The organism is Amycolatopsis sp. M39, assembly GCF_001651785.1.
In the GTDB taxonomy this organism is placed as follows: domain Bacteria; phylum Actinomycetota; class Actinomycetes; order Mycobacteriales; family Pseudonocardiaceae; genus Amycolatopsis; species Amycolatopsis rubida.
This window is the reverse complement of sequence record NZ_LWSF01000002.1, coordinates 1-54,653: the sequence shown is the minus strand read 5'-3', so window position 1 is coordinate 54,653 and position 54,653 is coordinate 1. Positions and strand designations below refer to the sequence as shown.

The 54,653-nt window shown below is 68.5% G+C and carries 55 protein-coding genes and 4 pseudogenes (1 of these 59 running past the window's edge); 35 read left to right on the top strand and 24 right to left on the bottom strand.

The features are described 5' to 3' along the window. Positions 1-396: the start of a TetR family transcriptional regulator gene (locus A4R44_RS04980; RefSeq protein ID WP_161269808.1), read on the bottom strand. 717 nt of this gene lie to the left of the window's left edge; only the first 396 of its 1,113 coding nucleotides appear in the window; the start codon lies at positions 394-396; its stop codon lies off the left edge, out of view. Between the two features lie 214 nt (positions 397-610). On the opposite strand from A4R44_RS04980, the gene A4R44_RS04975 reads away from it, so the two are divergent. The 4 genes from A4R44_RS04975 to A4R44_RS04960 are packed head-to-tail and all read left to right on the top strand — an operon-like array spanning position 611 to position 4,958. Further along, complete coding sequence (locus A4R44_RS04975) at positions 611-1,477, top strand: xanthine dehydrogenase family protein subunit M (protein ID WP_067576779.1); 867 nt, start codon at positions 611-613, stop codon at positions 1,475-1,477. Next, the gene (locus A4R44_RS04970) at positions 1,474-2,001 is read left to right on the top strand and encodes a (2Fe-2S)-binding protein (RefSeq protein ID WP_067576778.1); all 528 of its coding nucleotides are present in this window, start codon (positions 1,474-1,476) and stop codon (positions 1,999-2,001) included. The genes A4R44_RS04975 and A4R44_RS04970 overlap by 4 nt, the downstream gene beginning before the upstream one ends. After that, on the top strand, positions 1,998-4,337 hold the full coding sequence (locus tag A4R44_RS04965; RefSeq protein ID WP_067576776.1) for a xanthine dehydrogenase family protein molybdopterin-binding subunit: 2,340 nt from the start codon (positions 1,998-2,000) through the stop codon (positions 4,335-4,337). Before A4R44_RS04970 ends, A4R44_RS04965 begins: the two co-directional genes overlap by 4 nt. A 27-nt stretch (positions 4,338-4,364) precedes the next feature. Beyond that, complete coding sequence (locus tag A4R44_RS04960; RefSeq protein ID WP_067576764.1) at positions 4,365-4,958, top strand: SRPBCC family protein; 594 nt, start codon at positions 4,365-4,367, stop codon at positions 4,956-4,958. A gap of 55 nt (positions 4,959-5,013) precedes the next feature. Here A4R44_RS04960 and A4R44_RS04955 read toward each other — a convergent pair whose 3' ends face one another. The 9 genes from A4R44_RS04955 to A4R44_RS04915 all read right to left on the bottom strand — a co-directional run bounded on the left by A4R44_RS04955 (position 5,014) and on the right by A4R44_RS04915 (position 12,832). Continuing rightward, positions 5,014-5,625: a DUF4190 domain-containing protein gene (locus A4R44_RS04955; RefSeq protein WP_067578014.1), complete on the bottom strand. Its 612-nt coding sequence runs from the start codon at positions 5,623-5,625 to the stop codon at positions 5,014-5,016. 73 nt (positions 5,626-5,698) lie between these two features. Continuing rightward, entirely contained in the window at positions 5,699-6,268 is a 570-nt protein-coding gene (locus A4R44_RS04950; RefSeq protein WP_067576762.1) for a helix-turn-helix domain-containing protein, read from the bottom strand. A gap of 29 nt (positions 6,269-6,297) precedes the next feature. Then, positions 6,298-7,617 (bottom strand): MFS transporter, encoded by a 1,320-nt coding sequence (locus A4R44_RS04945; RefSeq protein WP_067576760.1) that lies wholly within the window; start codon positions 7,615-7,617, stop codon positions 6,298-6,300. Positions 7,618-7,798: 181 nt separating this feature from the next. Then, entirely contained in the window at positions 7,799-8,755 is a 957-nt protein-coding gene (locus A4R44_RS04940; RefSeq protein WP_067576758.1) for a PDR/VanB family oxidoreductase, read from the bottom strand. Positions 8,756-8,776: 21 nt separating this feature from the next. Beyond that, positions 8,777-9,520 (bottom strand): SDR family NAD(P)-dependent oxidoreductase, encoded by a 744-nt coding sequence (locus A4R44_RS04935; RefSeq protein WP_067576756.1) that lies wholly within the window; start codon positions 9,518-9,520, stop codon positions 8,777-8,779. Then, positions 9,517-10,020, bottom strand: coding sequence for an aromatic-ring-hydroxylating dioxygenase subunit beta (locus A4R44_RS04930; RefSeq protein WP_067576754.1), 504 nt, complete (start codon positions 10,018-10,020; stop codon positions 9,517-9,519). Before A4R44_RS04930 ends, A4R44_RS04935 begins: the two co-directional genes overlap by 4 nt. Further along, positions 10,013-11,284 carry a Rieske 2Fe-2S domain-containing protein gene (locus tag A4R44_RS04925; RefSeq protein WP_067576752.1) on the bottom strand — a complete coding sequence of 424 codons (1,272 nt, stop codon included), beginning with the start codon at positions 11,282-11,284 and terminating at the stop codon, positions 10,013-10,015. Before A4R44_RS04925 ends, A4R44_RS04930 begins: the two co-directional genes overlap by 8 nt. Before the next feature lie 13 nt (positions 11,285-11,297). Further along, complete coding sequence (locus A4R44_RS04920; protein WP_067576750.1) at positions 11,298-11,678, bottom strand: hypothetical protein; 381 nt, start codon at positions 11,676-11,678, stop codon at positions 11,298-11,300. A gap of 32 nt (positions 11,679-11,710) precedes the next feature. Beyond that, on the bottom strand, positions 11,711-12,832 hold the full coding sequence (locus A4R44_RS04915; RefSeq protein WP_067576748.1) for an acyl-CoA dehydrogenase family protein: 1,122 nt from the start codon (positions 12,830-12,832) through the stop codon (positions 11,711-11,713). A 136-nt stretch (positions 12,833-12,968) separates the two neighbouring features. On the opposite strand from A4R44_RS04915, the gene A4R44_RS04910 reads away from it, so the two are divergent. The 4 genes and pseudogenes from A4R44_RS04910 to A4R44_RS50010 all read left to right on the top strand — a co-directional run. Beyond that, positions 12,969-14,426 (top strand): PAS domain-containing sensor histidine kinase, encoded by a 1,458-nt coding sequence (locus A4R44_RS04910; RefSeq protein WP_067576746.1) that lies wholly within the window; start codon positions 12,969-12,971, stop codon positions 14,424-14,426. 96 nt (positions 14,427-14,522) lie between these two features. Next, positions 14,523-15,029 carry a flavin reductase gene (locus A4R44_RS04905; RefSeq protein ID WP_067576743.1) on the top strand — a complete coding sequence of 169 codons (507 nt, stop codon included), beginning with the start codon at positions 14,523-14,525 and terminating at the stop codon, positions 15,027-15,029. A 22-nt stretch (positions 15,030-15,051) separates the two neighbouring features. Further along, complete coding sequence (locus A4R44_RS04900; RefSeq protein WP_067578010.1) at positions 15,052-15,300, top strand: hypothetical protein; 249 nt, start codon at positions 15,052-15,054, stop codon at positions 15,298-15,300. Next, positions 15,231-15,998, top strand: a pseudogene (locus A4R44_RS50010) (amidase family protein); the annotation flags it as partial. The gene A4R44_RS04900 and the pseudogene A4R44_RS50010, both read left to right, overlap by 70 nt. A 515-nt stretch (positions 15,999-16,513) precedes the next feature. Here the strand turns inward: A4R44_RS50010 and A4R44_RS04890 are convergent. After that, complete coding sequence (locus A4R44_RS04890; RefSeq protein WP_067576741.1) at positions 16,514-17,128, bottom strand: response regulator transcription factor; 615 nt, start codon at positions 17,126-17,128, stop codon at positions 16,514-16,516. Then, on the bottom strand, positions 17,125-17,733 hold the full coding sequence (locus A4R44_RS04885) for a nuclear transport factor 2 family protein (protein WP_198545174.1): 609 nt from the start codon (positions 17,731-17,733) through the stop codon (positions 17,125-17,127). The genes A4R44_RS04890 and A4R44_RS04885 overlap by 4 nt, the downstream gene beginning before the upstream one ends. Before the next feature lie 795 nt (positions 17,734-18,528). On the opposite strand from A4R44_RS04885, the gene A4R44_RS04880 reads away from it, so the two are divergent. Then, positions 18,529-19,074 (top strand): TetR/AcrR family transcriptional regulator, encoded by a 546-nt coding sequence (locus A4R44_RS04880; RefSeq protein WP_067576739.1) that lies wholly within the window; start codon positions 18,529-18,531, stop codon positions 19,072-19,074. Between the two features lie 664 nt (positions 19,075-19,738). On the opposite strand, the gene A4R44_RS04875 is transcribed toward A4R44_RS04880, so the two are convergent. After that, on the bottom strand, positions 19,739-19,951 hold the full coding sequence (locus A4R44_RS04875) for a hypothetical protein (RefSeq protein ID WP_037354589.1): 213 nt from the start codon (positions 19,949-19,951) through the stop codon (positions 19,739-19,741). 327 nt (positions 19,952-20,278) lie between these two features. Here A4R44_RS04875 and A4R44_RS04870 point away from each other — a divergent pair, with 327 nt between their 5' ends. Next, a complete protein-coding gene (locus A4R44_RS04870) occupies positions 20,279-20,833 on the top strand; it encodes a hypothetical protein (RefSeq protein WP_067576737.1) in 555 nt (184 codons plus the stop codon). Between the two features lie 20 nt (positions 20,834-20,853). Here A4R44_RS04870 and A4R44_RS04865 read toward each other — a convergent pair whose 3' ends face one another. Together A4R44_RS04865 and A4R44_RS04860 are read right to left on the bottom strand one after the other, a co-directional pair. Then, positions 20,854-21,678, bottom strand: coding sequence for an acyl-CoA thioesterase II (locus A4R44_RS04865; protein WP_067576735.1), 825 nt, complete (start codon positions 21,676-21,678; stop codon positions 20,854-20,856). A 21-nt stretch (positions 21,679-21,699) separates the two neighbouring features. Then, positions 21,700-22,428: an alpha/beta fold hydrolase gene (locus A4R44_RS04860; protein WP_067576734.1), complete on the bottom strand. Its 729-nt coding sequence runs from the start codon at positions 22,426-22,428 to the stop codon at positions 21,700-21,702. A gap of 47 nt (positions 22,429-22,475) precedes the next feature. Between A4R44_RS04860 and A4R44_RS04855 the strand changes: the two genes are divergently transcribed. After that, positions 22,476-23,747 (top strand): cytochrome P450, encoded by a 1,272-nt coding sequence (locus A4R44_RS04855; RefSeq protein WP_067576732.1) that lies wholly within the window; start codon positions 22,476-22,478, stop codon positions 23,745-23,747. 5 nt (positions 23,748-23,752) lie between these two features. Here the strand turns inward: A4R44_RS04855 and A4R44_RS04850 are convergent, their stop codons facing one another. Further along, positions 23,753-24,511, bottom strand: a complete 759-nt coding sequence (locus tag A4R44_RS04850; RefSeq protein WP_067576730.1) for a maleylpyruvate isomerase family mycothiol-dependent enzyme — start codon at positions 24,509-24,511, stop codon at positions 23,753-23,755. Positions 24,512-24,597: 86 nt separating this feature from the next. Further along, the gene (locus tag A4R44_RS04845; RefSeq protein WP_067576728.1) at positions 24,598-25,596 is read right to left on the bottom strand and encodes a small ribosomal subunit Rsm22 family protein; all 999 of its coding nucleotides are present in this window, start codon (positions 25,594-25,596) and stop codon (positions 24,598-24,600) included. Between the two features lie 135 nt (positions 25,597-25,731). Here A4R44_RS04845 and A4R44_RS04840 point away from each other — a divergent pair, with 135 nt between their 5' ends. Genes A4R44_RS04840 through A4R44_RS04830 form a run of 3 tightly spaced genes read left to right on the top strand, consistent with a single transcriptional unit; the run spans position 25,732 to position 27,845 of the window. Further along, the gene (locus A4R44_RS04840; RefSeq protein ID WP_067576726.1) at positions 25,732-26,157 is read left to right on the top strand and encodes a YciI family protein; all 426 of its coding nucleotides are present in this window, start codon (positions 25,732-25,734) and stop codon (positions 26,155-26,157) included. Next, positions 26,157-26,513 (top strand): YciI family protein, encoded by a 357-nt coding sequence (locus A4R44_RS04835; RefSeq protein WP_067576724.1) that lies wholly within the window; start codon positions 26,157-26,159, stop codon positions 26,511-26,513. The genes A4R44_RS04840 and A4R44_RS04835 overlap by 1 nt, the downstream gene beginning before the upstream one ends. Before the next feature lie 54 nt (positions 26,514-26,567). Next, a complete protein-coding gene (locus A4R44_RS04830) occupies positions 26,568-27,845 on the top strand; it encodes an RNA polymerase sigma factor (RefSeq protein WP_067576722.1) in 1,278 nt (425 codons plus the stop codon). 184 nt (positions 27,846-28,029) lie between these two features. Here the strand turns inward: A4R44_RS04830 and A4R44_RS04825 are convergent, their stop codons facing one another. Then, complete coding sequence (locus A4R44_RS04825; RefSeq protein WP_161269810.1) at positions 28,030-28,809, bottom strand: IclR family transcriptional regulator; 780 nt, start codon at positions 28,807-28,809, stop codon at positions 28,030-28,032. Positions 28,810-29,052: 243 nt separating this feature from the next. Here A4R44_RS04825 and A4R44_RS04820 point away from each other — a divergent pair, with 243 nt between their 5' ends. Genes A4R44_RS04820 through A4R44_RS04800 form a run of 5 tightly spaced genes read left to right on the top strand, consistent with a single transcriptional unit; the run spans position 29,053 to position 33,607 of the window. Continuing rightward, entirely contained in the window at positions 29,053-30,279 is a 1,227-nt protein-coding gene (locus A4R44_RS04820) for a MurT ligase domain-containing protein (RefSeq protein ID WP_067576720.1), read from the top strand. Continuing rightward, positions 30,272-30,979 (top strand): type 1 glutamine amidotransferase, encoded by a 708-nt coding sequence (locus A4R44_RS04815; RefSeq protein WP_067576718.1) that lies wholly within the window; start codon positions 30,272-30,274, stop codon positions 30,977-30,979. Before A4R44_RS04820 ends, A4R44_RS04815 begins: the two co-directional genes overlap by 8 nt. Positions 30,980-31,038: 59 nt before the next feature. After that, positions 31,039-32,397, top strand: coding sequence for a HAMP domain-containing sensor histidine kinase (locus A4R44_RS04810; protein WP_198545173.1), 1,359 nt, complete (start codon positions 31,039-31,041; stop codon positions 32,395-32,397). 2 nt (positions 32,398-32,399) lie between these two features. Then, positions 32,400-33,068 carry a response regulator transcription factor gene (locus tag A4R44_RS04805; protein WP_093572602.1) on the top strand — a complete coding sequence of 223 codons (669 nt, stop codon included), beginning with the start codon at positions 32,400-32,402 and terminating at the stop codon, positions 33,066-33,068. Further along, positions 33,065-33,607: a chloramphenicol phosphotransferase CPT family protein gene (locus A4R44_RS04800; protein WP_067576712.1), complete on the top strand. Its 543-nt coding sequence runs from the start codon at positions 33,065-33,067 to the stop codon at positions 33,605-33,607. The genes A4R44_RS04805 and A4R44_RS04800 overlap by 4 nt, the downstream gene beginning before the upstream one ends. Here A4R44_RS04800 and A4R44_RS04795 read toward each other — a convergent pair. From A4R44_RS04795 to A4R44_RS04785, 3 genes are read right to left on the bottom strand one after another with little or no spacing between them, the layout of a single operon-like run. Next, a complete protein-coding gene (locus A4R44_RS04795; RefSeq protein ID WP_067576710.1) occupies positions 33,596-33,997 on the bottom strand; it encodes a CoA-binding protein in 402 nt (133 codons plus the stop codon). The two genes, A4R44_RS04800 and A4R44_RS04795, sit on opposite strands and share 12 nt — an antisense overlap. 41 nt (positions 33,998-34,038) lie before the next feature. Further along, a complete protein-coding gene (locus tag A4R44_RS04790) occupies positions 34,039-34,605 on the bottom strand; it encodes a hypothetical protein (protein ID WP_067576708.1) in 567 nt (188 codons plus the stop codon). Between the two features lie 42 nt (positions 34,606-34,647). Beyond that, entirely contained in the window at positions 34,648-35,151 is a 504-nt protein-coding gene (locus A4R44_RS04785; RefSeq protein WP_067576706.1) for a VOC family protein, read from the bottom strand. Positions 35,152-35,303: 152 nt separating this feature from the next. Between A4R44_RS04785 and A4R44_RS04780 the strand changes: the two genes are divergently transcribed. Together A4R44_RS04780 and A4R44_RS04775 are read left to right on the top strand one after the other, a co-directional pair. Next, on the top strand, positions 35,304-36,101 hold the full coding sequence (locus A4R44_RS04780; protein ID WP_067576704.1) for a 2-keto-4-pentenoate hydratase: 798 nt from the start codon (positions 35,304-35,306) through the stop codon (positions 36,099-36,101). Then, positions 36,098-36,859 carry a 2-keto-4-pentenoate hydratase gene (locus tag A4R44_RS04775; RefSeq protein ID WP_198545172.1) on the top strand — a complete coding sequence of 254 codons (762 nt, stop codon included), beginning with the start codon at positions 36,098-36,100 and terminating at the stop codon, positions 36,857-36,859. The genes A4R44_RS04780 and A4R44_RS04775 overlap by 4 nt, the downstream gene beginning before the upstream one ends. Here the strand turns inward: A4R44_RS04775 and A4R44_RS04770 are convergent. Then, a complete protein-coding gene (locus A4R44_RS04770; RefSeq protein WP_067576702.1) occupies positions 36,849-37,706 on the bottom strand; it encodes an alpha/beta fold hydrolase in 858 nt (285 codons plus the stop codon). The genes A4R44_RS04775 and A4R44_RS04770 overlap by 11 nt on opposite strands. 91 nt (positions 37,707-37,797) lie before the next feature. On the opposite strand from A4R44_RS04770, the gene A4R44_RS04765 reads away from it, so the two are divergent. The 7 genes from A4R44_RS04765 (at position 37,798) to A4R44_RS04735 (ending at position 45,093) form a co-directional block, all read left to right on the top strand. Beyond that, positions 37,798-38,235 carry a hypothetical protein gene (locus A4R44_RS04765; RefSeq protein ID WP_093572607.1) on the top strand — a complete coding sequence of 146 codons (438 nt, stop codon included), beginning with the start codon at positions 37,798-37,800 and terminating at the stop codon, positions 38,233-38,235. Between the two features lie 32 nt (positions 38,236-38,267). Continuing rightward, positions 38,268-39,905: a 2,3-epoxybenzoyl-CoA dihydrolase gene (boxC, locus tag A4R44_RS04760; protein ID WP_067576700.1), complete on the top strand. Its 1,638-nt coding sequence runs from the start codon at positions 38,268-38,270 to the stop codon at positions 39,903-39,905. A gap of 4 nt (positions 39,906-39,909) precedes the next feature. Next, entirely contained in the window at positions 39,910-41,331 is a 1,422-nt protein-coding gene (boxB, locus tag A4R44_RS04755; RefSeq protein WP_067576698.1) for a benzoyl-CoA 2,3-epoxidase subunit BoxB, read from the top strand. Between the two features lie 10 nt (positions 41,332-41,341). Continuing rightward, a complete protein-coding gene (locus A4R44_RS04750) occupies positions 41,342-42,904 on the top strand; it encodes a benzoate-CoA ligase family protein (RefSeq protein ID WP_067576696.1) in 1,563 nt (520 codons plus the stop codon). 13 nt (positions 42,905-42,917) lie between these two features. Further along, positions 42,918-43,772 carry an amidohydrolase family protein gene (locus A4R44_RS04745; protein ID WP_067576694.1) on the top strand — a complete coding sequence of 285 codons (855 nt, stop codon included), beginning with the start codon at positions 42,918-42,920 and terminating at the stop codon, positions 43,770-43,772. A gap of 137 nt (positions 43,773-43,909) precedes the next feature. Then, on the top strand, positions 43,910-44,404 hold the full coding sequence (locus A4R44_RS04740) for a helix-turn-helix domain-containing protein (RefSeq protein ID WP_067576691.1): 495 nt from the start codon (positions 43,910-43,912) through the stop codon (positions 44,402-44,404). Positions 44,405-44,589: 185 nt separating this feature from the next. After that, positions 44,590-45,093: an RNA polymerase sigma factor gene (locus tag A4R44_RS04735; protein ID WP_067576689.1), complete on the top strand. Its 504-nt coding sequence runs from the start codon at positions 44,590-44,592 to the stop codon at positions 45,091-45,093. A gap of 22 nt (positions 45,094-45,115) precedes the next feature. Here A4R44_RS04735 and A4R44_RS04730 read toward each other — a convergent pair. Beyond that, positions 45,116-45,576: pseudogene (locus A4R44_RS04730) on the bottom strand (MarR family winged helix-turn-helix transcriptional regulator). A gap of 261 nt (positions 45,577-45,837) precedes the next feature. Between A4R44_RS04730 and A4R44_RS52195 the strand changes: the two are divergent. The 3 genes and pseudogenes from A4R44_RS52195 (at position 45,838) to A4R44_RS04715 (ending at position 47,832) form a co-directional block, all read left to right on the top strand. Beyond that, positions 45,838-46,188, top strand: a complete 351-nt coding sequence (locus A4R44_RS52195) for a hypothetical protein (RefSeq protein ID WP_338080522.1) — start codon at positions 45,838-45,840, stop codon at positions 46,186-46,188. Positions 46,189-46,237: 49 nt separating this feature from the next. Continuing rightward, the gene (locus tag A4R44_RS04720) at positions 46,238-47,368 is read left to right on the top strand and encodes a dipeptidase (RefSeq protein WP_067576687.1); all 1,131 of its coding nucleotides are present in this window, start codon (positions 46,238-46,240) and stop codon (positions 47,366-47,368) included. Between the two features lie 37 nt (positions 47,369-47,405). After that, positions 47,406-47,832, top strand: a pseudogene (locus tag A4R44_RS04715) (lipopolysaccharide assembly LapA domain-containing protein). Between the two features lie 14 nt (positions 47,833-47,846). On the opposite strand, the gene A4R44_RS04710 reads toward A4R44_RS04715, so the two are convergent. Next, positions 47,847-48,623, bottom strand: coding sequence for a hypothetical protein (locus A4R44_RS04710; RefSeq protein ID WP_067576685.1), 777 nt, complete (start codon positions 48,621-48,623; stop codon positions 47,847-47,849). 91 nt (positions 48,624-48,714) lie between these two features. Here A4R44_RS04710 and A4R44_RS04705 point away from each other — a divergent pair. The 4 genes and pseudogenes from A4R44_RS04705 (at position 48,715) to ectA (ending at position 54,556) form a co-directional block, all read left to right on the top strand. Then, positions 48,715-49,505, top strand: a pseudogene (locus A4R44_RS04705) (Abi-alpha family protein). 4 nt (positions 49,506-49,509) lie between these two features. Beyond that, the gene (locus A4R44_RS04700) at positions 49,510-50,754 is read left to right on the top strand and encodes a DUF445 domain-containing protein (RefSeq protein ID WP_067576683.1); all 1,245 of its coding nucleotides are present in this window, start codon (positions 49,510-49,512) and stop codon (positions 50,752-50,754) included. Positions 50,755-50,801: 47 nt separating this feature from the next. Continuing rightward, the gene (locus A4R44_RS04695; protein WP_067576681.1) at positions 50,802-53,819 is read left to right on the top strand and encodes a patatin-like protein; all 3,018 of its coding nucleotides are present in this window, start codon (positions 50,802-50,804) and stop codon (positions 53,817-53,819) included. Positions 53,820-54,061: 242 nt separating this feature from the next. After that, positions 54,062-54,556: a diaminobutyrate acetyltransferase gene (gene ectA / locus A4R44_RS04690; protein WP_067576656.1), complete on the top strand. Its 495-nt coding sequence runs from the start codon at positions 54,062-54,064 to the stop codon at positions 54,554-54,556. The last annotated feature ends 97 nt before the right edge of the window (positions 54,557-54,653 follow it).

The following is a 54,653-nucleotide window of genomic DNA, read 5'->3' as shown; positions in this document are numbered from 1 at the left end:
TTGCTCAGCGCTCGCTTCGTGGGCGACGGCGGAGCGGATCAGCGCTGCCCACGGGTGTTCGGCCGGGGTGCGGTCCCAGCGCTCTAGATATGCACTGGCCAGCGTGTGCGACAGGTGCACCGGGCCGTCCGCGGCTGCCGCGGCGATGTCGACGCCGACGGTGATGCCCGTGCTGGCCCCGATGATTTCTCGGAACAACCCGTCCTTGGAGCCGAAGTACGCCATCACCGAGCCTGCGGTCACATCTGCTTCGGCGGCGATTTCCCGGATTGAGGTCGCCTCGTAGCCGTGCGCGGCGAACAGCCGGCTCGCGGCGGCCAGCACGGCGCGCCGGTTGCGTTCCGGAGCCTGGGTGCGGCTGCGGCGGCCCGCGGGCGGTGTGTCCTCGGCGCTCATGCCCGCCATCCTAACGAGCTAAGTTTGAACGGTCGTTCATCTTTGGCGAGGGTGCCGGGACTCGATATAAGCCCAGCTTGGTGGCCTGAATGGGAAGCTGTACGGGATTGGTTGCGGCTAGTTGATCACGATCTGCCTCCGGTAGTCCTTGCGATCATAAAGCTTTGATGTAACTATCTCAGGGCTAAACTAATTCGACGAAGAGAGCACAGGGATGAAACCGAGCCCCTTCGACTACGCCGCCCCCGCCACCGTCGCCGAGGCCGTCGCGCTGCTGGGCGACGCGGAGCACGAGGCCAAGGTGCTCGCCGGCGGCCAATCGCTCGTGCCCATGTTGTCGATGCGGCTGGCCCGGCCCGACGTGCTGGTGGACATCACCCGGATCCCTGGCCTCGGTCGCTGCGTATCCGGCGACGCGGGGGAATTGCGGATCGGTGCCGCGGTCCGGCAGGCGGCGGTCGCGGCCGACCCGGCGGTGCGCGCCGGGTGGCCGTTGCTCGCCGCCGCGATCGACCGCATCGGGCATCCGCAGATCCGCCATCGCGGCACCGTGTGCGGCAGCCTGGCCCACCACGATCCCGCCGCGGAGCTTCCGGCCGCGGCCGTTGCGCTGGACGCGCGGTTCGTGCTCGCCGGCCCGTCCGGAACCCGCACGGTGCCCGCTGCCGAGTTCTTCGTGGCCACCTTTCAGACCGCGCTGGCCGAGGACGAACTGCTCACCGAAGTCGTTTTCCCCGCTCAGCCAGCTGGCCGGGGCTGGGCGTTCGACGAGCTGGCGCGCCGGCACGGCGACTTCGCGACCGTTGGCGTCTGCGTCCTGCTCGACCGTATTGGCGACGCCGCCACTGCGGCGCGCGTGGTGTTTTGCGGTGCCGGTCCGGTCCCTGTTCGGTTGCCAGCGGCCGAAGCTGCTTTGACTGGCGCGACGCTCGACGCCGACACCTTGGCCGAGGCCGCCCGCGTCGTCCGTGCGGAGCTTGAACCGCCGGGCGACGTGCACGCGAGCGCCGAGTATCGCCGCGAGGCCGCCGCGCACTTGCTGACCCGCACCGTGACCGCCGCCTGGGAGCGAAGCCGATGAACACCCCAGTGACCCCGCCGCTGCCCGAACCGTCCGCCTGGCACGCCGTCGGCCTGACCGTGAACGGCGAAAGCGTTGCTGCCCAGGTGGAATCCCGGCTCCTGCTCTCCGATTTCCTCCGCGGCCGACTGGGCCTGACCGGCACGCACGCCGGGTGCGAGCACGGTGTCTGCGGATCGTGCACCGTGCTCGTCGACGGAGCGCCGGTGCGTTCGTGCTTGACGTTCGCCGTGCAGTGCGAAGGCGCGGAAATCCGGACAGTGGAAAGCCTCGCGCCGGGAGACGCGCCGCTCTCGGCCGTCCAGCGGGCTTACCACGAATGCCACGGAATGCAGTGCGGCTACTGCACTCCTGGGCTTCTCATGACTACGACCGCGCTCGCGTCGGGCGAATGCAGGCCCACGGAGGCCGAGGTCGCCGACGCGCTCAGCGGACATCTGTGCCGATGCACCGGATACCGCAACATCCGGCGCGCCGTCGAGCGGTCGCTCGACGCACAGTTCGGAGAGGAGCCCGCGCGATGACGGGAAAACCCGGCTGGATCGGCCGTCCGGTTCCGCGGGTCGAGGACGACCGGCTGCTGCGCGGGCACGGCAGGTACGTCGACGATCTCGACCTGCCGCACGCGTTGGAAGCGGCCTTCCTCCGCAGCCCCGAGGCCCACGCACGCCTGGTTTCCGTCGATGCCTCGGCGGCGTTGGCGGCACCTGGCGTCGCCGCGGTCTGGACCGGCGAGGATCTGGCGGAACTCGCTCCCTTGCTCAACCGTGAAGAACTGCGCATCCCGCCGGGGCTGGCCGAGACAGTCGATCCGACGGTGCGGATAACGCCGGCTCCGTTGCTCGCCCGCGAAAAAGTCGCCTACGTGGGCCAGCCGATCGCCGTTGTCTTCGCCGAGAACCGGTACCTGGCCGAGGACGCGCTCGAGTTGATCGACGTGCGGTACGCCTCGCTGCCGGTCGTGGTCGATCCCGACGAGGCGCGAGAGCCGGGTGCGCCGCTGGTCCACGAGGACCTTCCGGACAACACGGCGATCGCCGTGGCGACCCGCGTCGGCGAACCGGACGCCGCCTTTCGCGACGCCTGCCAGGTGATCAGCGAGGAATTCCGCGCGCACCGGTACGTCGCTTCTCCGATCGAGACTCGTGCCGTCGCCGCGCGCGTGGATCCGTTTCACGGTGAGCTGACGGTTTGGTCGGGAACCCAGACGCCGCACCGGCTCCGGGACTCGATCGCGCGCACCCTCGGACTCGGCACCGAAGCCGTGCGGGTGCTCGCCGTCGATGTCGGCGGCGGGTTCGGGCAGAAGGGGATCCTGTACATCGAGGAGCTGATCGTGCCGCACGCGGCGCGGTGCCTTGGCCGGCCGGTGCGCTGGCGCGAGGACCGCGCCGAGAATCTCACCGCGTCGTCGCACGCTCGCGAGCAGATCCATCGCATCGAGCTGGCGGCCGGCCCGGACGGGCGGCTCCTCGGACTACGTGACCGGATCACCGTCAACCTCGGCGCGTACAACATGGCGGGCCTGGTGGTTCCGTACAACTCGCTGTGTCACCTGATCGGACCGTATCGCGTGCCGAACGTCGAGATCGAGGTGACCGGGGTGCTCACGAACACCACGTTCACGACTCCGTACCGCGGAGCGGGCCGTCCGGAAGCGGTGTTCGCGATGGAACGGGCGATGGATCGGCTCGCCGCCGCGCTCGGCATCGAACCCGAAGAGCTGCGCGCGCGGAATCTGGTGCAGCCCGGCGAAATGCCCTACCGGACCGGACTGGTCGACCGCTCCGGGCAGCCGCAGGTCTACGACTCCGGGGACTTTCCGGAACTGCTCCGGCGCGCGGTGGCCCGGATCGATCCGCCCGCGGTCCGGGCCCGGCAGAAGGCGGGCCCGGCGGAGGGCAAACGCGTCGGCGTCGGGTTCGCGCTCTATATCGAGGCCACCGGTCTCGGCCCGTTCGAGACCGCGCGGATCGACGTCGCGCCGAGCGGCCGGGTCAAGCTGGCGATCGGCACTCCCTCGCAAGGACAGGGCCATCGCACGAGCATGGCGCAGATCGCTGCGGACGCGATCGGGGTGTCGCCGCAGGTGATCGACGTTGTCGGCGGCGACACGTCAGCGACGCCCTTCGGGGTCGGCACCATCGCCAGCCGTGCGCTGGTGAACGCGGGCAACGCCACCCATCGCGCCGGGCTGCTCGTGCGGGAGAAGGTGCTCGCCGCCGCGGCCCGCAGGCTCGAAGCAGCCCCGGCCGATCTTGAGCTGACCGACGGGGTAATCACCATTCGAGGGAACGCGGCCGGACCGTCGCTGACGCTCGCGGAACTGGCCGCGGGCGCCCCGATGTCCGACGACGGCCCTGGTGCCGAACTGTCCGAGACGGTGCACTTCCGCCCGCCGGGATTCGCAGTGTCCAGCGGGGCGCAGGCGGCGGTCGTCGAGGTGGACGAGCACACCGGCGAGGTGGCGATCCAGAAGTACGTCGTCGTGCACGACGCGGGGGTCATCGTCAATCCGCTGATCGCCGAGGGCCAGGTGACCGGCGGGATCGCGCAGGGCATCGCGGGTGCGCTCTACGAGGAGATGATCTACGGGCCGGACGGCCAGCCGCGTACCGCCACATACATGGACTACCTCCTGCCGACCTCGTCGGAGATCCCCGACCTCGACCTCGACGAGCTGCACACCCCGAGCCCGATGAACGATCTCGGCGTCAAGGGCCTCGGCGAGGGCGGCGCGATAGCGCCCCAAGCGGTACTCGCGAACGCGCTCGAAGACGCCCTGCGCCCGTATGGCGTGGTGGTCCGCCGCGGCCCCCTCTCGCCGAGCCGGGTGCGGGACCTCCTGCGAGCCGGCTGAATCCGCACTCCCAACGGAAGGAAAGCGATGCGTCTCGACCACTCGTTCACCGTCCCCGCCGAACCGGACGAAGCGTGGCGGCTGTTCCTCGATCTCGACCGGATGGTGCCGTGCCTGCCCGGGGCGGTACTCGACCGATCGGAGGGAGACTCGTTCGCCGGACGGGTCAAGGTCAAGGTCGGCGCGGTGCAGATGAGCTACCAGGGCGCGGGCACGGTGAATCGCGACGAGACCACCCGGACGGTGACCCTCGACCTGGAGGGCCGCGAAAGCCGGGGCAGCGGCACCGCCTCCGCGACAGTCATCGCGGTGCTGGCCGCCGATCCGGCCGGGACCTTGGTGCGCGTGCGGACCGAACTCGACCTCACCGGCCGTCCCGCGCAGTTCGGCCGGGGCATCCTCACCGAGGTGAGCGATCGGATAGTCCGGCAGTTCACCGCCCGGCTCGCGGATGCGCTGGAAGCGCCGGAAGCGCCGGTTCGGTACCCGCTGGCCCCGGCCGAGCCGGAAGCCGTGGACCTCGGAGCGGCGGCGTTGCCGGTCCTGCTGAAGAAGGCTGCCGTGCCTGCGGCGGCGATCGTGGCAGTGGCGGTTCTGGTCCGGCTGTTGCGTCGCCGGTAGTTGCCCGCGCGCGTGACTCGCCGATCCCAGGCAGCTTGCCTGAGCGGTCCGGCTGTCAGAAGCCGTCGCAGGAGGCGGTCGCGAAGTTGCCCGACGCCTTCGCCGTCTTGGTTTCCTTGCCGTCCACGACGACCTTGCAGGTCACCTCTCCGCCTTCGGTGCCGGTGGTCACCGCCAGGCTGCCGCCCTTGAACAGGCCCTTCGTGGGCAGGTCTTTCGACCACGGGAGGGACTTCGGCTTCTCCTGGTTGGTGGACGTGCTGCCGTCGCCGAAGGTGGTGTAGGTGATCGAGGCGTCCTTCGCGGTGCCGGTGACCTCGTAGTGGACCGTCACGGAGCGGTTTGCTTCGGTGTTGACGTCGTTGGCGGCTTTGGTGAACGCCGTGGCCCACACGATGGCGATCACCAGGCCGATCACCGACAGCACGAGACCGGCGATCGAGAGGCCCTTGTTCGTGGCCTTTCCAGACCTTGCCCGGGCGAAGCCGAGCGCGGAGAAGATGATCCCGAGGATCACCAGCGGCCACGCGACGACCCCGATGATCGGGATGAACGAGAAAATCAGGCCGACCAGTCCGAGCACGAACCCGGCAGTGCCCAGGCCGTTCTTCGGCGGGGCGGGCGGGGCCGGGTGCGGCGCGGGCGGAGGATAGTCAGGGGCGGACATCGCGAGCCTTTCGTGATCGAACTTGCACAAACAGGTCGCATTGATCGTCACGAGTGTTACGCCGTGTTTGTAATCAGTTCGGGTGCGGTTTCACGTGCACTCGTTCGCCCTGGAGCCCGAAGAGGATCAGCAGTTCGACCGCGCCGCCGTCGGCTGAGCCGAGCCAGTGCGGTTCCGTCGTGTCGAACTCCGCTGCTTCGCCGGCTGGGACGGTCAGGTCCTTCGTGCCGACGATCAGGCGGAGGCGGCCATTGAGGACGTACAGCCATTCGTACCCACTGTGTGTTTTCAAAGCGGGTTCGGCGGAGCGGCCGGGGATGAGCATTTTGTACGCGTGCACGCCGCCCGGTCGCCGGGTCAGCGGGACGTAGGTCATCCCGTGCTGGTGGATCGGGCGCAGGTGGACGCGCGGGTCGCCGGCGCGGGGTGCGCCCACCAGGTCGTCGATCGGCACGTCGTAGGCGCGCGAAAGCGGCAGCAGCAGTTCCAGGTTCGCCCGGCGCTGGCCGTTTTCCAGGCGGGACAGGGTGCTTTCCGAGATGCCGGTCTCGGCTGACAGGTCGGCCAGGGTGATGCCGCGCCGGTTGCGCAGGGTTCGCAACCGGGGGCCGACCGCGTCCAGGACTTCGTCGATCTCGCGCATGGTGCCTAGTCTGCCGAAGCGGACGGGGCTCACGAGACCAATTCGGGGGCTGCGGCGCGCCGTGCGGGGGCCGTTTCCGGGAGGATCAGCAGGCAGACCAGGCTCAGCACGAGCAGCGCGGCCAGGTAGTAGCCGACCGCGAGGGCGTCGCCGGTCGCCGCGACGATCCGGTTGGCGATCATCGGCGACAGGCCGCCGCCCAGCACCGCGCCGACGTGGTAGCCGACGCCGAGGCCGGACTGGCGCTGCTCACGCGGGAACAGTTCGGCGAACCAGGTGTACATCGGTCCAAAAAGGATTCCGGTGGCGGAGAAACCCAAGAGCAGCGCGACGAATACCGAACTGACGGTGCCCGCCGACGCGATCGGGAACATCACGAGCGCGGCGATGATCGACAGGACCGAACCGGTCAGCATCACCGGTTTGCGGCCGATTCGGTCAGACAGCCAAGCGGCTCCGACGTTCGCGGCGGCGTGGCACAGCAGGGTGATTGTCGAAATGGTGACGATCGGGGCGCGCGGGAGGCCGAGGCCTTCCGGAGCGGCGGCGGTCGCGTACGACAGCATGAACGTGACCAATGCGAAAGTGCAGGCGGTGAGGCCGAGGTTCGCGCCGGCGATCAGCAGCAGTCGTCGCCAATTCGAGCGGAGGACGTCGGCGAGCGGCTTTTTCGCGCGGGTTTCCGCGGCGGCCATTTTCTCGAATTCCGGGCTTTCCGAAACGCCGCGGCGGACCCAGATCCCAATCGCCAGCACGATGCCGCCGGCCAGGAAGGGGAGACGCCAGCCCCAGCTCATGATGTCGTCGTTGGGCAGCAGGAGAACCAGCGCGAAAGCCAGGTTCGCCAGTACGACACCGATCGGTGAGCCTAGTGCGACGAAGGAACCGTAGAGACCACGCCGTTTTTCGGGCGCGTGTTCAACGGCGAACACGGCCGCGCCGGCACTTTCCCCGCCGCGGGCGGCGCCGTGCAGCAGGCGCAGTCCGACGAGCAGCAGCGGTGCGGCAATGCCGATCACCGCGTACGGCGGGAGGACGCCCATGCCCAGCGTCGCGAAACCCATCAGCAAAAACGCGGCGTACAGCGCGGTGCGGCGGCCTCGACGGTCGCCGAGCCAGCCGAAAAGCGCCGCGCCGAGCGGGGCCATCACGAAACCGATGGCGAAGGTCGCGAGGCTCATGAAGGTGCCGAACCAGGCGTTGCCGGTTTTGAAGAACACCGACCCGAACACCAGCGCCGCTGCGGTGCCGTAGATCGAGAAGTCGTACATTTCCAGGGAAGTGCCGACGCCGGCGGCGAATCCGAGCCGCAGCACGCCGGGAGAGTGCGCTTCGTCGCGCTTGGCCATAGCCGGCCTTTCGTCGTCTCGCGCGGAATGCGCGGAGTGTCCGGTGGTGGGGAAACGGTGGACACAGCTTAGGGAAAGCGTGACGAAGGAGGCAAAGTCCGATTTGCGGCGGATTGATAAATAAAATCGATCAATTAATAGACGCGACGGCCGGAATCGCGAGGATTCTGGCCGAGGCGGCTCAGTACAGTTCGATCACCAGTTTTTCGGAGCGAGCCCGCGACACGCACAGCGCCATCTGGTCGCCGGAAGCCTTGTCGCTGGCCGAAAGACACTGGTCGCGGTGCTCCGGCGTGCCTTCCAGCACCCCGGAAACACAGGAACCGCAGATGCCTTCCTCGCACGATTTGAACACCTCGATCCCGTTGTCGGTCAGCACCGACAGGATCGACCGGTCGGCCGGAATCTCGAACACCTCGCCGGTGTCGAGTTCGACGGTGAACGGCTGGTCGCCGCTCGTGTCGACCTCGGCCGCGGTGAAATGTTCTACGTGCACCTGCGTATCGCCGACCACGGGCGCGAACACGCCGGTGACCTGGTCCATGAACCCTTCCGGACCGCAGGTGTAGACGTGCCCGGAAGAACTGAGCCCAGCCGCCACTTCCGCGAGTACAGCAGGCTGCTCGTCGCGAGGCACGCCGAAATGCAGCAGGACGCGATCCCGGAATCCGGCCTGTTCCTCAAGCAGCGAAACGAAAGCCGCTGACTCCCGGCTGCGCGCGAAGTAGTGCAGTTCGAAGTCCGCACCGTCTGCGTGCAGCTGATAAGCCAGGCTCAGCAACGGAGTGATGCCGATGCCGCCCGCGATCAGCACGTGCCGGTCGGCGTCCGGAGCCAGCGAAAGCAGGTTCCGTGCCGAGCCGATCTCCAGCTTGTCGTTCTCCGCTACAGCGTGCAGCGCCTCGGAACCACCACGCGAATCCGGCTCCCGTTTCACCGCGATCAGCAGCGACGACGTGTCGTCCGGCCGCCCGCACAGCGAATACTGGCGCAGGATCCCGGTCGGACCGGTGACGTCGACGTGCGCACCGGCGGAGTGCGGGTCGAACGGCAGGCCGTCGGCGCGCACGAGGCGAAGCGCCCGGATCCCAGGCGCTTCCTCGACGACCTCGGCCACGCGGACCACGGTGTTCGGCATCGGCTCTCCGTTTCAAGCGGTTCAGCGCAGGTAAAGGCCGCCGTTGGCGTCCCAGCAGGCCCCGGTGACCGAGGCCGCGCCGGGCGAGGCGAGCAGCGACACCATCCGCGCGATGAACGCCGGGTCGCCGAGCCGTCCGACGGGAATGTTCTTCGTGAAGGATTCGAGGTTGTCCTCGCCGACGATCGAATGCACCATCGGGCTGTCCAGCGGTCCCGGGGACACGGAGTTCACGGTGACCCCGCACGAGGCGAGTTCGCGCGCGAACACCTTCGTCGCGGACATGATCGCACCTTTGGACGACGCGTAGTGTCCGCCGGTCGCGGTCCCGCCGTTCTGCCCGGCCAGCGACGCCATGTTCACGATTCGCCCGTAGCCCTGCTCGGCGAAGTACGCGCCGAAGATCTGGCAGGCGGTGAACGTGCCGGTGAAGTTGACCGCGAGGACCGCGTCGAGGTCTTCTGGCGTGATCTCCATCAGCGGGGCCGCCTGAGTGCGGGCCGCGTTGTTGACCAGCACCTGGACGCTGCCGAAATCGCGGACGACGTCGTCCTTCAGTTGCGCGAGCGCCGCTCGATCCCGCACGTCGACCGCGTAGCCACGGCAACTGCGGAGCTCTGCGGCAAGCTTCTCGGCCGCGTCCCCGTTGACGTCCACGATCGCGACGCGGTAACCCTCGGCGTGCAGCTGTCGCACGATCGCTTCGCCGAGACCGTTCGCACCACCGGTGACTACCGCGACGTGCGGTTCCGCCGGCGCGCTCACAGCAGGAATCCCGCGGCCGGAACGGCTTCGTCGCTGTTGACCAACCGGACGACCTTCAACGCGATCCGGTCGCCTGCGGGACCGTCCGGCGAGAACCGGATGCGGTGCACCAGATCCGCCGCCCACAGGTCGTGGGTGCCGCGCTTGTAGGCGACCAGGATCTGCGCCGAACGCAGCACGACTTCCTCGTCGGACACGGATTCCGGCACGAAGCGCGACACCGTGCGCACTGTGCGGGCGGAATCGACGGCGGCGAGTGCGTAGCCCTCGGTCATCCGCGCGATGCGCATCTGCCGCATCCGCGCGTCGTCGTAGACCATGTTCAGCGAGCCGGTGAAATCGTCGGTCTCGCGGTCGATCGGGATGACGTAAATGCCGTCTTCGGTGAACAGCTTTTCCCACACGTGGTATTCCGTGCGGTCCAGCAGTTCCGCCTCGCGGTTGACCAGGTCGACGGCGCGCGCGACACGGGTGTCGGTGGTGGGGATGGTTTCAGTCATCGCCCATCATTTCCTTCCACTGGGCGTACGCGGCGCGCATGCCGGTTTCGTCGGTGACGTGCGAGGTCGGCCAGCCTTCGGGGCTCGCCTTTTCCCTCGCGAGCCCGCGGTTGACCAGGATCGGCAGGTCCGGGCCGCCGTGCGCGCCCCGCTGCACGCGGTCCCAGCCTTCGGCGTCGTCCGGCGTGCCGAAGCCGAAGGGGCCCTGGAAGTGTTCGTGGATGCGCAGCCGTTCGCGGTTGACCACGTCCAGCTCCGGCGGTCCGTCGGGACCGATCGCGACGTGCTCGATCAGCGTCTCGTTGGCCGAAATCGGCCGCAGCACCCGGAAAAACGCCGCGGACATCGAGACGTTCGGGAACAGGTTGAGGTTGAACCCGGTGCCGTGCATGGCCCGGACCACCTTGCGCACCTGCGCCTCGTCCAGGGTCTTCGACAGCTCGGCCACGACGTGGTCGAACCGGCCCTGGAGCGGCTCGGTGCCGTCGTCGACGTCCAGGTCGGAGTGCTCCGGCACCATCTGCATGACGCTGTGCCCGTTGCCGAGCGAATGCGTGATCGCCGACGGATCGGTCATGAACGACATCATGTCGGCGGTTTCCGCGTCCACCGAAGCCATCCACGACCGGTGCACGATCGGGAAGTGGTAGCCGTCGGTGGTGTTTTCCAGCTGGATCTTCCAGTTGCCGCGGAACCTGAACTGGTGCTTGCCGAGCACCTTGATCGGGTAACCGCCGCCCTGCTTCATGAAACGGTCGATCCACAGTTTGGCGTCGCCGAGGAAGTCCTCAAGGGACTCGCCGTCCTCGGCGAAGGTCGCGAAAACCATGCCGCCGTACGACTCGGTGCGCAGTTTCTTCAGCGACAGCTCGCCCTTTTCCAAGACGCCTTCGTAGCCGTCCGGGTAAGGGATGCCGCGCAGCTTGCCGTCGAGGCCGTAGCTCCAGGCGTGGTACGGGCAGGTGAAGCCGTTGGCTTTGCCGCTCGGCTTCTCGCACAGGCTCGCGCCGCGGTGGCGGCAGCGGTTGAGCATCGTGTGCAGCGTGCCCTTGCGGTCCCGCGTCACGATTACCGGCTGGCGGCCGACGTACGTGGACTTGAAGTTGCCCGGCTGCGCCAGCTCGCTGACGTGTGCGACCCACACCCACGAACGCTCGAAGATCTGCGTCATCTCGCGTTCGAAGATTTCCGGGTCGGTGTAAAGCCGCGCGGCCACCCGGTCGCTTTCGGCGAAATCGGCGGGAACAACGGTGTTCTCAGTCATGAGGTCTCCGATTTCAGTCGGGCAGTTCGACGTCTTCGCGGACGGTCAGCGGTCGGCCGATGCGGGCTTCGATCTTGGCGAAGCGCCACAGCTTGACGCCGTTGCTGCCGACCTCTGTGGTGCGCAGCAGGTTGCAGCCTGCCTTGACGGTTTCCTGGCTGTCGGCGTCGGCCAGGAGGTAGCAGGTCCACGGCCAGCCCTCAGACGGGCCGACCATGTGCGAATCGTCGTCGATGTCGCCGATGAAAGTGATGCCGGGCAACGCTTTCAGCTGGTCCATCATGGACACGAAGGACTGCCAGACGTCGCCGATGGTGATGCCGTCGGCGGGCAGGTCGAAGAAGTTCTGGTTGATGCCGATGCAGAAAAGCACCCGCAGGGGCTGCGTGCTCACAGTCGGAGACTCCTCGTCGTGGTGGTGGCTGGTCAGCGGAATCCGGGGCTGGTCGGCGGCTGTCCCAGGAGCACCGCGCCGGCGGCGTCGTGGATGGCCGGGCCCAGGAACGCATGCTGCTTGGGTACCAGTGCGTCGCCCTGAAGTCCACGCAGCGGGTGCGTCGAGTAGATCGGCGCGGTGCCGGAAATCTCGACGAGCTTCGAGACGACCTCCGAGGACGTCTTGGCGAGGTGCGCGGACGAAAGCCGCAGCTGGGCGTTCTGCTCGTCGCTGGCCTCGCCGCCGGAAACGATGGTGTCCCAGACCTCGTGGCTGACCTCGTAGAACCAGGCGCGGGCGGACCGCAGCGCGGCCTCGGCGTCGGCGTACCCGGTGCGGTAGTAGCCGCGGTCGGCGAGCTTCGGCGCACCGGTGACGCCGGTGTAGCCAGCGCCGACCTCACGGGCGTGGTCGAGCGCGGCGCGCGCGACACCCGCGCCGACGATGGCGAGAACCTGTGCGGCGTAAGCGATCGTGGGGTAGCGGTAGAGCGGTTCGTCCACTGTGGGCGCGCCGCCGCGGATGAACGTCCACCCGCGCGGGACCTCGACGTCGCGTACGACCAGGTCGAACGAACCGGTGCCGCGCATGCCGACGACGTCCCATTCCGGAACGATCTCGACCTGCTCGGGCCGCAGCAGCGCGGTCCGCGGTTTCCCGCCGGTCGATTCGTCGCCGGGGATGCCGACGCCGAGGATGTCCGCACCCATGCAGCCGCTGGCGAACTTCCACCGGCCGTCCAGGCGGAAGCCGCTCTCGGTCGCCGGGGCGGCCTGGACCGGGAAGAGCCCGCCGGCGAAGGCGACGTCCGGACCGTCTTTGTACAGCTCGGCCTGCGTGTCGAGCGGGAGTGCGGCGAGGTAGATCAGCGACGAGCCGAAGCTGGCGACCCAGCCGGTCGAACCGTCCACTGTGGAAATCCGCTCGATCAGGCGGAGGAATTCGGCGGGCGGGAGCGGGTCGCCGCCGAACTTCGCCGGCGTGCTGGCCCGGTAGATGCCGAGCTGCTTGAGCCGGTCGATGAAGTCCCGCGGAACGTAGCGCTGCTGCTGGAACTCGTCCTTGCGCTTGGCGAGCTCGGCGAGCACCTCCTCCATGGTGACTGCGCTCATCGCTGCTCCTCAGAATGCCGGTGCGGTCGCTGTCGACGGTACGAAGGACGCCGCCGCGCGGGAATTGGTAGTGCCTGAGCGGGCGTAGGGGATTTCTTCAGTGCGAGCCGCCAGCCAGGGGCTTTACGCTGAGCCGATGGAGGCAGACCCGCGCGCGCCCGAGCTGACGACGCACGATTTCGTCGCGATGCTCAACGCCAGCCGCACGTGCGTGCTCGTGCACGACGGCGCGACGAAGAACATCCTGTGGGCCAATCCGGCCGCCTGCGAGATGCTCGAATGGAGCGTCACCGAGCTGCGGCCGCTGAAGGCGAACCACATGAGCAGCTCCGCGCAGCAATACGACCGGGTGATCGGGCGGGCGTGGCTGCAGGAGGCGGTCGACAAGGGCGTCAGCCGGATCGAATGGCACTACCGCACGAAATCCGGCCGGGTGATTCCGACGGACGCGGTGGCCACGCGGGTCGAGCTGGCCCAGGGCCCGGCGGTGATGGTGCAGTTCCGAGACATCGAACGCGAGCAGGAAATCGAGCGTGAGCTGCGGTTGACCACGTCCTGGGTGGACGCACTGGCCCGGCAGACGTCGGCGGTCGCGTTGATGCTCGACGGCTCGGGCGAGCTGCGGTTCGCGACAGACTCCGCGGTCGCGCTGTTCGGGGCGACACCGGATGAACCGCTCGGCCGCCTGACCGACTACGCCAGCCTGCGGCTCGACGACCGTCCGGCCACCTGGGACGAGGTCCGCGAACGCGCGGTGCCTGCCACGCAGGTACGGCTGGAAATCCAGGGCAGGGTGTGGCTGGAAGGGAGCGTCGAACGGCTTCGAGAGCCTGGTGGAGACGCGTTTCTGCTGCTGCTCTACGACGTGTCCGAGCGCATCCGCGGCGAGGTCCGGCGCGAGCGTGAGCTGCACCGGGAGAACTACCTGGCGCGCTACACCGCGATGGGCGACATGGCGATGGCGATCGCGCACGAACTGAGCCAGCCGCTCGCCGCGGCGGGCAACTTCCTGGCCGGCGTCCGGTCGCGGACGCTTGATGCCGAGCCGGTCGTGTACGGCATCGACAGCGCGGTCCGGCAGATCGAGCGGGCGAGCCAGATCGTGTCGTCCGTGCGCGCGTTCGTCGGGCATCTGGAGCAGGTGGAGCAGGTCGCCGACCTCAACGAGATCGTCGAGGAATGCCTGTACTTCGTGCGGTTGCGAGCTGAACCGGCCGCGATCGAGGTGACCTTCGAGCGGTCCGCCGAAGCCGTGCCGGTGCACTGCGAACGCGTGCTGACCGGCCAGGTCGTGCTCAACCTGTGCTTCAACGCGATCGAGGAAATGGCCCAGTGCCCGCAGCAGCGGCGGCGACTGGTGCTCACCACGCGCCGCGACGGCGACACCGGCGTGGTCACCGTGGACGATCGCGGCCGCGGCTTCCCGCGCAATCCGTTCGACGAGTCGTTCACCGCGAAGGAGCGCGGCAGCGGCATCGGACTGGCGCTGAGCCACCGCATCATCACCCGCCAGCACGGGACGATCTGGGCCGAACACCGCGCGGGCGGCGGTTCGCGCTTCGGCTTCGCACTGCCCGCGACCGGCCCGGGTTAGGAATTCTTCAGCTACGCCGGGGAAGTTCTCGATATCCCGGGACCGGTGCGGCTTTGTACGGTCGAGACAGTCCCGGCCCCAGTACTAGGAGGCATCGTGTCCGAGCTGACCCGGACCCAGCGCGAATTCCGCACCGCGATGGCCAACCTCTCCGCGGCCGTCAACGTCGTGACCACCGCGGGCCCGCACGGCCTCGCCGGGATGACGGTGAGCGCCGCCTGCTCGGTCACCGACAGCCCGCCGACCGTGCTTGTGTGCGTCAACCGGTCGAGCCGGTCGCACGCGATCCTGGTCGGCAACGGCCAGGTCTGCGTCAACGTCCTCGGCCCCGGCCAGGAGGACCTGGCCATGCACTTCGCCGGCGCGACGAAGGTGCCGACCGCCGAACGCTTCGAGCAGGACTGCTGGGACCTCGGCAGCGAGGACGCCCCGGTCCTGCGCGGCGCGGCGGCCTCGCTGGTCGGCCGGATCGTCGCCGAACAGGAGCACGGATCGCATTCGGTGCTGTTCGTGGAGATCGAGAAGGTGCTGACCGCGCCGGACAGCGGTGCTTTGGTGTACTTCCAGCGTCGCTTCCACCGGCTTGCCGCACTCAGCGCCTGATCGAGGAGAACCCGTGGACCGGATGACCCTGACCTGCTACAACGACACGCACGGCTACGGCTGGCGGCACGTCGATCTCTTCGTGCACGACGAGCACGGCCGCGAACTGGACTGGGTGCACTGGCAGGTCCCGGCCGACGGCCCGGACGCCGCCGACGAGGCCACCGCGCGCGTCGAACCGCTGCTGCGCCGGACGTCCGGGTGGCGGCACGCGGTCAGCGCGAGCGGCATGGACTACTGGACCGCCGACGCCGCTTGGACCCAGCCGTGACTGGCCCGTGGTCGCTGCGCGCCCTGGTCGCCGATCTGACCGCTGGCCGGACGACGCCGGAAGCCGCCGTCGCGGAGGCGCGCTCGCGGATCGCGGCGGCGTCTTTCGATGCTTGGGTCTCGTCGGCTTACGTGCCTGCGTCGACGGGGCCGCTGGGCGGAGTTCCGTTGGGCGTCAAGGACATCATCGACCTGGCCGGACTCCCGACCCGCTGCGGTTCCGTCCTGCGCGCGGAGGCTCCACCGGCCACTGTGGACGCTTCGATCGTCGGCGAATGGTGGCGGGCCGGAGCGGTGCCGATCGGCAAGACGGTCACCACGGAATTCGCTTTCTTCGCACCGGGTCCCACGGATAATCCCGCGGCACCCGGCCACACCCCCGGCGGTTCCTCCAGCGGTTCCGCCGCCGCCGTTGCCGCTGGCCACGTCCCGCTGGCTTTGGGCTCGCAGACCGCTGGCTCGGTGACCCGACCGGCCGCGTTCTGCGGAGTCGCCTCGCTGGTCATGAGCCGAGGCCGGTTCCCGGTCGACGGCGTCACCGGCCTGAGCCCGAGCCTGGACAGCCACGGCATGCTCACCGCGACGGTTTCCGATCTGGCCTTGGCCTGGTCAGCGCTGTCGGGGGAGCCCGAGGTTGCCGCTTGTTCGGCACCGCGATTGCTGGTCTGGTCCCCAACCGACGTGAGCCCAGCTATGCGGAACGCGCTGCAAACCGCGGTTTCTCTACTGCGTGCCGACGGTGCCGTGGTCGACGAATTCCCGGACCCTGCTTTGGTGCTTGGGTTGACCGCCGCACACCCCGTGGTGATGGCTTACGAAGCGGCGCGGGAACGCTCTGTCGAGCTTGCTTCTGCGGACCGTCTCAGCGCCCCGCTGGCGCAACTGCTGCGTACCGGCGCGGAGATGCCGCGCGCCGAGTACGAGGCCGCACTGGACGTCGTCGCTTCCGGCGCTGCCCGGCTAGCCGACCTAGGGACCGGCTACGACGCCGTCCTCGNCCGTCCTCGCCCCAGCCGCGCTCGGTTCGGCCCCCGCCGGCCTGGCTGCGACCGGCGATCCCGCGCTCAGCCGCCCGTGGCAGGCACTGGGCCTCCCGGTCGTCGCCGTCCCGGGCCTGCGCGACGAAGCTGGCTTGCCGCTGGGATTGCAGCTGGTCGGCAAGGCTTCCGGCGAGGCTGCGCTGCTGGGTACGGGCTGCTGGGTGGAGACCGCGCTCAAACGGTGACGCGATGGGTGAGGATGTCGCGGACCAGCGTCCCCAAGCTGTCCGCTGAGGTCTTCGCCTTGATCCGGGCCCGATGCACGTCGACGGTTTTGACGCTGGTGCCCAGCCGGTGCGCGATCGCCTGGCTGGGCATCCCGTCGACCACCAGCCGAAGTACTTCGCGCTCGCGCTGAGTCAGCGTGTCGAGCCGGGCCCGGACCGCCTGCCGCTCCGCGTGCTCCGCGAACCGGCGGCGGGCCTCGATGAGCTGGGTCTGGACCACCTCGACCATGCGCTGGGCCTGGTAGGGCTTCTCCAGGAAATCGACCGCCCCCGCGGTGAGCGCCCGGACCGACATCGGAATGTCGCCGTGCGCGGAACAGAAGATCAGCGGAGCCGGGCAGTCGATTTCCGCGAGCTTTTCCTGCAGCTGAAAACCGCTGATCGCCGGCATGCGCACGTCGACGATCACGACCGCGGGTTCGGCCGGATCGAATTCGCCGAGGAACGTCTGGGCGTCCGGGTACGTCAACGCCTGCACGCCGACGCTCTCCAGCAGGAACACCAGGGACTGCCGGAGATCCTCGTCGTCGTCCACCACGTGCACGACCGGGTCGTCGCTCATGGCTTCATCAGCACCGAGGCCGAGGGATAGTCGCTGGCCCAGCCTTCCGGCAGCGGGGCGATGAAGACGTTTTCGGTGCGGGTGCGGGTGATCCGCCAGGTGTCGCCGACGCGGCGGAACGCGTTGTTCAACCGGCTGGACCGCAGGAGCGCTTTCCCGTCCGAGAACAGCCACGGCTGCATGTGGATCCATTGCCCGGTGGCCTCGTCGCCGTCCACGCGAATCTGCTCGGAGGTGAGATAGTGCGCGTTCAGCAGAAGTTCGGGGTCCTTCTTCTCGCCCCAGAACCGCTGAAAATGCGCCCGGATAGCCGCGGCGCCTTCGGCCCGCCCGAACTGTCCGTCGTAGTACTCGCCGACGCCCTCCCAGACCGCGTCCTCGGTGTAGAGCTCCATGATGAGGTCGATCCGCTCATCGTCGCCGGTGAGTCCGAACTCGGGGCAGGGCGTGTCGCAGAGGAACATGTAGCGCGCCTGCACCCGGCGGATCTCCGCCTCGGCCTCGAGCACCCCAACCCGCCGCACGAGCCCCGCGACGGTCTCCTCCAACGCGGCCACCCGCCGGTCCTGGCTGCTGTCGGACAGTGCGGAGTGCTCGAAAGACATCGTTTTCCTCACTAGGGAAGGCGGGACGGCGGGCGCTTCAGTGCCGGGGTTGGCCTTTCGGTGCGGTTTTCGGCTCGTTGACAGGGTAACCGGACCGCTCCGTGCGTTGGCAGCTTGTGACCAGCCTCTGCCGGGGCTGGAAGGGTTGTCAATCGAAACGGGGAGTTATGCGCGGCGTGTTTCAACCGGGTGGTGGGGGTTATCAATGGACGGGTTGGCCGGTGGACAACGCCTTGGGGACGCTTGGGGCGGATGATGTCCTGTTCGGAGCAGCGGGGCGGGATGGCGGGTGTGGGCGGGGCAGGAACGCTGCGCCTCCCCGGGAGTTCTTCGCTGTTGGTGGTCGGGGATGCCGCTGTTTCCTGGCGGGTTGGCTGCTGTTCTCCAGGTGCTCTTGGCCGTTGGCGGGCGGGGAGCGGCCGTTTCCCCGGAGATCTCCTGGCCATTGGCGGGTGGGTTGGTTGCTGTTGCGGGGGTGTTGTCGGTGGTTGGCGGGTGGGTTGGTTGCTGTTGCGGGGGTGTTGTCGGTGGTTGGCGGGTGGGTTGGTTGCTGTTGCCGGGGTGTTGTCGGTGATTGGCCGATGGGATGGTTGCTGTTCGCCGCGCCCCCTCGGTCATTGACAGGTGGGAGCGCTTGCCCTCCCTCGGGAGCACTTGGTCGTTGGCGGCGATACTGCCGTTTCTCCGGGAACGCTTGGTCACTGGCGGGCGCGCCGGGCCGCAAATTATGCAGCTCTCGCGGGGGCCGCGATAACGTTGCGGTATGTGCGTTTCCATGGGTAGCGGTCGTCGGCGATGAGCGCGGCTCAGCGGGCCGACGCCCGGGAGAACCGGGAGCGGATCGTCGAGATCGCCCGCGAAGCGATCGCCTCCTCGGGAGAGTTGCGGCTGAACGCGGTGGCCAAGTCGGCCGGGGTCGGGCAGGGAACGCTCTACCGGCACTTCCCTACCCGAGAGGACCTGCTTGCCGAGGTGTACCGGCAGGAGGTGGAGGACCTGGCCGCGCTGGCTCCGGAACTGCTGGCTGCCAGTGAACCGGTCGAGGCGCTGTCCCGCTGGTTCGACCGGATCGCCGAATACGCACGAGTCAAACGCGGCGTCTTCGCGGCACTGGAAACCGCGGTGTGGAAAGGCCTGTCCGAAGAAAGCCACGGCCCGCTCGGCGACGCCATCACCCTCCTGCTCGACGCTGGGAAGGCCGAAGGAACCATCCGCCCCGACATCGACGCCCGGGACCTGTTCATTTTGTCGGGCTATCTGACGCGCCTTGACGAGGACGAGTGGGATTCCCGTGCTCGCCACCTCCTGGACGTCCTGCTGCAAGGAGTCCTTTCCCGCTGACCTGGGCCGTGGCTCAGTGTGCCGAGCGGAGGTCGGCGGGGCGGCTTTCCGGTCGGCCGGGCAACCTGATGGCGCTTGCCTTTCATGCGTAACCGGCGGATCGGTGCAGATGAGGTCTGCTTGCAAGGCAACGGATCACGCGCAACTGGCACCGATCGCGACGTGGTTATCGGGGTGCGGCAGGCGTGCTGCGCTAGATGACGCCATGTGATGTGGTGGTGCATCGGTGAGGTGATGCGCTGCGCGGGTGTGTGGCGGGGGAGGCACCCGCGCGGTCGGGCGATTGTGGCGTGGTGCTATTGCGGATTGGCGATCCCTGCGTGCAGGAGTGGCACGGGGCAGTGAGCGCGATGCAGTGCCGAGACAAGTGGCGCGAGACAGCGATCGCAGCGGATGTGGCGCGGCGAGCGGTCACCCAGGCGCGGTGAATACGCGCGCGGCACATATCGCGGAGTGAGTGGAGCGCGTCGTGCGGTGACCGCCGTGGGGCGGACGCGGTGGGGTGCAGGCAGCAAGCTCTGCCGAAAAGCTCAGGAAACTCAGCGCGAGATCCGGCCGAAAGCCGAAGCGTCGGACGTCGTGTCCATATTGGACGGGCCGCTCGCGTGTGCGGCCGGCCCGGTCCCCCAGATTTCCCCAGTGGTGGTGCTGTCGGTGGTTTAGTTCAGGAGGCGACGGCCAGGCGGACCCGGCGGTCGCGGGCGTAGGAGACCAGTTCCCGGACCTCGTCGGTGGTGATGATGCGGACTGCGTCTTCGAGGATCTCGGCCGTGGCCACCTGCAGCGGCCAGGAACGCAGGCCGGGAGCGGGTTCGTGCCAGAACCACTGGCCTTGGGCGAGATCCTCGGCGGCGACGGTTGGTTCGTCGGTGTTCATGCGTGCAGCCTAACTTGCACCACCGACAGAAAATCGCTCTACCGGACATCCCGGGACAACCCCGGAGGAAGCGCAAGAAGTGAACGCGGATTCGAGGTTAGTTCCTGCTGGTCGGGAGGATGCGCGCCGGCTGGCGGGTGGCGTGGGTCACGCGGGCTTTGCCGGTTGGCGGGCGGGTTGGGAGCGGGGTGCGAAAGTAAGGGGCGGTGACCTGGTCCCGCTTAGCGGCGGATTCGGGTGGATTTTGCACGGCTGGGCGGCCTGCCCTAGGCTTCGCCGGTCACCGCGCACACACCGGGGGTTTCCGGGACGAGAGGAACGGTGCGAATGGCTTTGCGCGACCCCGAGGCGTACCGCGACATCGATCTGCCGACGATTCTCCGGATGGAGCGGCGGCTTCCCTGGTACGGCTGGCCGCACCTGCCGTTGGGGCTGCTGGTCTGCGTGGCCGCGATCCTCGCCGCCTACCGGGTTCCGGTTTCGAATCACCTGACGACCGCGCTGGTCGCGGGTGGCGGGGTGGTCGGCGGGTTTTCCGGTTACGGGTGCGGGCTGGTCATGGTCAGCACTCCGGGTCTGGTCCAGACCGGCTACCTGAACTGGCGGCGCACCCGGGTGCTGCGGGTGGTGCTCATCGTGCTGGGCGGGTTGTCCGCGGCGTCGATGGTGGTCGTGGTCGCGTGCCATATTTCGTTGCTGGCCGGGGCTTCCGACCAGCATCCGTTCCGGCTTTCGGTGCAGGCCGGGTTGTATCTGGTGCTCGTCGTCGCCAACACCGTTCTCGCCGGGCTGGAGGCGTGGCAGTTGTCGAAGGTGCTGCGCGAGCCGGTTGCCGAGGCGGTCGCGGAGCCGGCGGGGCCGGTGCGGGTTCGGCTTGGCTGAACTGTCTACATCGGACTGAATCAGCGCCTGCGCAGCAGTACTTCTTGCGTCACCGAGGCAACGAGCCGTCCGTCGGTGGTGAAGAATTCGCCGTGGGTCAGGCCTCGGGTGCTCGCGTAGCTGGGGCTTTCCATGTCGAACAGCAGCCATTCGTCCGCACGGAACGGGCGGTGGAACCACACCGCGTGATCCAGCGACGTCAGCTGCGGCTCGCCCGGGTCGTCGCGGTGGGGCAGCAGGGCGGTGCCCGCGAGGCGAATGTCGGAGATGTAGGTGAGCGCGCAGACGTGCGCCAGCGGGGCGTCCGGCAGCGCGTCCTTCGCCCGGACCCAGATCTGCTGACGCGGGCCGCGGCCGGTGTCGGGCAGGCCGGTTTCCGGGCTGCTGACGAAGCGGACCTCGATGGCGGACAGGACGATCGGCGAGCGGTCCTGCTCGACGACGCCCGCCTCGTCCGGGGCGGGGACGTCCGGCATCCGCGCCTGGTGCGCACTGCTTTCCGCCTCGGTCTGGAACGACGCGGACAGGCTGAAAATGCTCTCGCCGTTCTGGATCGCGACGACCCGGCGCGTGGTGAACGAACCGCCGTCGCGGGTGCGCTCGACCTCGTAGATGATCGGCATGTCGGTGCGTCCGCCGCGGATGAAATAGCCGTGCAGCGAGTGCACGTGCCGCGCCGCGGGCACGGTCGCGCCGGCCGCGGTGAGCGCCTGCGCCGCGACCTGACCGCCGAACGCCCGCTGCGGCGAACCCTGGTGGCACCAGCCGCGGAACAGGTTCAGCTCGAGCGGTTCGAGCTTCAGCAGCTGGTCTAGCCCGGTCCGGGTCGGATCGATCGTCGTCACCCGGCCAGTCTAAGCGCCTGCTCAGTCGCTTCGCGGGGGGAGCAGCGCCGCCACCGCGGCTGGATCCTCGACATGCGCGTTGTGCCCGAGCCCGGACAGGACCACTGCCCCGGGAACAAGGGCCCGCAGCTGCTCGGGACGGCACATCGGATCGTTTTCCCCGGTGGCGAGCACCACCGGGCAGCGCGCGGCCGCCAGCAGGCTCGGCATTTCCGGGCGGCCGACGCCGAAGGCGGGTGGATCAAGGACCAGCCGCCAGCCGTCGGCGGTTTCGGTGACGCCGTCCGGGTCTGCCGGAGCCAGGCCGGTCAGGCCGGAGATCTTCAAAGAAGCGGTTTCGGCCTCCTCTTGAGTGTCGAACAGCCGCGGTGGACGCGCTGCCATCGCGGCGGCACGGGCCAGGTCGTCTCCGCTCCACGCCACCTTGATGCCCACTGCCAGCACACTGCTGACGTCGAGCCCATAGCGGCCGCTCGCCAGCTCCAGCGCGACGACGCCGCCGAGAGAATGGCCGAGGACGGCGACCGGGCCGGGCTCGTCCAGCGCCTCGGCGACCGCGGCGGCGAGCGCCTCGAACGTGTACTCGGGCAGCCGCGGCGAGCCGCCGTGGCCGGGCAGGTCCGGCGCGAGCAGCCGCTGGTCGAGCAGGCCGGCGAGGCCGTCCCAGACCGCGCCGGTGGCGCCGAGCCCGTGCAGGAGCAGGACCGGCGGTTCGCCGTCTCCGGTGACGCGCAGCTTCAGCTTTTCCACCGGACGGATCTTTCCGCAGGCGGCGGTCTCGGGGCTAGGGTCGAGACGTGTCGAGTGCTGTCATCGCCGACCCGGACACCTACGTCACGGGCGTGCCTTACGACCTGCTTGCCCGTCTGCGCCGGGAAACGCCGGTGACGCGGATCGACGATTTCTGGGCCGTGCTGCGCCACGCCGACGTACGGCACGTGCTCCGCACCCCTGCGGTGTTTTCGTCGCAGTTCGGCGGCACGCAGATCCGCGACCCGGCCACCGCGGCGGACCTGCGGTACGTGCGCCGGATGATGCTCAACATGGACCCGCCCGAGCACGGCAGGCTGCGCGGGCTGCTCACGAAGGCGTTCACCCCGCGCGCGGTCGGCCGGATCACGGAACGGATCGAAGGCTGGGCACGGGATCTCGTCGCGGCGGTGGCCGATCGCGGCGAATGCGATTTCGCCAAGGACATCGCCGCCGATCTGCCGTTGCTCACCCTCGCCGAGGTATTCGGGGTGCCCGAACAGGATCGCCGGCTGATGTTCGACTGGAGCAACCGCGTGATCGGCTTCCAGGACGCCGAATACGCGGTGAGCGCGACCGTCGACGCCGACGATGTCACCGACCTCGCCCGTGCCGCGCTGGCCGTGCGTCCCGAACCCGGTCCGGACGGCAAGATGCCGGATCCGCGCAGCCGCGCCGGAATGCCGGACCTCTACGCCTACGCGCACGCGCTTGGCGAGCACAAACGCGAGCACCCCGGCGACGACGTGATGAGCAACCTGATGCAGTACGTGGACGACGACGGCGGCCGCGTGTCGATTGCGGAGTTCGAGAACCTTTTCTGGTTGTTTTCCGTAGCGGGCAACGAAACCCTGCGCAACGGCCTTCCCGGTGGAATGGCCGCGTTGCTCGTGCATCCCGAGCAGTACCGCACACTTCTCGACGACCGAAGCTTGCTTCCCGGCGCGGTCGAGGAGATGCTGCGCTGGCATACACCGGTGATGCATTTCCGCCGCACCGCGACCCAGGACACTCGACTGTCCGATGTGGACATCAAGGCCGGCGACAAGGTCGTGGTGTGGTTTTCCTCGGCCAACCGCGACGAGTCGGTCTTTCCCGATCCGGACGTGTTCGACGTGACGCGCGCGCCGAGCGAGCACCTGACGTTCGGCCACGGCCCGCATTTCTGCCTCGGTTCGCACCTCGCGCGGACGCAGATGCGGGCGTTGTTCGCTGCGGTGTTCGACCAGCTCGGCGAGGTCCGGCTCGCGGGCGAACCCCGCCGGCTGCGGTCGAACTTTCAGAACGGGCTCAAGAGCCTCCCGATCCGCTGGGACTGACCGGCTCAGCCGAAGCCGACGAGCGAGAGCCAGCGGTCCAGGTATTCCGTGTCGCCGGTGCGGTGCGCGATCTCCGGCGACAGCCTGCCGTAGACCATCAGCAACAGGTCGCCCAGCGGCGCGGCCGCGGTGACCGCCGCGGTCGCCGGCGGACCCGGATGCCAGGCCGGCTGATCGCCGGTGAGGTCGACCGTCCAGGACGCCGTGTGGTCGGTCGGCGCGAGGTGAATCGTGCGGTCCGGACCGTGCAGTGTACGGCGTTCGGGAACGTACTCCAGCAATTGCGGCAGCGACCCGAGTTCCAGCCATTCCTCCATCGCATCGTGCGCGACTTCCGGCGCGACGGTGAATTCCCCGCTCGCGGCCAGCGTCGCGTCGGCGCGGTGGAGCAGTGTCTCGTTCATGAACCGGCGTGCGTAGAACGCCGCCCGCGGCGGTCCGTTCGGGACTGGCGTGAAGACCTCCGCGTCCGGACCCGCCTCGCGCAGGGTCGACACCAGCGCCTTGGCCCCGTCCGCGAGCCACGACGCCGGCCGCGCGGTGTCCACCGGATTCCGGAGTTCGTCGTCCGGCAGCCAATGGTCGGCCCGCGTCCGCACGGTTTCTTCCGCCCACCGGTGCCCGGTGCTGACGTGATCGAGCAACTGTCCGAGATTCCACTCCGGGCACGCCGCGACCCGCACCGTCCGGTCCGCGCCGTCGACGGCCGCGGCGAGGAGTTCGGTCTGCCGCAGGATCTCGGCGCAATGCTCGTGGAAGTCCATGGGATGTCCTCTCCGGTTCAGATCCGCTGACACCAGACAGTCGGAGCCGACGCGGCCATCCAGACACCGCAGCCGGAGAACCCGGGTTACTCCACGCTCCAGGCGTCTCCCCATTCCGCGTCGCGAGCGGCGCGGTACCGCACGCCGTGCCGCTTCGACACGACGGTCCCGGGCGCGAGCCCGTCTGCCGTGCAGAGGTCGAGCTGCACGAACCCCTTGTGCTTGCGCGGATGCCGGATGATCCGGGCCGACGGACGGTCGACCGGTGCCGACGTGGCCGCCACGTACGAGAACTTCTCGTCCTCGAATCCCAGCGTGCCGGATTTGATCCGCCGGTGCACCCCGCTTCGGGGAAGCCGTGCGGAGAAGTGGCACCAGTCCTCGCCCGGTTTGATCGGGCAGGCGTCATCGTGCGGGCACGGTGCCACCACGCTGCGGCCCAGCTCGCGCAAGACTTCGCGAGCCGCGCGGATCCGCGCGAACCCTGCTGGCGTGCCGGGTTCGATGAGCACGACCGTGCCGGCCTTCGCGGCGAGCCACTGGACGACGCCGGCACGGCCGCGTTCGGGAAGCTCGCCGAGGACGTACGAGAGAGTGACCAGGTCGGCCTCCGGCGCCGCGGATGCGGAATCGACCAGCCCGCGCTGCCAGACCGCGGTGCGGACGGCTGGCTCGTCGGCGCTCGCCGCCAGCTTGCGTCCCAGCGCCAGCGCGGCTGCCACCTGCTCCAGGACAGTGCACTTCTCCAGCGACGGCCAGACGTCGGCCGCGGCCCACACTGCTGCTCCGGTGCCGCCGCCGATGTCGACGTGCGTCTTCGGGGCGAATCCGGGCGCGGCGGCAGCCACCTCGCCCAGCACCGCGCTGACCGCCGCGTACGTCGCCGGCATCCGGTACCCGGCGTACGCGGCGACATCCAGCTCCGAAGAGAGGATCGGCGACGTTGCCGAGTCACCTTGTCGATAACGCTTGCTGAGCCGGTCCACGGCCTGTGCGAGCCGGGATTCCGGGAACCGGGCCAGCTCGTCGTCGAGGGCGGCGCGGAGAGCTTCGGGAAGTACTGCCACGGACAACGATTCTCCCATGCCCGTTTTGTCCCCTGAGATTCGCCTGACCTGCTAGTTTCGCGACCAGAAAAAAAGTTCGAGGACCTTGTCGATCCGGCCGCGGCCCGTTCGACGCAGTGGTGGAAGCAAGCCGAGAGCGAAGGGGAACCGAAGATGCGATTCATGGTGATCATGAAGGCCAGCGAAGAGAGCGAAGCCGGCCAGATGCCCAGCACCGAACTGCTCGCCGAGATGGGCAAGTTCAACGAGGAACTCGTGAAAGCCGGCGTGATGCTCGCCGGCGAGGGCCTGGCACCCAGCTCCGAGGGTGCCCGGGTGAAGTTCTCCGGGGACAGCGAGCCCAGCGTCGTCGACGGTCCGTTCGCCGAGACCAAGGAGCTGATCGCCGGGTTCTGGATCCTCCAGGTCCGTTCGCTCGAGGAAGCCGTGGAGTGGATCAAGCGGGTGCCCAACACCGACGGCGCGCACCACGAGATCGAGATCCGGCGGATTTTCGACGCCGAGGACTTCGGCGACAACCTCACCCCGGAACTGCGCGAGGCCGAAGAGAAGCTGCGCGAGCAGGCTGCGCGGAACTGATGCGATTCATGGTGCTGGTGAAAGCCAGCCAGGAATCGGAAGCGGGAGCCGCGCCGAGCGCCGGATTGATCGAGCAGATGGGCCGGTTCAACGAGGAGCTCGCCGAATCCGGTCACCTCGTGCAGGCTGCCGGGCTGACGCCCAGCGCGGAAGGCGCCCGGCTGCTGTGGTTCGACGGGGAGGCGGAGCCGAGCGTGGTCGACGGCCCGTTCGCCGAGACCAAGGAACTCGTCGCCGGCGTGTGGATTCTGGAGGGGGAGTCGCTCGCCGAAATCGTCGAGCTGATGAAGCGGGCGCCCAATCCGGACCGGCAGGCGGGCACTGTCGAGATCCGCCCGATGGCCGGCGAGCGGTGACGCCGTGCCCGCCTGAGGGTTGCCTCGGGCGGGCCGGGCCGGTCTGATGGGCCGGTGGACACGCGAAGTGCGGTAGAGGCCGTTTGGCGGATCGAGTCGGCGCGGGTGATCGCTGGTCTCGCGCGGATGACCCGCGACGTGGGCCTCGCCGAGGAGCTGGCGCAGGACGCGCTCGTCGCCGCGCTCGAACAGTGGCCGGAGACCGGGGTGCCGCGCAACCCGGGCGCCTGGCTGATGACGATCGCCAAGCGGCGGGCCATCGACCTGTTCCGGCGGAACGAAACCCTCGGCCGCAAGCTGGACGAGATCGGCCGGGAAGCCGAACAACTCGGCGAGGGCGTGCTGCCGGACTTCGACGCGGTGCTCGACGACGAGCAGATCGAGGACGACCTGCTGCGGCTGGTGTTCACCGCGTGCCACCCGGTGCTGTCCACCCAGGCGCGGGTGGCGCTCACGCTGCGCATGCTCGGCGGGCTCAGCACCGACGAGATCGCCCGCGCGTTCCTGGTGAAGGAATCCACTGTCGCGCAACGCATCGTGCGGGCGAAGAAGACGCTCGCCGAGGCCAAGGTGCCGTTCGAAACACCGGTCGGCGGCGAGCGCGTGGCGCGGGTCCCGGCCGTGCTCGAAGTGATCTACCTGATCTTCAACGAGGGCTACTCCGCCACGCGCGGCGACGACTGGATGCGGCCCGCGCTGTGCGAGGACGCGTTGCGGCTCGGCCGGGTGCTGGCCGGGCTGATGCCCGGCGAACCGGAAGTGCACGGACTGGTCGCGTTGATGGAAATCCAGGCTTCGCGCTCGGCGGCGCGCACCGGTCCGAACGGCGAACCCGTGCTGCTGATGGACCAGGACCGCAGCCGCTGGGACCGCCTGCTGATCCAGCGCGGCCGCACCGCGCTGGCCCGGTCCGAACAGCTGGCGGACGGCACGTACGGGCCGTATTCCGCGCAGGCCGCGATCGCCGCGTGCCATGCCGTCGCGGTTGCGCCGGAGGAGACCGACTGGGCGCGGATCGCGGCGCTGTACGCGGGTCTTGCGCAGCTCACGCCGTCTCCGGTGATCGAGCTGAACCGGGCCGTCGCGGTCTCGATGGCGGAGGGGCCGGAAGCCGGGCTGGCGCTGGTGGACAAATTGCTGACTGAGCCCGCGCTGAAGAACTACCACCTGCTGCCGAGCGTGCGCGGCGACTTTCTGTACAAGCTGGGCCGCCGGGACGAGGCGCGCGCCGAGTTCGAGCGCGCGGCGAAGATGACCGGCAACGAGCGGGAGCGCGTGCTGCTGCTGGAACGGGCCGAGTCGTGCAGCAAGCTGGAAGCGGGAACGAGGTAGCGGGGCACTGTGCGGTGCGGCAGTGATCGACATGCCCGCAACGGTCCACCACACGGCCGACAATTCCCGCTGTCACCGTCGGCCATCCCCAGGGTTGTCCACAAGTCGACATGCCTGTGGATAACCTGTTTCCGCAGGTGGCAGCACCGGAAATCGGCTGTCCGACCCGATCCGGTGAATGACCTCAACGATTTCGGACGTACCCCAGCCGCATCGACAACGCGGCCGCGGTCCCGGCTACCGTCGCGCCCAGTTCGTCCGCCCGGCGCATCACCCGCGGGGCCGGCCCGGCGACGCTGATCGCCGCGATCGGACGGCCCGAGTGGTCCCGCACGGCCGCCGCGACGCAGCCGACGTCCGGCTCGTTCTCCAGGTCGTCGACGGCCCAGCCGCGACGTCGCGTGCGCGCTAGCTCGTCCAGCAGCCGGACCGGGTCGTTGATGGTCTTCAGCGTGAGGCTGTCCAGCTTCATCCGGCGCACGCGCTCCACCCGGTCAGCCTCCGGCAACGCGGCCAGCCAGGCCTTGCCCAGCGACGTCGCGTGCTGCGGCCGTCGAGTGCCGAGGCGGCAGGAGAGCGTGACCGCGCTGGCGCTGCGCTCGGTCGCGACGTAGACCATCGCGTCGTTGTCCGGCACCGCGAGGTACGTCGTCTCACCGGAACGCTCGGCCAGCGCGGTGAGATACCGCGGCGCGCAGCGGTGCAGGTCGGTCGCCGCCATCGCGCGGGCGCCCAGTTCGACCAGCCGGGTGCCGAGCCGCACGCGTCCGGTGACGGTGTCCGCCTCCAGGTACTCCAGCCGCTTCAGCGTGCCGACGATCCGGTAGGCGGCGCTGCGGGACAGACCCAGTTGCCGGGCGAGCGCGTTCGTGGAAATTTCCTGGTGCTGCCCGACGTGTTCGAGCACCGCCAGCCCGCGCTCCAGGGTGCCGCTTTGGTCCAGCCCGCTTGCTGCTGCGTCCACGTTCGCCCTCCGCCTGTCGCTCTGCGTTCCCGGTCACCGGTGCGTGGTGCCATCAAGCGGGGTTGGACGCTAACACCTCCGATGTATGGACGGAAGATCTTGACCGAACTCTGTCATTGGGTGCGTTCGAGGTTGCGCCGAATGGTTCAACCTCCGATCGGTAAGACTGCTTACAAAGGGTAACGGAGACTGGAGTCACCCTCTCAGGAAAATCACAGCGGTTGTGCCGCACGGTTTGTCGTGATGTCAACACGTCTGCGTACCCGGGCGTCGGTCGCCGCCGGGCGGCTGACCGCGTGGTTTTCCCGTACCGCCCGGCTGGGCCGAGGCGGGGTGATCGGCGGCCGGGTCACGCTGCGGCTCGACCCCAAGGCGTTGCGCAGGCTCGGCCGCGATCGCACGGTCGTGATCATCACCGGCACGAACGGCAAGACCACCACGTCGCTGATGCTGACCCGCGCGCTCGAAGCGCTCGCCGAGGTCGCGCACAACGGCGACGGCGCGAACATGCCCGACGGTCTGGTGGCCGCGCTCGCCGCCCGCCCGGACGCGCCGTACGCGGTGCTGGAGGTGGACGAAACCTACGTTCCGTGGGTGGCCGAGCAGGTGCAGCCCGCGGCGCTCGTGCTGCTCAATCTCAGCCGTGACCAGCTCGACCGCGTCGGCGAGGTCCGGATGATGGAGCGCGACCTCCGCGCCGCCTTCGCCGGGCTGTCGCGCACGGTCGTGGTCGCGAACTGCGACGACGTGCTGGTCACCTCAGCGGCTTCGGCGGCGATGCGCCCGGTGTGGGTCGGCACTGGACGGCGCTGGTCGGGTGATTCCGTCTCCTGCCCGCGCTGCGGCGGTGCGATCACGCATACCGATCGCGAATGGCGTTGTGCGGTGTGCGCTTTCGCTCGCCCGGAGCCGACCTGGACCCTCGACGGCGACCTGGTCCACACGCCCGGCGGCCGGCAAGTCGACCTCGACCTGCGGCTGCCCGGCGAGGCCAACCGCGCTAACGCGGCTCTCGCGCTCGCCGCCGCGCACTGCGTTGGCGTGCCACCGCACACCGCCGCGGCCCGGCTGCGCACCATCACCGACATCGGCGGCCGCTACCGCACGATTCGCCGCACACGGCATTCAGTTCGGCTCATGCTTGCGAAAAATCCGGCGGGCTGGGCCGAAACGTTGCGCGTCCTCGACGAAGACACCCCGGTCGTCGTCGCGGTCAACGCGCACGAAGCGGACGGCCGTGACCTGTCGTGGCTCTGGGACGTGCACTTCGAGCGGTTGCGCGGCCGTCAGGTCGTCGTGGCCGGTGAGCGGTCCGCGGATCTCGCGGTGCGGCTTTGCTACGCCGAGGTGCCGCATTGGTCGGCCCCGGACCCGGTCAGCGCGATCGACACGCTGCCGCCGGGCGGGGTCGAACTCGTCGCGAACTACACCGCCTTCCGTGACCTGGTGGACCGGTTGCCTGATGTCTGACTCGACCGTCGGCATCGGCCTTCTGCTGCCCGAGGTACTGGGGACGTACGGCGATTCCGGCAATGCGCAGGTGCTTTGCAAACGATTGCAGTGGCGCGGTTACGACGCCGAAGTGGTGCCGGTTTCGCTGGACTCCGCGGTGCCGTCCACTTTGGACCTCTACCTGCTCGGCGGCGGCGAGGACATGGCGCAGGTGCTGGCCGCGGACTTCCTGCGCAACTCGGCGGGCCTGCGCAGCGCGGCGGACGCGGGACGTCCGGTGTTCGGGGTGTGCGCTGGTCTGCAGATCCTCGGCACGCGCTTCCGCGGCGTTGACGGCATCGAACACGCTGGGCTTGGCCTGCTCGACCTTGTCACCGAGCCGGCTGAGCAGCGTGCGGTGGCTGAGCTGATCGTCGAACCGAACCTGCTCGATACGCCGTTGACGGGCTTCGAGAATCACCAGGGCGCGAGCGTGCTCGGCCCGGGCAGCGCACCGCTGGGCCGCGTCGTCCGGGGAACCGGCAACGGCGACGGCACCGAGGGCGCGGTCACCGATCACGTCCTCGGCACCTACCTCCACGGCCCGGCGCTGGCGCGCAATCCCGAGCTGGCTGATCTGCTGTTGTCGTGGGTGCTCGGCCATGTGCTGAAGCCGTTGGACCTGACTGAGGTGGATGCGCTGCGCTCGGAACGGCTGGCCGCACGCCGCGCCCGATGACCTCCCTCCGCGCTCGTTACGCTGCGTGCGTGAGACTTCTCGCTGCCGCAGGTGTCCGGATGCGGACAACCGGGGTTGCCGTGCTCGCGCTCGCGTTGGCCATCGCGACCGCGTGCGTCGTCGTGGTGCTGTTGCTGCAACAGTCGCTCGACCGAAGTGTCACCGAGAGCGCGCGAAGTACCGCGCGGCAGGTTGCTGTCCAACTCGTGCGCGCGGGCGCGCGAGACCTGTCTCCGAGCGACGTCGCGAGCACTGGTGACACTGAAGCCGTGACGCAGGTCCTCGGGCCGCGGAGCACGCCTATCGCGAGCGACCCGGCGATTGTCGGCCGTCCGGCTATCACCGCCGCGCGCCCGGCTCCGGGACAGGAGACTGTCGAGACCCTGCCGCTCGGCTTAGACGGCGACGGCAGCGACTACCGCTTGGTTTCGGAAGGTGTCAACGGACCGGGCGGACCGTTCACCGTTATCTCGGCACGGTCGCTTGAGCCGGTCACTGAAGCCTCTGCTCGGCTTACGCTGCTGCTAGGGCTGATCTCGCTGCCGCTGCTCGGTATCGCCGGTTTCGCGGTGTACCGCTCCGTCGGCTCTGCGCTTCGCCCAGTGGAGCGGATGCGGCGCACTGTCGCCGAGATTTCGACGCGCGACCTCGCGTTGCGCGTACCGCTGCCGCCTGGCGGCGACGAGGTGCACCGGCTTGCTGTCACGCTCAACGAGATGCTTGAGCGGCTTGGTTCCGCACAGGCCGCGCAACGCCGCTTCGTCGCCGACGCGAGTCACGAGCTGCGCTCGCCGCTGTCGACCATCAGCACTGCCCTAGACGTTTCTAACCAGCACCCGGAGACCACTAGCGAATTGGTACCGGTGATTACTCGCGAGACCGCGCGCCTGCGAGAGCTAGTCGACGACCTTCTGATGCTCGCGCGCACCGACGACGCCACCGACCGGCCCGCGCGTACTGAAGTCGATCTGGACGACATCGTTCGCGCCGAAGCCGAACGCGTACGCGGCGAAGCGGCTGTCGAGATCGAAGTGCGCGCGGGACCGGCGAAGGTGCGTGGCAGTGAGGCGCAGCTGCGTCGCGCCGTACGCAATCTCGTCGACAACGCATGCGGGCACGCGCGCGAGCGGATCCGGATTGCGAGTTCGGTGCAAGATGAGATGGTCGTGGTGGAGGTGAGTGACGACGGCCCGGGCGTCGCCGAGGACGACCGGGAGCGAGTGTTCGAGCGGTTTGTGCGGCTGGACGCTTCGCGACGGCGCGGCGGGACCGGACTGGGCTTGTCGATCGTGGCCGGCATCGCGGCCCGGCACGGCGGCCGCGCGCGGTACCTCGACGTGGCCGACCCGAGCTACCCGGGTGCGCATTTCGTGATCGAACTGCCGAGCATCGAATTGCCCCGGATCCAGGAGGACTGAGCATGCGGTTGCTGATCGTGGAGGACGAGCTGGAGTTCGCCGAAACCCTTCGCCGTGGCCTGGTCGCCGAGGGGTTCACGGTGAACGTGGCGCACACCGGACGGGACGGGCTCTGGTCGGCGACGGAGCACGATTACGATGCCGTGGTGCTCGACATCATGCTTCCCGAGCTTTCCGGCTACGAAGTGCTGAAACGCTTGCGGGCGGCGGAGAATTGGACGCCGGTGCTGATGCTCACGGCGAAGGACGGCGAGTACGACGAGGCCGACGCGTTCGATCTCGGTGCGGACGATTATCTCTCGAAACCGTTCTCGTTCGTCGTTTTGCTGGCTCGGCTGCGGGCGTTGCTTCGGCGGGGCGCTCCGGCTCGTCCGGCGGTGTTGACCGCTGGGGATCTGCAGCTCGACCCGGCTGCGCGGACTGTCCACAGGGGAGAGACGCGGATCGAGTTGACCGCGCGGGAGTTCGGGTTGCTGGAGTTTCTGCTGCGGCGGCAGGGGGCGGCGTTGACCAAGAACGAGATTCTTGGCCACGTTTGGGACGCGCATTACGAGGGGGACGAGAACGTGGTCGAGGTTTATGTGGGGTATTTGCGGCGGAAGATCGACGCGCCGTTCGGGACGCGGACGATCGAGACGGTGCGCGGGGTAGGGTATCGGCTTGTCGGATGAGCGGACACGTCATTCTCCTCAATGGCGCGTCCAGTTCCGGCAAGTCGAGTATCGCGGCGGAGTTGCTGGACGTGCTGCCGGGTCCGTATTTCTCGCTGCCCCGGGACGCGGTCAACAGCATGCGATCGCGGACGCAGACCCCCGAATTCGGCACGCCGGAGTTCGACGAGGTTTTCGAACGGACGGTGCGCGGCTACCACCGCATGCTGGCCGGGCTCGCGGCGGCGGGCAACGGCGTGATCGCCGACCACGTACTCCGGCCGCATTGGCTTGACGACTGCCTGGAAGTGTTGCGGGAGCAGGAAGTTACCTTCGTAGGCGTGCACTGTCCGGTACCGGAGCTGCGGCGGCGCGAGCAGGCGCGGGGTGACCGCCCCGCCGGTCTGGCGGAGCGGCAGTATCCGATCGCGCACGCCCATGGCGATTATGACCTCGAATGTGACACGTCGGTACACAGTCCGAAAGAATGCGCACAATTAATCGCGGAATTCATCGATAAAACAGGGCGTTCCCGAGCATTCGCCCGGTTAAGCCAGTGAAATCCCCGCCACTGCCCGTACCACGGCAGTGCACCGATCCTCGACATACTCCAACCCGGCCTCGGAAGCGATCCTCCGCGCCTCCGCCGACACGATCCCCTGCTGCAGCCACAACGCCTTGGCCCCGATCACCACCGCGGAACGGGCGATGTCCGGTGCTTCCCCGGCCGGACGGAAGACGTCCACCAGATCCACCGGCTCCGGAATGTCCTCCAGCGACCGGTACGCCTTCTCCCCGAGCAGTTCAGTCGCCGACGGGTGCACCGGGATGATCCGGAAACCGTGCGCCTGCAGCGAAGCCGGTACGCCGTGCGCGGCCTTGCCCGGGTCGCGGCTCAGGCCGACCACGGCGATTGTGCGCGCGCTGGCGAGGATCTCTTCAGGCTTCATATCCTCCTCAACATCCCAATACAGCGAACGATTCCGCCACGTCACAACCGCCACAGCCGCAAGCCGCGGACGCGGTACACCGGCCACAGCACGTGCCACGGCGACCGCCGCAGGAACGCGGAGCTGCACACCAGAACATTGCGCGCGACAGTGGACGCGACTTCGTGCCGGTCCGGCCATGCTTCGCCGCGGGCGCCGAGCGCTAGGCGAAGGACGGTCAGCAGACCGCGTCCTTGCAGGTCATAGCGAGCACCAGTGTCGCCCGCGTCGGGGATGAGGCGGGCGATTTCCACCCGAAAGGCATCAGCGACCGGCGCACCTGGTGGCACGTCGAACACGCTGCCCGCGATCGCACGGCCATGCAGCCGACGCGCGAATCGCGCGAGCAGCCGTCGTTCCCACCACGGCAGCAACCGGCGGTGCGCCAGCAGTGCGGCACACTCGCTGTGGCCGAGGGCGAAAACCTCGGCGAGATCGTCGTACCGACTGATCGCGGTCGGCTCCGCCAGGTGCAGCCGCACCTCGAAGCGGATCCGCGCGATCAGCTCGTCGATTGCTTCCCGCCGGTCGAGCCGTGCCTTCTGCCGCGAAGCCGCCCAGTCGCCCATGGGCCCACACTCTGAACCCGGAGGCGCACCGAGTCCAGTGGTTCAGCCGATCTTCGACCCGTACATCTCGCCGAGGTCGTCCGCGATCAGTTCGATCCGGGCGCCGTCCGGGTCGGCGAAGTAGATCGACGTGCCGCTCTCTTCCTGGTACTGCACGCCGGCGGCGTCGAGCCGGGAGCGCGCGCCCGCCCAGGCTTCCGGGGTGAGCGACAGGGCCAGGTGGTGCAGCCCGCCGAGCACCTCCGCGTACGGGCCGAGGTCGAGGCCGGGCAGGTCGAAGAACGCGACCGCGTTGCCGTTGCCGACGTCGAAGAAGAAGTGGCTCGACCCCGGGTAGTCGCGGTTTTCGATCAGCTCGGTGAGCGGGAAGCCGAGAATATCCTGGTAGAAGGTGATCGTCCGCTCGACGTCGCTGGACAGCAGCGCGGTGTGGTGAATGCCGCGGCCGACGGTCGCCGGGCGTTCCGCGGCGGGGTGCAGGTGCTGCTCCCGCAGCCGGTCGCGGGCCTGCGCGAGCTGGGCGACTTCGGTCTCGGTGGGTGCCATCGCGGGTCACGTCCTCTCTGGGAGCCAACACGAAGTACAGTACGCCGACAAACTCTTGCGTGCAAGAGATTAGCGAGCGAGAGAAGCAGCTCGTACCGGTGAATGGAACGACCGGGTTGGCTCAGGCGGCGCGGTCAGGCAAAGTCCGACCCGTGGAACCCGCTGAGCTGCAGGACGCCGTCGCACTGCTGAAAAGCGCGTACGAGCGCCACGAGCCGATCGATCCGCTCGTGAAGACCTTCCCCGAGGGCACCATCGAAGACGCCTACCGCGTGCAGCAGGAGCAAGTCCGCGCGTGGGTGGCTGCGGGAGACGTGGTGCGCGGCCACAAGGTCGGCCTCGCCTCCGCGGCGATGCAGCGCCAGATGGGCGTGAACCAGCCCGACTTCGGGCACCTCACCAGCTCGATGTTCCTGCTCGAACACCAGCCGATCCCGACCACGCGGTTCCTTCAGCCGCGCATCGAACCGGAAATCGCGTTCGTGCTCGGCGCGCCGCTGCGCGGTCCGGGCGTGACCGTCGCTGACGCCGTCCGCGCGGTCGACTTCGTGCTTCCGTCGCTGGAGATCGTCGACTCACGGGTCCGCGACTGGAAAATCTCGATCTTCGACACCGTCGCGGACAACGCGTCGTCCGGCGGCGTCATCCTCGGCAGCAGTCCGACCAACCTGCGTGACGTCGACCTGCGGCTCGCTGGCTGCACGCTGCACGTCAACGGTCAGCTCGCGGCCACCGGCGCGGGCGGCGCGGTGCTGGGTTCGCCGATCAACGCCTTGGTATGGCTGGCCAACACGGTCGGCCCGCTCGGGGTGACGCTGGAGCCCGGCCACGTCGTACTGCCCGGTTCGATGACCGCCGCGCAGACCGTCCGCCCCGGCGACACCGTCGTGGCGACCATGGCCGGCCTGGGCAGTGTGACCGCGGTATTCGCGCCGGAGGAGGACAAATGACCGCCGAAATCGTTGCCGCAGCGCAGGAATTGCTCAACCGGACGGAAGAGGGCACGCAGCTCACCGACACCTGGTCAGACCTCGACCTCGCCACTGCGTACGCGATCCAGGACGAGGCTCTGCGGCTGCGTCAGGAACGCGGCGAGACGCTGATCGGCGTGAAACTCGGGCTCACCTCACGCGCCAAGCAACAGCGGATGGGCGTCGAAGAACCCCTGCTCGCGTGGCTGACCGACGCGATGGTGCTGCCCGCGGGCGCGCCGACGCCGCAGCTCATCCACCCGCGCGCGGAGCCGGAACTGGTGTTCGTGCTCGGCGAGCGGCTCGCCGGTCCTGGCGTCACCGCGGCTACCGCTCTCGCGGCGGTTTCCCAGGTGTACGGCGGAATCGAGATCATCGACAGCCGCTACCGCGACTACCGTTTCACGTTGCCGGACGTCGTCGCGGACAACGGTTCGTCGGCGCTGTTCGGGCTCGGCTCGGTCGGCCGTCCACCGTCCTCTTTGGACCTTTCGCTGGAAGCCGCGCTGCTCGAAGTGAACGGTCAGATCGTCGACACCGCGACCGGTGCCGCCGTGCAGGGCCATCCGGCCGAGGCGTTGGCGCTGGCGGCGAACTCACTGGCCGCGCGCGGATTGGCGCTCGAACCGGGCTGGCTCGTGCTGACCGGCGGGATGACCGACGCCGTCGAACTGCGTCCCGGCTCCCGCGTCGCCGCGCACTTCTCGAACCTGGGCTCGGTGACGATCAGCGGGTAGCGAGCCGTTTGATCCCGGCGATCACGCGCGGCCACACCTCGCGCGGCAGGTCGTGTCCCATACCGGGCACGAGATCGAGGTCCGCGCCCAGCGCGCGGGCCGTCGCGCGCCCGCCGGAGCGGTGCACGAGCGGATCGGCCGTACCGTGAATCACCAGCGACGGCACGGAAAGCCGACGCAGATCGGCGGTCCGGTCGCGGGAGGACAGGATCGCGGCGAGCTGCCGGAACACGCCCGCCGGGTTGAGGCCGCGGTCGTACGTGCGTTCCGCGCGCTGGCGGAAATGGTCCTCGTCGAACTGGTATTCGCGCGAGCCGATCAGCTTTGACGTGCGCACCAGCTGCGTCACGTAGTCCTCTCGCGTACGCGGCCCCGGAGCCAGCATCGCGAGCGCGGCCCGCGGGCTGGGCAGGCCGACAGTGCGCGCGCCGGTGGTCGACATGATCGAGGTCAGTGTCCGGACGCGCTGCGGATGCCGGATCGCGAACTCCTGCGCGATCATCCCGCCCATCGACGTGCCGACCACGTGCGCGCTCTCGATTTCGAGAGCGTCGAGCAGTTTGCCCGCGTCGTCGGCCAGATCGCCGAGCGAGTACGGCGCGGACCGCAGGAAGTACGCGAGCGGCAGGCTGGCCCGGCCGGTCCACCACTGCGAACGCCCGACGTCGCGGTTGTCGAACCGGTGCACGTGGAAACCGGCCGCGGCGAGCTGGGCGCAGAACTCGTCGTCCCACCAGATCATCGGCGCGGCAAGGCCCATCACCAGCAGCAACGGCGGCGCGTCCGGATCGCCGAACGATTCGTGGCACAGGGTGATGCCGTCGGCCTCGACAGTCTGCTCGGTCATGGCTCCAGTTTCGCGCACGGCTTGGTCGATCGCCGTCGACCGGGTACTCTCCCGCTAGAGCGATCTATCAAATCGCACGGGGGTGAGCAGCATGGACGTTCTGCGCGAGAAGGGACTCGGCCCGCTGCGGATGATTCTGGTGTTCACCCTGGTCAGCACGGTCCTGCATTACACCCACAACGTCGTGCGCGCGGCGGACTACCCGCAGATCCCGGGTGTCAGCGTGCAGGCCGCGCAGATCCTGGTGGCCCTCAGCTGGGTGGTCTTCACCGTGTTCGGCGCGCTCGGCTACCGCGCCTACGTGCACGGCCGGTACTGGCGTTCGCTGGCGTTTCTGCTGGTCTACTCGCTGTCCGGGCTGGCGAGCGCGGGACATTTCCTCGTCGGCGTGCCGCGGATCCCGGCGTTCTGGTTCGCGACGATCTTCACCGACTCGTTCGCGGCGCTCGCGCTGTGGGTATTCGTCTGCTGGACGGCGATGCGGCTCAACCGGGTGAGCGTCGCGGGGCAAATGTCTACACAACATTGACGTTCGTTGAAACCTTGTAGACAATCGAGGACGTGACCACCACCACACCTGTCACATTCGAGCGGCATCCGGACACTTACCGGCACTGGCGGCTGACCGTCGAGGGCGAGGTCGCCTGGCTGGAGATGGACGTCGACGAACAGGGCGGCCTCGTGCCCGGGTACGAGCTGAAGCTCAACTCATACGACCTCGGCGTCGACATCGAGTTCTACGACGCCACGCAGCGGCTGCGGTTCGAACATCCACAGGTACGCGCGGTGATCGTGACGAGCGCCAAAGACAAGGTGTTCTGCGCCGGGGCCAATATCCGGATGCTCGCCGCGTCGCCGCACGAGTGGAAGGTGAACTTCTGCAAGTTCACCAACGAGACCCGCAACGGCATCGAGGACGCGACCGAGTTCTCCGGCCAGACCTACGTCGCGGCAGTGAATGGCAGCTGTGCCGGCGGTGGTTACGAGATCGCGCTGGCCTGCGAGAAGATCCTGCTGGTCGACGACAACTCGTCCACGGTCGCGTTGCCCGAGGTGCCGTTGCTCGGCGTGCTGCCGGGCACCGGCGGGCTCACGCGGGTGGTCGACAAACGGCGCGTCCGGCGGGATCTCGCGGACGTGTTCGCGACGCGGCCGGACGGGGTCAAGGGCCGGACCGCGGTCGACTGGCGGCTGGTGGACGAGCTGGTGCCGCGCGTCGGATTCCGGGAGAAGGTGCTGGCGCGGGCGCACGACCTCGCCGCCGAATCCGACCGGTTGCCCGCTGAGCGGGGGATCGAGCTGGCCCCGTTGGAGCCGTCGGTGACCGCCGACAGCATCGAGTACCGGCACGTCCGGATCGCGTATGACCGGCCGAACTCGCTGGTCACGCTCACCGTGCTCGGTCCTTCCGGAGAACCGGCGCTCGACGGTTGGCTGCTGCGGCTGACCCGCGAGCTGGACGACGCGATCCTGCGGCTGCGCACGAACGAACCGGAACTCGGTACCTGGGTTTTGAAGACCGAAGGCGATCCGGTGCAGGTGCTCGCGCACGAGGAGTTCGTGCTCAGCGGAAAAGACTGGCTGAGCAACGAAATCCTGCACTACTACAAGCGCACGCTGAAGCGGCTGGACGTCACCAGCCGCACCTTGATCGCGTTGATCGAACCGGGCAGCTGCTTCGCGGGCAGCCTGCTTGAGCTGGCCTTCGCGGCGGACCGGCAGTACCTGCTGGACGGGCCGCCGATCGACGACGAGGATTCGCCGGAACGCGCGTCGATCACCTTGTCGGAGGCCAATTTCGGCGTCTTCCCGATGGGCAACGGACTGTCCAGGCTCCAGTCGCGGTTCTACGGCGACGACGACCACCTGAGGTGGCTGGCCCGCGAACGCGACCGTGCGCTGAGCGCCGCCGAGGCCGTCGAACTCGGCCTGGTCACCGACGCCCCGGACGACCTCGACTGGGCGGACGAGATCCGGATCGCGCTGGAAGGCCGGGCCTCGCTGTCGCCCGACGCGCTCACCGGGATGGAGGCGAACCACCGGTTCGTCGGCCCGGAAACGATCGAAACCAAGATCTTCGGGCGGCTGACCGCCTGGCAGAACTGGATCTTCACCCGACCGAACGCCTCCGGGCCCGAGGGTGCGCTGCGTCGTTACGGCACCGGGCAGAAGGCGGTCTTCGACAGGAAGCGGGTCTGAACCGATGCCCGAAAAGATCGACTACGACGCCAAAATCCCGAACAACGTCCAGCTCGCCGACGACCGCAGGCTGCAGCGCGCGCTGGAGGGCTGGCAGCCGAAGTTCATGAACTGGTGGGGCGAGATGGGTCCCACGCTGGAGACCGAGGGCGTCTACCTGCGCACCGCGGTGAGCGTCGGCCGCGACGGCTGGGCGCACTTCGACCACGTCAACGTCCCGGACTACCGCTGGGGCATCTTCCTCGCCGAGCGGGAACAGGACCGGCGGATCGCGTTCGGCGAGCACGCCGGCGAACCGGTGTGGCAGCAGGTGCCCGGGGAGTACCGCGCCGACCTGCAGCGGCTGATCGTGATCCAGGGCGACACCGAACCGGCGTCGGTTGAGCAGCAGCGACTGCTCGGGCTCACCGCGCCTTCGCTGTACGACCTGCGCAATCTCTTCCAGGTGAATGTGGAAGAGGGGCGGCACCTGTGGGCGATGGTGTACCTGCTGCACGCGTACTTCGGCCGCGAAGGCCGGGACGAGGCCGAGGGACTGCTGCTGCGCAACTCCGGCAGTCCGGACGCGCCGCGCATCCTCGGCGCGTTCAACGAGGAAACGGCCGACTGGCTCGCGTTCTACATGTTCACCTACTTCACCGACCGCGATGGGAAATACCAGCTCGGCACGTTGAAGGAAAGCTCGTTCGACCCGCTGTCGCGCACCTGCGAGTTCATGCTCAAGGAAGAGGCGCACCACATGATGGTGGGCACCACTGGCGTCGACCGGGTGGTGCAGCGCAGCGCCGATCTCATCCGCGAGCACGACACGTACGACATCGCGTCGCACGGCGGGATCCCGCTGGAGGTGATCCAGCGATACCTGAACTTTCACTACACCGTGTCGCTCGACCTGTTCGGCAGTGAAACGTCGACGAACGCGGCGAACTACTACACCGCCGGGCTCAAGGGCCGCTGGCAGGAGACGCGGCGCAAGGACGACCACAAACTCACCGAGGACAGCCGCCTGCTGGAGCGTCCGCGCGACGACGGGACCTGGACGTCCGAGGAACTGCAGGCCATTCTGTTGCTGAATCTCGACCTGCGCGGCGAGTACACCGCGGACTGCCAGACCGGGGTCAACCGGTGGAACAAGATCCTCGGCGACGCGGGCATCGACTTCCGGTTCGCGTTGCCGCACCCTGGTTTCAACCGCGAGGTGGGCATAAACTCCGGCCACCACGTCACTCCGGACGGCAGCATCGTCGACGAGGCCACGTGGGAGGCAGCGCGGCGCAAATGGCTGCCGACGACCGAGGACCTGACGTTCGTCCGGTCGCTCATGCACCCGGTGTACGAGCGCGGGAAGATCGCCAGCTGGGTCGCACCGCCGAGGCAGGGCATCAACGGCAAACCTTTCGACTACGAGTACGTGTACCTCACCTGAGGGGGCACCGATGACGGTTCCCGCGAACTTCAACGCCGCGGAGTACCTGCTCGGCCAAGGCCGTCCGGACGCGCTCGCGGTCGTCTCGCCGCGGCGCACGCTCAGCTACGGCGAACTCGCCGCCGAGACCCACCGGGTCGCGGCCGGACTGCGCGCGCTCGGTGTGCGTCCGGAGGAGCGGGTCATGTTCTGCATGGTCGACGACGTCGAACTGCTGAGCGGGATCCTCGGCGCGATGCTGGTCGGCGCGGTCGCGGTTCCGGTGTCCACTATGGTCACCGGGCTGGAACTGGGCCAGGTGCTCGCCGATTCGCGGGCGCGGGTGCTGTGCGTGTCCGGCGAGTTTTCCGCGCAGGCGGCGGGCGCGCTGACCGGTGCGCCCGAGGTGACCGACGTGGTGCTCGACCGGGCGGACCCGGCGGAATTCCCCTTCGGAGTGCGGACGCATCGGTGGCCGCTGACCCTGGCAGACGATGTCGTGGCCTCGCCGGCTTGGGAGGATTCGCCCGCGCTGTGGCTGTACACGTCGGGCACGACCGGCAAGCCGAAGGGCGCGATGCACCGGCACGGGAGCATTCGCGCGGTGTGCTCGACTTACGCTTCGCAGGTGCTTGGAGTGTCCTCTTCGGACCGATTCTTGTCAGTGCCGAAGTTGTTCTTTGCTTATGGTCTTGGAAATTCGGCGTTCTTTCCACTCTCTTGCGGAGGGACGACGCTGCTGGAACCGGCTCGTCCGACGCCGGGGATCATTGCCGCGCGGGCGCGGGCGGACCGGCCGACGCTGTTCTTCGGCGTGCCGACCTTCTATGCGGCGCTGTTGGCCAGTGACGTGCCGGACGACTCGTTCTCCTCGGTGCGGTACGCGGTTTCGGCTGGGGAGCCGTTGCCGTCGGCGCTGTTGGCACGGTTCCGTGAGCGGTTCGGGGTCGAGATTCTGGACGGGATCGGGTCGACCGAGGCGTTGCATATCTTCCTGTCCAACCAGCCGGGTGCGGTACGGCCGGGCAGTACCGGGGTGGCGGTGCCGGGGTACTCGGTCGAAATCCGGGACGAGCAGGGTGCGGTGATTTCGGAAGCGGGACGGCCGGGTGAGCTGTTCGTCTCCGGCCCGTCCATCGCGACTGGGTACTGGGCGCGATACGAGACTACGAAACAGGTTTTCCAGGGGCCGTGGTTGCGCACCGGGGACAGCTACGTGCGTAACTCCGACGGTACGTATACCTGTCTCGGCCGTTTTGGGGACATGCTGAAGGCGGGCGGGATTTGGGTGTCTCCGTCCGAAGTGGAGGAACGACTGCTGCAACATCCGGCGGTTGCCGAGGTAGCGGTGGTCGCCGCGCCGGACGAAGACGGACTGGACAAACCGGTGGCCTGCGTTATCGCCGCGCCTTCGTCCGCTGTGGACGCTGAGGAGCTGATCGAGTTTTGCCGGGAGGGCTTGGCGGCGTTCAAGCGGCCGCGCGGGGTGGTCGAAATGGCCGAGCTGCCGAAGACCGCGACCGGGAAGATCCGGCGGAACGTGATCCGCGAAATGGTGCGCGAGTCGCTGCTCGTGCCGCAGCCGCAATCGTGATCGACTGGCCGGCATGATCGACGAGCATTTCGTGGTGGACGCCCACGTGCACACCCCGCGGCTGCCCACGCTCAAGCCCGCGTGGCTGGACTGGGCACGCGACTTCGCCGGCGAGTATCCGTGGCGCACAGTGTATGACGCGGACGGTGCGGTGCTCCCCGCGGCGATGGACGACCTCATGGCACGGGAGGGCGTCGACCGGGTGCTGCTGTTTTGCGAATACAGTCCGCGGGCCACCGGTATCCAGGCGATCGAAGACAATCTTCCGCTGGTCGCTCATAACCCCGAGCGGTTCCGGCTGGTGGCCAACGTGAACCCGCATCTGCACCATCCGCTGGCCGAGGAGGTGGAACGCCAGCTCGCGCTGGGCGCGGTGGCGTTGAAGATCCACCCGGTGCACGGCGCGTTTTCCCCGGCGGACAAGGAGCTGTACCCGGTCTACGCCTTGTGTGCCGAACGCGGAGTTCCGGTGATCCTCCACTCGGGACTGTCGGTTTTCCCGGGATCCCGTGCCAGCTATGGGGATCCTTCGCTGCTGTCCGATGTGGTCGAAGACTTCCCGTCGGTGAACTTCGTCTTCGCGCACGGCGGCCGTGGCTGGTGGTACGACGTGGCGGCGTTCATGGCCCAGGCGAGGCCGAACGTGTGGCTCGACCTCGCCGGGCTGCCGCCGAAGAAACTGCCGGAGTATTACGCGCGATTCGATCTCGTGCGGTTGGCGCGGAAATGGATCTTCGGTACCGACTGGCCCGGGGTGCCGGGAACCGCGGTGAATGTCCGTGCGGTGGCCGATTTGGGTTTGCCCGCGGACGTCCTGGACGGTGTTCTTTCCGGCAACGCGTTACGGCTGATGCCCGGCCTGCGCTGAGTTTCTTCGCGTCGAGCGGCTGGTCTAGCGTGTGGTCCGGACCGGTACCGCAGCTGTCGACGGAAACTTTCTGCTTGTCTTTTGCAAGCACTAGCCGGAGGCGATGGTAAAGTGCAAGCGGTCGGAGGAGGTATGCGATGCCGGACGATCCGCGCTCGGGGTGCCCGATCAACGCCGCGATCGAGGTCGTCGGCGACCGCTGGAGCCTGCTGGTCCTGCGCGACGTGATGTTCGGCGACCGGCGGCATTTCCGGCAATTGCAGTCGCAGTCGGAGGAAGGAATCGCGTCGAATATCCTCGCCGACCGGCTGCGCACGCTGACCGAAGCCGGATTGCTCACGCGCGATTCGGCCGGTCGCGGGCAGCGCGCGACTTACAGTTTGACCGAAGCGGCGATTCAGCTGGTGCCGGTCTTGGTGGCGCTGGGAAGCTGGGGCTTGCGGCATCGGCCGACGACGCCGGAACTGCGCGTCCGAGCGGAACTGCTGGAGGCCGGCGGCCCGCCGCTGTGGGAAGAATTCATGGCGGAGCTTCGGGAGCGGCATCTCGGGATCCCCCGGCCGGGCGGGGGCGGGCCGACGGCGACGGAGCGCTTGGCGGCGGCTTACGCGGAGGCTGTCGCTCGGGGCTGATGCGGCGGGCGATGTGCCTCGTTGCCTCGGATCGATCTGTCGACCCGCTGCGCGCCCGAGACGCCCGCCCGGGGCTGGATACATTCAGCCGAAGTTGATCACTCAATCCGGCGTTCGCCCTGCTGAAACGGATCCGCCGAGCTGCCCGGCCCGTCAGCCTTCCCGTGCGAGAAAGGGAGCCGGGAATGCGGAATGAGGATGAAGTGCGCCGTTTGTCGACGAGAATGAATCGGATCGTCGGCGCGAACCCGGGTTTTCGTGCCGACGTGGACGATGCTTGTCAAATGGCCTGGCTGGAATTGCTCAGCCGCCAGCCGAACTTGCGGGATGCGAACGGCCTGGCCGGTTGGCTGACGACGGTCGCGTGGCGGCATGCGCTCCGGGCGGCCGAAAATCGGGCGCGGGTGAAGTCGGTGGTTGACTCGCGCCTGGATATGCCCGCATCGGCGGAGTCGCCCGAGGCGGAGACCTTGGCCGGCGAGCTGGCGACCGCGTTATGGCGCGCGGTGGAGAAGTTCCCGGAGCGGCACCGGCGGATGATGCTCCTGCTGGCGCACTGCCCGGAGCTCCGGCACGACCAGCTGGCCGCCGAACTGGGCATCTCGCCGTCGAGCGTGAGCCGGATCCGGTACCGCTGCTTGGCGGTCCTGCGCCGTCGGCTGGAGGCCGAGGGCTTCAGCTATCCATGAACCCGGGGTGGTCAACCCGCGATCACCCGTTCACCGACCGAAGCGTCCGCATCGCCTCCGCCAATCCCTCGGCGTCCGGGCCCAGCGGGGCGAGCACGATCCGCCGCAGGATTTCCGCGCAGGCGGCTCTCGCTTTGAGCGCTACCTCCAACCCGTGCTCGGTCAGGGCGGCGAACGTCACCCGGCGGTCTTCCGGGCTCGGGATCCGGCAGATCAGATCCGCGGCGGCCAAGCGGTCCGCCACCTTGGTGAAGCCTCCGCTCGACAGGGCGGCTTCGGTCGNTCGGTCGCCAGGCGGGTCATCGGCATGCGGTGTTCGGGCGAACGCACCAGGCGCAGCAGGATGTCGAACGACGCGGGAGCCAGGTCGAACCGTTCGGCGATTTCTCCCATCAGCGCGTTCTGCGTGGCCAGATAGCCCTCGATCACGAGGCCCCACCACGTCACGATCTCGTCGTCGTCCGTCTGCGGATCCGGGGTCATCTGCCGGAGTCTACCCGGAATACATCTTGCGCGCGAGAATTTACGCTGGACAACGAAGGATGAGGTGTCCAAAGAGGAGTGACGATGACGCACCGGTCCGCCGAGGGCGACCCGGTGCTTATTCTCCTCCACGGAACCGGCGGTGGCCAGACGATTTGCTCAGTGTGGCGAGCGAACTGAGCCCGGAATCGGCGACGCTCGCGCCGACGGGGCCGATTTCGGAAACGGGGCGGCGCGGTGGTTTCGGCGGTCGGCGGAGGAGTGTTCGATCATGAGGACGTCCGGGCGAGGGCGGGCGAACTGGCGGATTTCCTCAACGAGGCCCGGGAAAAGTACGGGTTCAGCAGGGCGGTGGCGGTAGGATTTTCGAATGGAGCGAACAGCACGGCAGCGGTAGCGCTCACCCGGCCGGACGCGCTCAGGGAAGCGATGCTGTTCTCGTCGATGTCCCCATTGCCGGAATTGCCACGCCTCGATCTCACCGGAACTCGCATATTCCTTTCCCATGGCGAACAGGATCCGCTGCCCGCCGCCGACGAACTCGTCCGCCAGTTCCGCGAACGGCATGCCGACGTGGCGACGCACCGCTGGCCGGGAGGGCATCAGCGGTGACCGGCGAAGGAGCAAGCGCGGCAAGGGCCTGGCTCGCTAGGGTCGGGGCATGACCGAGCTGACCCGCGCGCAAGACCTGCTCGCCTCCACGATCCTCGCCGACGGACACAACGACCTGCCATGGGCGCTCCGCGACAAAGCCGGCCCGAACCCGGTCGAGGCGGTGGCGGGCGTGGATCTCACGGTGGCCCAGCCGACGCTGCACACCGACTTCCCCAAACTCGCCGAAGGCAAGCTGGGCCTGCAGTTCTGGTCGGTGTACGTCCCGTGCGAGTTCACGGGCGACAGCGCGGTCACCGCGGTGCTGGAGCAGATCGAGGTGGTTTACCAGCTGGCCGAGCGCTACCCCGAGCGGCTGCGGCTGGTGACTACGGCCGAGGAGGCGGAGGCGGCGTTCGCGGACGGGCGGATCGCGTCGCTGCTCGGGGCCGAGGGCGGGCACAGCATCGCCGAATCCCTCGGCGTGCTGCGGATTCTGCGCCGGCTCGGCGTTCGCTACATGACGCTGACGCACAACTTCAACACCACCTGGGCGGACTCCGGAACCGACAAGCCCGAGCACGACGGGCTCACCGAGTTCGGTCGCGAGGTCGTGCGCGAGATGAACCGGATCGGCATGCTGGTCGACCTTTCCCACGTCGCGCCGAGCACCATGCGCGCCGCGATCGAGGTGTCGAGCGCGCCGGTGATCTTCAGCCACTCGTCGTGCCGCGCGGTCAACGACCATCCGCGCAACATCCCCGACGACGTGCTCGCCCAGCTGCCCGGCAACGGCGGCGTCGCGATGATCACCTTCGTGCCCGCCTTCATCTCCGCCGCGGTCACCGAGTGGGACAACCGGCTCCGGGACGCGATGACCGCCGCCGGGCAGGAGTTCCTCGACCTCGGCCAGCGCGGCCGGTTCGCCGAGACCTGGGACGCGCCGCCCAAGCCGAAGGCGACGATCGAGGACGTCGTCGCGCACATCGAGCACGCGCGCGAGGTCGCCGGGATCGACCACCTCGGGCTCGGCGGCGACTACGACGGCGTCGGCACCCTGCCGGAAGGCCTCGAAGACGTGTCGAAGTACCCGGCGCTCATCGCCGCGCTGATGGAACGCGGCTGGAGCGACGAGGACTGCGCGAAACTCGCCGGCCGCAACACGCTGCGGGTGTTGCGCGAGGTCGACGCCAAGCGCTGAATTAGCGCGGCACGGCGAGTGGGCGGACAATCGCGGTATGTCCCACGCGCGAAACGACGGTCCCGACGAGGCCGCGAAATCGGAAGTTCCCGAGGCGCCGGGCACTGAGGTGCCCGGCGCACTCGACCACGCCGCCCCGGGCACCGCACCGGGAGCCGAACCCGGACCGCGGCCGCCCGCCGCGAAACCCGCGGGCCGCCGGGGCAAGGTCAAGTCCACCCGGATCAGCGGCACCTGGATCGCCGTGATCGTGGCGATCGTCGTGCTGGCCTTCCTGCTGGTGTTCATCCTGCAGAANCCTGCAGAACCTGGACACGGCGACCGTCCACTTCCTCGGCGCGTCCGGCAGCATGCCGCTCGCGGTGGCGATGCTGTTCGCCGCGATCGCGGGTGCGGCGCTGATCGCGTTGATCGGCGGGGCGCGGATCTTGCAGCTCAGGAAGCAGGCGCGGCGTCGTAGGTGAGCGGTCGTGAGTGTTCATCGCGGCGAGAACCGGGATAAACACCCACGACCTCCCAGCCCCCGCAGGATCTCGCACACCGCCGGGTCCCCGCTGACCTGCACTCGCGCGCTCGCTTCCGCTGCGGGCAACGTCCCGCTGCACCACCGCCAGAACGCGTCCGCGTCGGTCGCCAGAGACGCGAGCGGAGACCGTGACCTCGCCGCACCGCGGTCGATCGTCCAGCCCACCGCGGTAGCGCGGAGAGTCCACCGCCCGGCCCCCTCCACCGAACACGTCACCTGACGTCCGGCCCGCGCGGTCACCGCCCGCAATGCCTGCGGCAGCGAACGCAGAAACGTGTCCACTACCGGCGTCCGGAACTCCGGGTCGTCGAGCAGCGGAGCCGCCGCGGCCTCCCGGATCTGCTGCTGAAGCACCCACTGCTCCGCGTAGTCGCGAGCGACCGTCAGCCACAGCGGTGCCGCGGCCGGTTCGTCCAGGTCTCGGTGTTTCCACAGTTCGGTGAGCTGCGTCGTGCTGTCCACGAGCATCGCGAACAGCACCTCCGGCGACAGCTGCCGGCAGGCGGAGACCCAAGACGTCCCGTCGGCGAAGTGGCCGTCCCGGTCCCGGGAGAGCCGCCTGAGCTTGAGGCCGAGGACGTGCGCGGCCAGGTCGTGCACCGTCCACTCGCCGAGCGCGGGCCGGGCCCACTCGGGCGTCCGGAGGTCGGAGAGAACTCCGATCAGCGCCTGTTCTTCGCGCACGAGCAGCGGCAGCACGTCGATCGGCGGTCCCCACGGCGCGGTCATGCGCGCTATCCAACACCCACCGGCTCGGCATCACAGGGCCGTCCGGCCTACTCGCAGGTAGCATCAGCGCGAACAGTGAGGGGAGCAGCCTGTGGACTACCAGCGACCGAACGGCCGGGGCACCGCCGAGGACGTGGCCAACCTGGCCCGCCGGGCAGGCCAGCTCGCCGGATGGGCGGCGCGCACCGGCTTCGACCTGACCCGCAAACTCCCCGGGGTGGACACCGCTGAACGCGGCCTCAAGCAGGTCGAACGCGGGCTGCTGAGCGAACTGCGCCGCCGCCTCGACGAGGTCGACGATCCTTATCACGCGGCGCTGACCGCGGCGTCCGCGATGAACCGCGCCGACGCCGGCAGCCGCGCCGTCGAAACGACCGTGACGCTGGTGCCCGCCCGCGACCACGTCGAACCGCTGCGCGCGGCGATGGCCGAACTGCTCAACCACTCCATCGGCTTCGGCCGCGAGCGCGCCCGCGAGTACCTGTACGCGATCATTCTCCGCCAGCTCACGCCTGACGAGGCGCGCATCCTCTCCGCGCTGTCGGACGGCTCCCCGTTCCCCGCGATCGACGTCGCCGAGCGCAGCGCCATGGGCGGCACCGGCCGGATCTTGCTGCGCAACGCCTCGACGGTCGGCAAAGCGGCCGGGGTGTCGCTGCCGGACCAGGTGCCCGGCTACGTGACCCGGCTGATCGGCCTCGGCCTGGTCGAACTGGACGAGGAGGTGCCCTCGCTCGAGACGCAGTACGAGNCCTGCTGACCGACGAGACGGTCCGCGAGGTCGAGAAGCGGGCCAAACGGATCAAGATCGTCCGCCGCACGATCCATGTCTCGCGGCTGGGCGCGCAGTTCTGGCAGGCCTGCGACCCGAGCCTCGGCTGAGCCGATGGGCGAGTTCGTCTCGAAGATTCTCGACGACTTCGTCCGGTACTGGCCGCTCTATGTCTCCATCCCGATCGTCGCCGCGCTGATCGGGTACGGCACGAAGCTGGTCGCGATCCGGATGATGTTCCAGCCGGTCGAGTTCATCGGCGTCAAACCGTTCCTTGGCTGGCAGGGCATCGTGCCCAAACGGGCCGCGCGGATGGCGAGCATCGCCTGTGACACGATGACCGAGCAGCTGATCAAACCGGCCGAGGTCGTCGCCCGGCTCGACGCCGCCCGGATCGCCAAGGAAATCGAGAAACCGCTGCTCGCGGCGGTCGAGGACATCGTGCGCGAGGTGGCCGGGCACTATCAGCCGGGTCTGTGGGAATCGCTGCCGGTCGGCGTGCAGCGACTGGTGATCCAGCGCGTGCAGGCCGAATCGCCGCACATGGTCAAGGCCGTGCTCGAACTCATCCAGTCCGATGTGGACAGTGTGTTCGACCTCAAGGGCATGGTGGTGACCAGCCTCGTCAAGGACAAACGGCTGCTCAACCGGATCTTCCAGGAAGCGGGCGCGGAGGAGTTCAAGTTCATCGCGCGCTCCGGGCTCGTGTTCGGCGGCCTGATCGGCGTCATCCAGATGGTCGCCTGGGTGCTGTTCAAGTTCCCGCCGATCATGCCGTTGTTCGGTCTGTTCACCGGCTGGTTCACCGACTGGCTCGCGCTGCGGATGATTTTCTACCCGCTGGAGCCGAAGAAATACTTCGGTGTCACCTGGCAGGGCCTGTTCCTCAAGCGGCGCGGGGAAGTCGCCGAGGCCTACGGCGAGTTGATCGCGAAGGAAATCATCACGCCGCACAACGTCATCGAGGCGGTGCTGCAGGGACCGCTTTCCGATCGGGTGCTGGCGCTCATCCAGCGGCAGCTCGACCGCGAGCTGGGCCGCGCGGCGAACGTGGCGAAACCGTTGCTGGTCTTCGCCATCGGCAGCCGCCGCTACCAGGACATGAAGCTGGCCATCGCCGAGCAGATCATGACCCGGCTGCCGGAGACGATGAGCTACATCGAGGATTACGCCACCGACGCGATGGACATCCGGAACGTCCTGGTCGGCAAGATGAAGGAATTGTCGCCCGAGGAGTTCGAGCAGCTGTTGCGCCCGGCTTTCCAGCAGGACGAATGGATTCTCATCGCGACCGGCGCGGTGCTCGGGTTCGCGGTCGGCGAGGCGCAGGTACTGGTGCTGGAGCACCTCGCCTCCTGACGCCGCCCCCTTGTGGAGGAGCGGCCTGGGCCGGGAGACTGACCCTCATGGGTGAGACGGCGGTGCCGTGGCCGCAGGAAATCCGGATCGCGATGGCCATGGTGGGGGGATCCAGCCTGGCAGTGTGGATGGGGGGAGTCGCTACCGAGACGTCGGCGTTGCTGCATGCTTCGCGCACGCCGGACGCAAGTAACGGCTATCGGAAACTGCTCGACCTTTTGCACGCTTCGGTGCGCCTGGATGTGCTCACCGGAACGAGCGCGGGCGGCATCAACGCCGCGTGTCTCGGGCTGGCCGAGGCATACCGGTCGACGCCGGCGATATTGCGCGACACCTGGTTCTCCGCCGGGTCGCTGGAGAATCTGATCCGCGACCCCGGCGAGACGCAGCCGCGTTCGGTGCTGAACGGTGACAAGGTGCTGCTGGGCGGGCTGGTCCAGGCAATGCACGACATCACCGGATCCGGCGTCGTGCCCACCGAGCCGCCGGACGTGACCGTGTTGCTCACCGGCACCATGCTCGACGGCGAGACCACGCAGTACGACGACGCGCTCGGAAACCGGGTGCGGGACACCGAACATCGCATGCTGTTCCGCTTCGACGGTCCATTGTGGAATAACCAGGTGCACGGCCCGCTCGCGCTCGCCGCCAGGTCGAGTGCGTCCTTCCCCGGCGCGTTCGAGCTGTCGCGCATGCCGATCGGCCCCGAGGCGGCGGACCGGATGCATCCGGACATGACCGACTACACGGAGCTGGTGCGTTCGCATTGGCTCGCCGACGGCGGCGTGCTGGTGAACAAACCGCTGCGGCCGGCGCTGCGGGAGATCTTCGAACGCTCGTCGTCGACGGATGTGCGGCGGCTGCTGCTGTATGTCGTTCCGACGGTCGACGGCGAAGCCAAGCCGATGACCTGCGACCCGGCTGATCCGCCGATGCTCGGCACCGCGCTGGCGAAGGTCGCCTCGACGATCATGAGCCAGACCATCAGCGTCGAACTGGAGGAATTGAGCAGGCACAACTCCGCCGTCACGCGCACCAGGGACACCCGGGTCGCGCTCGCGTCGCTCGGCCTGCGCGGCGGACAGCTGGTGGACGACCGGGTGCACCGGGCGTACCTCGACCGCCGGGTCGCGCTCGACGCGGCCGAACTGGTGCGCGCGGTCACCCGCCGCTACGAACTGTCCGATGAGGACGGTGGCTGGGCGGCCGGGAATTCGGCGCTGCTGCAAGACATCGCCGCCGACGGGCTGCGCCGCGGGATTCCGGACACGCTGCCCGGCGAGTCGGTCACGGTCGGCGAGATGGTCCGCTACCGCACCTCGACGCTGGAGGACGCGGTCGCCACCGGCATCCAGCTGATCAACGCGGGCTTCCGGATGGGCCCGGGTCTCGACCAGGCGACTCAGCTCAACGAGGTCCGCGCGAAAATGCACGCCGCCCGCCGGAGCGCGGCTCGCGACGTGCGGTTGTCGGCGTGGGTGGCCCGGCACGAACCGCCGCGGCCGGGCACCTCGATGCCGGACTGGATCGGTCAGCTCGCCGCCGAATGGGCGGACCTCGGGGCGTCGGACGCGGTCCGCGAGGCGTGGCCGGAGCTGACCGGTGCGCTGCGGTCGGCGGCTCCGGTGCTGCAATCGTTGTCGGGCAAGGAAAACCAATGGTCCGCCGATGCCGCGGACACGGTGACGACGCTGCTCGACTGGTTCGGCCTGGACAACGCGGACGTCGCGGACGGTTTCGTGATGGCACGGTTCTTGTTGCTGCACATGGCAACGCGCGGACTTCTGGCCGAGGCGCCGGCGGTGGACCAGCGCGTCGATCTGGTGCAGATGAGCGCGGACAGCCGCACCCTGCTGGATCTGGCCCGGCCGCGCGGCCGGGACAAGCTGACCGGGACGCAGGCGAGCAACTTCGGCGGATTCTACAAAGCGTCCTGGCGCGCGAACGACTGGATGTGGGGCCGGATCGACGGCGCGGGCTGGCTGACGCAGTGCCTGCTCGACCCGAAACGCCTGCGGGTACTGCGCGACATCGTGGGCCCCGGGGAATTCCGGGAGCAGGTGCGGACGACGTTCCGCGAGATCGGCTGGGAGCCGCCGTCGCCCGCGGACAACGGGATGCCCGCGGACCTGTCCGGTCTGCTCGCGCAGCTGGGCGACGAACTGGCTTTCCTTGGCCTGGACGCGAATCTGTCGCCGGTCGACTTCGGCAAGGAGATCCCGACCAGCCTGCCGGTGACGTCGATGGTGCTGGCGAAGTCGCGGCAGCTGGCCATCGCGCGGGAGGAACTGCCGGTGCTCGCGAGCCAGGCCGAGGCGGATGCGAAGGAGGGCAACGGAAAAGCGTCGGAGAGTTTCCGGAAGTTGATGGTTTCCCGGCCGCTCGAACAAAAAGTCGAGAAAACCGCCGTCCAGCCGGAAAACGGTGGACAACCGGACGCGGCGCAGCGCGCTTTCCAAGCCTGCCAGGTTTCCGCCGAACGCTTCGAGGGCGAACTCGGCAGTACGCTGCTCACCAAAACGATTGTCAAAGCCGGAGCCGCCGGGCTCAATGCCGCCTCCACCGCCGCCCGGGTCCCGAAAACCCTCCAGCCGCTGGCGAAGTTCACGCAGTTCAGCAGCCGGAGTGCGTGGTGGGTCACCCAAGGCGCGACGCGGCTGGGCCGTCCCTGGAACCTGCTGGCCGCCGCGATCACCGCGATCGCCGGGTTCGTGCTCAGCGGCGAAGGCGGATCCGTCCTGCAATGGCTCGGTCTGCCCGTGGCGGGCGGCGCACTTGTGTTCCTCGTGGTGAGCCTGCTGACCTTGAGGCGCACGTGGCGAATGGTGCTCACCGTGCTGGGCGTGCTGGTGATAGCCGCGTTGCTGTTCGCGGCTTTCCTGCCGCCCATCGCGCAGCCGCTGTTCGGCTGGCTCGGCACCGTTGTGGACGGTTGGCGCCGCGGGCAGGCTCCGCTGTGGTGGCTCGCGGTCGTCGCGCTGCTCCTGCTGCCCGCGATCTGGACGCCGCTGTCCGGGCTCGGACGGAGGAAGCGGCGGCGGTCCGGTCCGGACAGGCCCCGCTGAACCCCAGGTAGAGCGCGTTTTTCGGCGCTGGACTTGCGGGCGCGCCGCCGAAGGCCCATGGTCTGGGGTCACAGGTCGCATACCGAAGGTGTGCGGCCCAGGCGCACGCATGCCCAGAACTTAGCCTCGTCAAACATGTTTGTGGCACTCCTCACCGGGGTATCCCTGTCGTCCCTGGTGAGGGCGGTGGACGTGGCATGGATCGCTGGCGGCGCGAAAATTCTCTGTTACGTTTCCAAAGTATGTCCGGAAAGCACTTGATCGAATCCCCGACCAAGGCCGATGGTGCCGCTCTTTGGCGAATCGCGCGCGATTCGCAGAAGCTTGATCTCAACTCGCCGTATGCGTACCTGCTGTGGTGCAGGGATTTCGCGGAGACCTCGGTCGTCGCCAGGGTCGACGGTGAGCCGGTCGGATTCGTGATCGCTTACCGAAGGCCGTCCGCGCCGGACGTCGCACTCGTGTGGCAGGTCGCCGTCGACGCCTCGCAGCGCGGAAAAGGCCTGGCCGGGCAGTTGCTGGACGGCCTGTACACGCGCCTGGTCGGCGAGGGCGTGCGGTACCTGGAAACCACGATCACCCCGGACAACGCGGCGTCGATCCGCCTGTTCGAGTCGTTCGCGAAGCGCTGGAACGCGGATCTGGAACACCGCCGGCTGTTCGAAGTCGCTGATTTTCCGCAGGGGGAGGCACACGAACCCGAGGATCTTTACCGCATCGGGCCGTTGCGCCGCTAACAACCCGTCAATTTCGCCGAGTAGGAGCGAAAGAAATCGTTATGAGCATCTTCGAAGAGCTCGAATCAGAAGTCCGCAGTTACAGCCGGGGTTGGCC

What these genes read in the sequence shown, in the direction of transcription:
- A4R44_RS04850 (WP_067576730.1), bottom strand. Translation starts at nt 24,511, where the DNA reads ATGGACTTCCACGAGCATTGCGCCGAGATCCTGCGGCAGACCGAACTC.
- A4R44_RS04975 (WP_067576779.1), top strand. Translation starts at nt 611, where the DNA reads ATGAAACCGAGCCCCTTCGACTACGCCGCCCCCGCCACCGTCGCCGAG.
- A4R44_RS04940 (WP_067576758.1), bottom strand. Translation starts at nt 8,755, where the DNA reads ATGCCGAACACCGTGGTCCGCGTGGCCGAGGTCGTCGAGGAAGCGCCT.
- A4R44_RS04845 (WP_067576728.1), bottom strand. Translation starts at nt 25,596, where the DNA reads ATGGGAGAATCGTTGTCCGTGGCAGTACTTCCCGAAGCTCTCCGCGCC.
- A4R44_RS04840 (WP_067576726.1), top strand. Translation starts at nt 25,732, where the DNA reads ATGCGATTCATGGTGATCATGAAGGCCAGCGAAGAGAGCGAAGCCGGC.
- boxB (WP_067576698.1), top strand. Translation starts at nt 39,910, where the DNA reads ATGCCCGAAAAGATCGACTACGACGCCAAAATCCCGAACAACGTCCAG.
- A4R44_RS04925 (WP_067576752.1), bottom strand. Translation starts at nt 11,284, where the DNA reads ATGACTGAGAACACCGTTGTTCCCGCCGATTTCGCCGAAAGCGACCGG.
- A4R44_RS04740 (WP_067576691.1), top strand. Translation starts at nt 43,910, where the DNA reads ATGCCGGACGATCCGCGCTCGGGGTGCCCGATCAACGCCGCGATCGAG.
- A4R44_RS04955 (WP_067578014.1), bottom strand. Translation starts at nt 5,625, where the DNA reads ATGTCCGCCCCTGACTATCCTCCGCCCGCGCCGCACCCGGCCCCGCCC.
- A4R44_RS04965 (WP_067576776.1), top strand. Translation starts at nt 1,998, where the DNA reads ATGACGGGAAAACCCGGCTGGATCGGCCGTCCGGTTCCGCGGGTCGAG.
- A4R44_RS04745 (WP_067576694.1), top strand. Translation starts at nt 42,918, where the DNA reads ATGATCGACGAGCATTTCGTGGTGGACGCCCACGTGCACACCCCGCGG.
- A4R44_RS04765 (WP_093572607.1), top strand. Translation starts at nt 37,798, where the DNA reads ATGGACGTTCTGCGCGAGAAGGGACTCGGCCCGCTGCGGATGATTCTG.
- A4R44_RS04815 (WP_067576718.1), top strand. Translation starts at nt 30,272, where the DNA reads ATGTCTGACTCGACCGTCGGCATCGGCCTTCTGCTGCCCGAGGTACTG.
- A4R44_RS04890 (WP_067576741.1), bottom strand. Translation starts at nt 17,128, where the DNA reads ATGAGCGACGACCCGGTCGTGCACGTGGTGGACGACGACGAGGATCTC.
- A4R44_RS04775 (WP_198545172.1), top strand. Translation starts at nt 36,098, where the DNA reads ATGACCGCCGAAATCGTTGCCGCAGCGCAGGAATTGCTCAACCGGACG.
- A4R44_RS04875 (WP_037354589.1), bottom strand. Translation starts at nt 19,951, where the DNA reads ATGAACACCGACGAACCAACCGTCGCCGCCGAGGATCTCGCCCAAGGC.
- A4R44_RS04900 (WP_067578010.1), top strand. Translation starts at nt 15,052, where the DNA reads ATGACCCTGACCTGCTACAACGACACGCACGGCTACGGCTGGCGGCAC.
- A4R44_RS04970 (WP_067576778.1), top strand. Translation starts at nt 1,474, where the DNA reads ATGAACACCCCAGTGACCCCGCCGCTGCCCGAACCGTCCGCCTGGCAC.
- A4R44_RS04880 (WP_067576739.1), top strand. Translation starts at nt 18,529, where the DNA reads ATGAGCGCGGCTCAGCGGGCCGACGCCCGGGAGAACCGGGAGCGGATC.
- A4R44_RS04950 (WP_067576762.1), bottom strand. Translation starts at nt 6,268, where the DNA reads ATGCGCGAGATCGACGAAGTCCTGGACGCGGTCGGCCCCCGGTTGCGA.
- A4R44_RS04785 (WP_067576706.1), bottom strand. Translation starts at nt 35,151, where the DNA reads ATGGCACCCACCGAGACCGAAGTCGCCCAGCTCGCGCAGGCCCGCGAC.
- A4R44_RS04700 (WP_067576683.1), top strand. Translation starts at nt 49,510, where the DNA reads ATGGGCGAGTTCGTCTCGAAGATTCTCGACGACTTCGTCCGGTACTGG.
- A4R44_RS04915 (WP_067576748.1), bottom strand. Translation starts at nt 12,832, where the DNA reads ATGAGCGCAGTCACCATGGAGGAGGTGCTCGCCGAGCTCGCCAAGCGC.
- A4R44_RS04710 (WP_067576685.1), bottom strand. Translation starts at nt 48,623, where the DNA reads ATGACCGCGCCGTGGGGACCGCCGATCGACGTGCTGCCGCTGCTCGTG.
- A4R44_RS04805 (WP_093572602.1), top strand. Translation starts at nt 32,400, where the DNA reads ATGCGGTTGCTGATCGTGGAGGACGAGCTGGAGTTCGCCGAAACCCTT.
- A4R44_RS04820 (WP_067576720.1), top strand. Translation starts at nt 29,053, where the DNA reads ATGTCAACACGTCTGCGTACCCGGGCGTCGGTCGCCGCCGGGCGGCTG.
- ectA (WP_067576656.1), top strand. Translation starts at nt 54,062, where the DNA reads ATGTCCGGAAAGCACTTGATCGAATCCCCGACCAAGGCCGATGGTGCC.
- A4R44_RS04835 (WP_067576724.1), top strand. Translation starts at nt 26,157, where the DNA reads ATGCGATTCATGGTGCTGGTGAAAGCCAGCCAGGAATCGGAAGCGGGA.
- A4R44_RS04750 (WP_067576696.1), top strand. Translation starts at nt 41,342, where the DNA reads ATGACGGTTCCCGCGAACTTCAACGCCGCGGAGTACCTGCTCGGCCAA.
- A4R44_RS04800 (WP_067576712.1), top strand. Translation starts at nt 33,065, where the DNA reads ATGAGCGGACACGTCATTCTCCTCAATGGCGCGTCCAGTTCCGGCAAG.
- A4R44_RS04870 (WP_067576737.1), top strand. Translation starts at nt 20,279, where the DNA reads ATGGCTTTGCGCGACCCCGAGGCGTACCGCGACATCGATCTGCCGACG.
- A4R44_RS04790 (WP_067576708.1), bottom strand. Translation starts at nt 34,605, where the DNA reads ATGGGCGACTGGGCGGCTTCGCGGCAGAAGGCACGGCTCGACCGGCGG.
- A4R44_RS04930 (WP_067576754.1), bottom strand. Translation starts at nt 10,020, where the DNA reads ATGACTGAAACCATCCCCACCACCGACACCCGTGTCGCGCGCGCCGTC.
- A4R44_RS04960 (WP_067576764.1), top strand. Translation starts at nt 4,365, where the DNA reads ATGCGTCTCGACCACTCGTTCACCGTCCCCGCCGAACCGGACGAAGCG.
- A4R44_RS04735 (WP_067576689.1), top strand. Translation starts at nt 44,590, where the DNA reads ATGCGGAATGAGGATGAAGTGCGCCGTTTGTCGACGAGAATGAATCGG.
- A4R44_RS04795 (WP_067576710.1), bottom strand. Translation starts at nt 33,997, where the DNA reads ATGAAGCCTGAAGAGATCCTCGCCAGCGCGCGCACAATCGCCGTGGTC.
- A4R44_RS04695 (WP_067576681.1), top strand. Translation starts at nt 50,802, where the DNA reads ATGGGTGAGACGGCGGTGCCGTGGCCGCAGGAAATCCGGATCGCGATG.
- A4R44_RS04810 (WP_198545173.1), top strand. Translation starts at nt 31,039, where the DNA reads ATGCGGACAACCGGGGTTGCCGTGCTCGCGCTCGCGTTGGCCATCGCG.
- A4R44_RS04910 (WP_067576746.1), top strand. Translation starts at nt 12,969, where the DNA reads ATGGAGGCAGACCCGCGCGCGCCCGAGCTGACGACGCACGATTTCGTC.
- A4R44_RS04720 (WP_067576687.1), top strand. Translation starts at nt 46,238, where the DNA reads ATGACCGAGCTGACCCGCGCGCAAGACCTGCTCGCCTCCACGATCCTC.
- A4R44_RS04770 (WP_067576702.1), bottom strand. Translation starts at nt 37,706, where the DNA reads ATGACCGAGCAGACTGTCGAGGCCGACGGCATCACCCTGTGCCACGAA.
- A4R44_RS04885 (WP_198545174.1), bottom strand. Translation starts at nt 17,733, where the DNA reads ATGTCTTTCGAGCACTCCGCACTGTCCGACAGCAGCCAGGACCGGCGG.
- A4R44_RS04945 (WP_067576760.1), bottom strand. Translation starts at nt 7,617, where the DNA reads ATGGCCAAGCGCGACGAAGCGCACTCTCCCGGCGTGCTGCGGCTCGGA.